This window comes from Nostoc sphaeroides, assembly GCF_003443655.1.
Classification (GTDB): Bacteria; Cyanobacteriota; Cyanobacteriia; order Cyanobacteriales; family Nostocaceae; genus Nostoc; species Nostoc sphaeroides.
Genome location: NZ_CP031941.1, coordinates 1672298 through 1729968, shown reverse-complemented (window position 1 = coordinate 1729968; position 57671 = coordinate 1672298). Strand labels below are relative to the sequence as shown.

Below are 57671 nucleotides of genomic sequence, written 5' to 3'. Positions count from 1 at the left end.
ATAATTTGACGAGTTCCAGGTATCGGCACAAACAAAGAGTATAGGGAGTCCCAATCTGGAGAATTCGGTAAAATCGTCTTTCCTTGACCGTAAAGACGGAGGATACGGGCGGGTTCCTCAAAGGCGCAAAACATGAAGGTTATTCGCCCATTTTCTTGCAAATGCGCTGATGTTTCGTTACCACTGCCTGTAAGGTCTAAATAACCTACTCGGTTGGGAGAGAGGACGCGAAAGCAGCCTAAACCTTTAGGAGAGAGGTTAACATGACCCGTAGGACTCAAGGGTGCAGAGCCAACAAAGAAAATGTGTTGGGCTGCAATAAAGCCTTGCTGTTCCTCAGTAATACAGTCAAAAACTTTAGCCATAGACTGTCTGATATCTATTTACAAATTTTCTATCTTCTCAGCCTATGCTTTAGCTAAAAATCTAGCAAGGGTTAATTGTCGATGTCTAAGGGAGTGGGGAGTGGGGAGTTAGGAGTGGGGAGTGGGGAGTGGGGAGTGGGGAGTGGGGGTTAAGAAGTGTTAACGTTTCATATACCGACTAGCCATTTGGATGGCATCAGCGATATCGACATCACCATCGCCGTCAGCATCCAAGAAGGAATTAAGTACAGAATTCCCGCCAGCTTGGGGATTTTGAGCATTTGCACCTGATTGCAAAAAACTCAGTACTAAAGGTACTGCTAAAGGCAGCAATTGTTGAACTATACTAGCATCCAATCCAGTGCGCTGGGAAGCAACCTGAGCTACCTGTTGTTGTATCTGAGGAGAAAACAGCGAATTGACGGCTTGGGGGTTAGGTGAAGTACCAGCATATTGATTAACTAGACTTTGTGCGGCTTCATTACCATCTGTAGCTTGCTTTTGTTGTAAAACAGAACGCACTTGACTACCGACAATTGACAAAACTGATTGGATGGTAGATGGATCTGTGCCAGTGCGATCGCTTTGCCCACTGTAGGTATCGCTCAACTGCTGTACAGTGTTAACAATACTTCCCAATTGACCTAAGCTGCCCTGTTGATTGGGATTAGCAACGGCACCAAGAATTTGATCGAAAAGTCCCATAAGTTTATTTCTCTCTTTGTTCTCAAAAAAGTTGCCAAAATTGGCGTTAGTCCACTAAAAGATTAGAACACGCGAGCTTCATAATGAACGAATAACATTTTAAAAGCTACTAGCTTAAGGATGAGAGTAATACTGTGCCCTTACGTTTCACCCTCAAAGGAGAGAGGAATGGAAGTGAGGTCAGAATATTAAGTCGCACATCGCGTGAAACTATTAAGATCAGAAGCATCTGCCTACTGAATATCCACTAATCTTTCCCAGCCATGCCTCTGTCACGCATAGTAACGCTGATTGTTGGTCTGATTGTCATTTTGGGGCTAGCCCTATGGCTAATTGATTCCCTATCGCGCCTCTATTGGCAATTGTCCTATTCGCCGTTGCTAGGCAATTTGCTGCTGTTGCTGCTGATTGTCCTGATTGGAGCGTTGGTTGCCGCTTTTGTCTATTATGTATTGGTGATTCAATCTGGAGAAAAGCGATCGCGCCGCAACCCAAAGCGAGTAACTGCGGCGCAAATTCCTGCTGGCAAATCTGATGCTGCTTCTACAACTCTCCAAGCTGTGCGCCAACAGGTAGGGCAAATTCAAGATGAAGTAGCACGCCAAGCTTTATTAAGTAAATCGCGCGAGATTGAAGCAAACTTAGCACGCGGTGAAATTCAAGTAGTGGTATTTGGTACGGGGAGTGCTGGCAAAACTTCTCTAGTTAATGCGATTATGGGACGCATGGTGGGTCAAGTGGATGCACCGATGGGTACAACCCAGGTGGGAGAAACCTATTGTCTGCGGTTGAAGGGATTAGAACGCAAGATTTTAATTACGGATACGCCAGGGATTTTAGAAGCGGGAGTAGCGGGAACGGAACGGGAACAAATGGCGCGAGAACTGGCGACAGAAGCCGATTTACTGTTGTTTGTGGTAGATAATGACTTACGGCGCTCAGAATATGAGCCATTGCGGGGATTAGCAGAAATTGGGAAGCGATCGCTCTTAGTTCTCAACAAAACTGATTTATATACAGATGAAGATAAAGAATCCATTCTTGCAAGGTTGCGTCAACGGGTACGGGGATTTATTGCTACTAATGATGTGGTGGCGATCGCTGCTAATCCCCAACCTGCACAATTAGAAACTGGCGAAACCTTCCAGCCGGAACCCGATATTGTTCCTTTGCTGCGGCGCACGGCGGCTGTTTTACGCGCCGAAGGTGAAGATTTGGTGGCAGATAATATTCTTTTACAATCTCTGCGATTGGGAGACGAAGCGCGAAAACTCATCGATGGCCAGCGTCGCCGTCAAGCTGACAAAATTGTAGAACGCTTTCAGTGGATTGGTGCTGGTGTGGTATCAGTTACGCCTATACCAGTGGTAGATTTGTTGGCGACAGCAGCTGTTAATGCTCAAATGGTTGTGGAAATTGGCAGAGTTTACGGCTGTGAATTGAATATGGAACGGGGGCGAGAGTTAGCCCTTTCTTTAGCGAAAACGATTGCTAGTTTAGGCATTGTCAAAGGAGCGATTCAATTATTATCTACAGCTTTGCAACTCAATGTTGCCACCTTTATTATTGGTAGAGCAATTCAAGGTGTGACAGCAGCTTATTTAACACGAATTGCTGGTAAAAGTTTTATTGAATATTTTCGTCATGACCAAGATTGGGGTGATGGTGGAATGACAGAAGTTGTGCAGCGACAGTTTCAAATTAATCGCAGAGATGAATTTATTAAAGCTTTTATTCAAGAAGCGATCGCACGGGTGGTGAAGCCGTTACAAGATAAATCTGAAGTAGTTGAACCCGAAGAGGAAGCTAATAGTTAAACAATTCAAAACTCAAATAAAAATGTATTTAATATTATTAGGCTGACAAAAGTCAAGGTAAAAAAAAATGCATCAAACAGCAACTATACCTCGTTCCCAGTCTCCGACTGGGAATGCCCATCGTTGAGGCTCCGCCTCCCTTACTGGCGGCGGAACCGCTAGGAGCAGCATTTCCAGCCTCTTGCTGGAAACGAGAGTTGAAAAGCTTTTGAGCTTAAGTTGACATCTATGGGTAAAGACAAGCCCCTACCAGCTTTTTATTCAGATTTTAATTGATTTTAGCTAAAGTCTAGAAGCTATAACGGTTCCCACTCAGATAAGGTTAACTCAGGTTGCACATCAGACACCTTTGCTTGAATTTCATCGAAAATAGTCAATGAAATAAAAAATACGAATTTTAATAAAAAATTATATTTCATTACGCAAAAATACTTAAAAATTAAACTTGCATTTAAGGTATCAAAATTCCGTTTATTTATTTCTAAAGTATTCCGGAAACAGGAGGGAATGGCATGAAAACTAAATAAAGGACTTACTGAGTAACCAGATCATGACCTACCACATAATCGGTAAATTACTACAAGGGCGTTACAAAATTATCCAAAGCCTGGGTGCAGGGGTATTTGGACAAACATACATAGCTGTAGACGTAGATTATCCAGAGAATCCCAAATGCGTTGTTAAACAGATTAAAGTTAGTAGTTCCGAATCTGGCTACTTGGAGATGCTAAGGTTACTGTTTCAGACTGAAACCCAAACCCTCAAGCTTTTGGGAAGCCATCACCAAATTCCTGAATTTATCGCCTGCTTTGAAGAAAACGACCAATTTTATTTAGTCCAAGAATGGATTGAAGGATATGCGCTGGCTAGGGAATTACCCATTGCTCAACAATGGGGATGTCTGTGGAGTGAAAGGGAAGTTGTAGAATTCCTGATAGATGTCTTAGATATTCTGGAATTTGTTCATTCTCACGGCGTTATCCATTGCGATATCAAACCAGAAAATTTGATCAGACGTAATAGCGATTTCAAGTTAGCTTTGATTGACTTTGGCTCAATTCAGTCTATCGATTTTGGCATAGGTGCGGAATTGCCCATTTATAGAATTCCTGTCACTTCATTAGGTTATATACCGCCAGAGCAATTTATTGGAGAAACACAGCCCAACAGTGATATTTATGCTTTGGGTATGATTGCCATCCAGGCTTTAACTGGGTTAGAACCACTGCAATTAAAAGCTGATCCTTATACTAATGAAATTGTTTGGCGTTCTGAAAACACGCCAGTTAATGATTATCTAGCTGCTGTTCTCAGCCAAATGATCCGTTACGATTATCAAAACCGCTTTCAGTCTGCGAGTGAGGTGCTGCGGGTGCTTAAACAAATAATATGGGAACAGCCAATAGAAATATTAGAAACAGATGAGCAATTTTTTATAGAGGCGGCGATTGAAGATGATAATCTTACATCTGGAAATTCATCTCCGTTATTAACAGGAATGAAAGTAGGACTGGCGGCTAATTCTTTAGTGATGGGATTTGGTGTATATTCTTTAATTAATGCTGCGCCTGCATACTCAGAAACAGAAACTTTATCTAAAGCCACACAAGAATATCAAGCAGGAGATTTAGAAGAAGCGATCGCACTTGCTAAATCAATTCCCTCCCACAGCAATGTTTATCCAGAAGCGCAAGCCACAATTGAAGAATGGCAAGAGCAATGGCAAGTAGCTGCACAGCAATATCAAATAGCTCAAACAGCTTTTAATGAGAGCAAATGGTCAGATGTTATTCATGCTGTTGCTAAAAGTCCAAATATTTCATATTGGCAATCTAAAACAGATAAACTAGTTCAGCAAGCATACGTCAACATTGAAGCACAGACGCAAGATTTATTAGCAAAAGCTTACGAAAGTGCCGATACAAAAGATTTTTCTGCTGCATTACAATATCTGCGGCAAATTCCTAAAGAAAGTCGTGCGGGTGCTTTAGTTCAAGACAAGTTGGCTGAGTACAATCGAAAGCGTCAGATTAGAGCAGCTTACTTTTTACAGAAAGCTTATAAACAAGCACTTGTTGGTGATTTTGATCTGGCTATAAAATTTCTCCGAAATATTCCCAACGATACTCTAGTTTATGCTCAAGCTCAAGTAAAATTGAATGAGTATACTCAAAAACAACGCCTGCTGACTGATTATCAAAATGTCGCTTCTGCAAAAATAAAAAATTCATTTGTATCTAAAAATTCAGTGACTAAAATTGAATATATTCAAGGAGGAAATTACCTGCAAGAGGTTAATATTCGATAGTTACAGCAATTTTTAGAGGAAGGACTTTTACATATAACAATTTTAAAATGCGAGTAGAGGCACAATATATTGTGCCCCTACGTGTTTCATTTATTTAGTTTGTAAATTTTCATTTATCGGACAATACAGTTTTTAAAACCTCGTTTCTAGCCAGAGTTAGGAAATGCCCATCATTGGGCTGCTGCCGCAAGTATTGAGGGGATACGAATAATCCTTGTATCGCAAGGTAGGTTGAAACCCCACCCCTAGTGTCGGGCTTAGTTTAATTGCGAATTGCGAATTGCGAATTGGTTTCATCGGATGGGTAGTTCAATGATAAACTCTATGCCTTCACCTGGTTTGGAATCGTATGTGAGCTTGCCGTGATGATTATTAACCACAATTTGGTAAGCAATAGATAGACCAAGCCCTGTCCCTTTACCAACGGGTTTTGTTGTATAAAAGGCATCATATATTTTTGTTGCATCTGCTTTACTTATACCTGAGCCATTGTCGGCAATTCTTAAAATAACTTGCTCTCCAATTGCCTCAGTTTTAATTTTAATAACTCCAGTATTTTGAGAAATTGTCTCAATATCTTTATTTCTATATTTTTCTTCAATTGCATCGATCGCATTACAAATTAAATTCATAAAAACCTGATTAATTTCCCCAGGAAAACACTCAACAAGTGGCAAGCTTCCATACTCTTTAACTAATTTGATCATTGGTTGGTGAGCATTATATTTAAACCGATGTCCGAGAATGAGTAATGTACTTTCTAACCCTTCATGTAAGTTAGCTAGTTTTTTACCCGTTTCCCTGTGTCGGGAAAAGTTGTTTAAATACGACACAATTTCTGTAACGCGATCTGTACCAACTTGCATGGATTGAATAATTTTAGATAAATCATCTAACAAAAAATTTAGATCGCTTTTTTTAATCGCGGTTTTAATTTCCTCTGGTGGATCAGGCAGATGTTTTTGATAGAGATAGAGTAAACTAACTACCTCCTGTACATACTGTTCAACAAAATTTAAGTTGCCAGCTATAAAATTGATGGGATTATTAACTTCATGAGCAATTCCTGCTGTCAGTTGGCCTAAAGCTGCTACTTTTTCTGCTTGAATCAGTTGAGTTTGAGTCTGTTGCAATTCGGCGTTTTTAGCGATTAAAGTTTTCGTCAAATTTCTCAGCTTGAGGTGATTTTCGATCCGTACTAAGACTTCTTCATGCTGAAAAGGTTTGGTAATGTAGTCTACGGCTCCCAATTGCAAACCTTTGATTTTATCAGCAGTTCCTGAGAGGGCTGTCATAAAAATGACCGGAATATCTTGGACACGAGGATTGCTTTTTAGCTGTTTACAGGTTTCAAAACCATCGATACCGGGCATCATTACATCCAGCAAGATTAAATCAGGTAAATCATCATTTTCTAATCGCCCAAGGGCTTTCTCACCGCTCCGTGCTGCCCAAACTTCAAAGCTAGACTGATCCAAAAAGCTGGATAAAACTTGTAAATTGGCAGGGTTATCATCAACGACTAAAATGATTCCCCTCGAATGAGCGGAATTGATAGAATTATTCTGGTTTTCAATAGTAGTTTTCATACTGTTTTCATTGCATATTGAGTCAAAAAATTGAGAATTAAATCTTCATCAAATTGCCTTGCTAGTTGCCTGATTTCGTTAGCAAATGGCGCGAAGGTTATGTCTGTTTCCTCCAGTTGATCGGCCCACTTGAGAATGGCATTGAAGTTACCTTTACTGGCTAAGGTGACTAGTTCTTGCAAAACTTGGGGGGAAGGAGGGGTTAATTGAGGCGATTGGCTATTTGCTGTTGCTTCTTTGGCTTTTTCTCCATCAGGCTGAGATTGCTTGTAAATCCATACCAAATTTAAATATTGTTCTAGTTGATGCAATAATTCATCTACATTTATAGGTTTGCTTAAGAAAGCGTTACCTCCAGCTTGCAGACTGCGATGTTTGTCGGCTTCAAAGACACTAGCGGAAGAAACGATAATCTTGATATTCTGAATTTCTGGAGTGTGACGCAGGTATTTAATTAATTCAAACCCATCCATTTCTGGCATCAGCAAATCTGTGATGATTAAGTCTGGCTTGAGGGCGATCGCTATTTCTAAACCTTCTTTACCGTTGTTGGCTTCAACTACATTAAAACCCAATGGTTGCAGTAAGTTTGTAATCACTGTGCGATTCTCCCAGCGATCGTCAACCATCAGAATGGTGTAGGGGCCACCCTCAAAGCCAATGATTTGTTTCTCTGATGAAGCGTAGGCGTAGCCCGTCGTAGACATCGCAGATTGTACCCAATCAGCCGCTTCAGGAATCTCCAACTCAAACCAGAAGCTACTCCCTTGACCGATCTGACTCTTAACATGGATATCGCTACCCATCATTTGTACTAATTGCCGAGTAATAGCTAAACCCAGCCCAGTACCTTCAGCTTGGCGCTTTTTCTCACCTACTTGTTCAAATGGCAAGAAAATTTTGCTCAATTCTGCGGGAGTTATACCAATTCCAGTATCTTCTACGGTACAACGAAGGCGATGTTTTTGCTGATCACTGGAAGGTTGATCGATTACTTCAATATTGAAAGTAACCTCACCTTCATCTGTAAATTTGATGGCATTTCCCAACAGATTTAATAGCACCTGACGTAATCTTTTGACATCAACATGAATCCCTGTAGGCAAGTTGATCGCGGGTTTATAGACAAACAAAATGCCTTTTTGCTTTGCCCGAATCTGGCATATTTCCACAATTCCTTGGAGAAAAGATGGCAAATGCACATCATCTGAATGCAGTTCTAGCTTTTTTGCTTCAATTTTGGATAGATCCAAAATGTCATTAATTAATGTCAGCAAATGAGAACCGCATTGTTCAATAATATTGACGTGGTATTGCTCTTGATTAGGTAAAGCTGGGGAACGCAGCAAAATTTGGGCACAACCGAGAATGCCATTCAGGGGCGTTCGTAGTTCATGACTCATGTTGGCTAAAAATTCACTTTTAGCATGGTTGGCTGTATCGGCCGCAGTTTTAGATTTTTTTAGTTCAGCTTGTTCAAATGCTTGCACTTGCCACAAAACAGTAATCATGGTGACAGTAAGTCCACCAACAATTAAGGCGATTAAATCGAGGAAGTGCAATCGAGATTCAATATTTTGGCGGGGAATCACCAAAGCCACAGACCAGTTAGCGGCTTGCAACGGCAGATAAGCTATATACTTTTTAGTGCCGTCAATTTCCATTAACTCAATTCCCTGTTGTTTGTTTACCATCTGCTGCGCGATCGCATTTAAATTGCGATCGCCTATTTTCAGCAGGCTGGGTGCAGGTTTTTCTACGGTTGACATTAACGCCGAGTTAGGATGGACGATCGCTTGTCCTTGAGAATTGAGAGCGAAAGCATAGCTATTCGTGCCGTAGCGCAGGGAGTTAACAACCTCTGCAATGTGATCGACTCTCACATTGCCGTGGAAGACTCCGATCGGTGAACTACTGTTAGCAGAATTTGACGAGATTGGGGTGGCGATCGCAATTAAAGGAATTCCTGTAGAACGGCTAATAAAGGGATCAGAAATGTTGCTCTTTCCCGCAATTGCTTTTTGAAAGAAATCCCGATCCTTAATATTTTTATTTGATCGACCAACTTTTGTATTAGAAAATGAACCATCTGGGTTAACTATTTGGAAAAAGAAAAATTCATTGATCCGCTTAATTTCTGCCTTTAAATAGGGTTCTGCCACAGACCAGTTTAAGGAGCGTACAGTTGAAGTATTAGCTAGGGTTTGTACCTCTACTTGGCGAACATGTAACCACTCCTCAATTTCATCACCCCCTCTCTGTACCTCTAAAAAAGCGCTCTGTCTCAAATCTTTGAGCATCATATTTCTAGTGGCTTGATAGCTGAAATAAGCAGAAATACTGACTACAAGGGTAGTGCCGCCAAGAATAAATCGAATTAGTAAATTTCGTGAGGGATGACTTTCTCTGTTAGATGTTGATAAACTGGAGTTTGCTCGGATCAAGGGTTAGCTCCTTAATGGCATAGTTCGGTAAGAAGAAATTCTAGGTTATCTTTAGATTGCCCAAGAAACTACCGATGCTCACAGCTTTTGATAAAATAAACCAGAAATTTATAGTAATGCCACGAATTATAAGTTTTTATCTCAAAATATTCTTGAAAATCAACTAAAACTCCAATTATTGCTTCTAATTACGAATTGTTAAGGTACTATAGCAATCCTATTTGATTTGTGAAAATCACAAGACTCAGATCCCCGACTTCTTATAGAAGTCGGGGATCTCGTTGTTCACGAATGATTAAGTAGGGCTATAGTACAGCACAGCGTAAATAAACCACCCATTTCAAATGAATAAAATACTTACGCTGTATTCATTTTTAATTCCCTTGCGGTGTATTAGTGGAACTAGGAAATGGGAGAACTGGCACAATTACAGGTTTAGGCTTTGATATTTCGCCTTGTAGTTGAATTTGGGCTTGATTGCGCCCGTCTATTGCTTGTTGGTAATTAGGCTTATATTTTATTGCTTGATCGTAAGACGCGATCGCATCTTTAAACTGTTTCAAATTTAATAGCGCATTCCCTCTGCTATACCAGCTTTCAGCGTGGTCTGGTTTATAACGAACTGCTTTATTATAAGACGCGATCGCATCTTCGTATTTTTGCAAAATGTATTGCGAATTTCCCAGATTATACCACACTTGATAATCTTTTTGCTTAAGGGTTGCTGCTTTTTTATAAGCTTTTATTGCTTCTTCATAGCGTTGGCTTTGATGTAGCGACCAACCCAGATTATACCATGCTTGATAGTTACCTGGATTATATTTAATTACTTGATTAAAAGATTCAATTGCTTCTGGATAACGTTGTAAATTGAGCAATACATTACCTCTAGATAACCAGGCTTGATAATAATTTGCCTTGGATTGCACAGCTTTATCATAAGCTGTAAATGCGTCTCGGTAGCGTTGCAGATTGACTAAGGAATTTCCCCAATTATACCAGGCTTGCTCGTAGTCCGGTTTTAATTCCACGACTTTTTGATATGCTGCGATCGCTTCTTCGTATCGGTTAGAATTTTGTAAGGCTAATCCTTTTTTATACCAGGCTTCGTAATTATCTGGTTTCAATTCAATCGCTTTTTCATAAGATTTAATTGCTTGGTCATATTGGTTTAAATTGCTAAAAGCTTCACCCTTAGCATTCCAGACTTCCGAGCTTTCATTATTGAATTGTAAGGCTTTGTCAAAAGAGGCGATCGCTTCTTGATATCGCTGTAGATTTCCCAATACAAAACCTCGTCCACTCCAAGCTTCAAAATTATCTGGCTGAATTTGAATTGCTTTATCATACGCCGCTAGCGCATCTTTGTATTTTTTTAATTTAGATAGCGTTTTACCTTGACCATTCCAGGCTTCAGCATAATCTGGTCTAATATTAACGGCTTTTTCATATACTTCTAATGCATCTTGATAGCGTTGCAAATCAAAAAGCGTATTTCCTTGCTTGGATAATTCTATGGCGTTATTTGAATTAATGTGATTTAAAATTAATATTGATGCTATTGTGCTAACCCCAATTAAAAATATTCCGAGTAAAATTTTACCCAAAATACCTTTTTTAGGTTGAGGTTTGCTGATATTTTTGTGCAAAGAAATAGGAGTTAATGCAATTGTCTGGGCGGGTGGTTGCGTTAACTCTTTCAGCGCTTGTAATGCTAACGTTGCCGAAGCATAGCGTTGGCGAAAGTCGTAGCACACCATCTTATCTAAAAATTGAGCGAATTCTGGCGTTACTGTAGCTTGATTGTGCCAGATAATTTCATTAGTATCGGCATCTTTTACTATTTCCTCTGGTGATAATCCCGTGAGAGCTTGAATAGCAATTATTCCGGTAGCATAGATATCACTGCTTAATTTTGGCGTACCATGAGCTTGTTCTCCAGGGATATATCCAGGTGTACCTATAGCAACAGTACCTTTAATTGAGCCTTCGGGAAGAATTACCTGGGTAGTAATTTGTTTAACTGCACCAAAATCAATTAAGATTAATTTGCCATCTGGATGGCGTCTGAGAATATTTCGTGGATTGACATCACGGTGAATTACATTCTGTTGATGGACAAATTCTAAGATTGTCAAAAGTTCTTGTAAAAATGAAATTACTTGCTCTTGACTCCAGGTTTTACCGGGTATCAATTCTTGACTCAAGTCATGCCCTTCGATCAATTCCTGTACGAGATAAAATTCGGCGTTATCCTCAAAGTAAGCTAAAAGTTGGGGAATGCGATCGTGAGTTCCTAATTTATACAGAACTTGTGCTTCCGTATCAAATAAACGCCTAGCTGTTTCCAAAGTTACGGGATCACTTGCCTGGGGTTTAAGTTTCTTAACGACACATGGAGGTGAACCGGGTAATTGGGTATCACTTGCCACAAAAGTTTCACCAAAACCCCCACCTCCCAAGTTACTAATAATTTGGTATCTTCCTACAAGCGTGTTTCCCAGCATCTCGTTTGCCTACTTAAGTGCGATGCGATCTGATTTCAATCTTGCCACACGTTAAGGGAGAGTAGGGAAGGCAGAGGGCAGGGGGCAGGGGGCAGGGGGAGAATAACTAATAACTAATGACTAATGACTAATGACTAATGACTAATGACTAATGACTAATCAATATGATTCCTATTAGTGATAATATTCGTTGTCGAACTAAGCCGATTATTAATTACTGGCTGATTGGTATTAATGTTGCCGTATTTTTATGGGAACTTAAACTAGATTTTAGTGGTGAATTGGGTTATTTTGTTAATAGTTGGGGTGTGATCCCAGCCCAGATTAGTGGGGCAATTACAAATGCATTACTTTACAACAATGCTGCTTGGATAATTGTAATTTGGCGAACATTTTCACTATTTGTTGCAATATTCTTACATGGCAGTTTTAGTCAAATATTGGGAAATCTGTTATTTTTATGGGTTTTTGGTAAAGCTGTCGAAAATATTCTGGGGCATAGACGCTATCTCGGATTTTATCTGGCTGCTGGCGCGATCGCATTTTGTGTGCAAATTCTGGCGGAACCGAGTTTGACAGTACCACTGATTGGGAGCAATGGCGCGATCGCAGCTGTTTTAGGAGCATATATTATAAAGTTTCCTAAAGCTAAAATTGACACAATTTTACCACTAATAATCTTGTATATTCCCATCGAACTTCCAGCTTTTTTCTATGTCTTTTGGTGGTTTGTACAACAATTATTTTATGGCATCGGCAGTTTAAATATTCCTCCTGTTGGCGTAAACCAATCGGGTGTTGTCTTCTGGGGACAGGTTGTGGGATTATTTATTGGTGCAGGTTTTATGCGTTTGAAGAGATAATTCATTACTAAATCACCACTAAGTGCAAAGTGTCTTGTCATCAGACATAGCTCTTAATCTCAGAGAATGTCTTTTTGCTAAAACCTTATGCACCTTTTGACGGATTACATTTTTTAGCTTAAAAATCCATACTGTAAAAGCTAGGGGATGCCTATTCTTCAAATCGGTATTGTTTAGTTATAAGCGGTGTGTAAGATGCCAAATGTTGATAAAATTAACCTTCAAGTCACTGATGAATTAGAAGCTCTGCGGCATCGTGTAGCTGAGTTAGAGCAATCAGAAATATTTTATCAGCAAAGGCAAGCAGCACTTGAAAACCAAGTAATAGAGCTAGAAAAAAAACTGGCGCTTGCATTAGAATATCCCCATATTCAAGCTGTTGAATATGATATCAAGCAGCATTTTGAACAGGGGACATCCACAGGCTTGAATGTGCCCATAGATGTAGCAGTAACTTTAGAACAACTCCAACAAGAAGTTGCAGAACGACAGCAAGTAGAAGCGTCACTGAGGGAAAGTGAAGAACGGCTGAGGCTAGCCCTAGAGGTTTCCCAGATGGGCTTGTGGGATTGGGATATTATTACCAATCAAGTCATCTGGTCTGAAAATTATGAATTGCTTTTTGGTGTGCTTCCAGGTAGTTTTGATGGCCCTTACGAAACGTTTCAGAAGTGCGTTTATCCTGAAGACAGGCAATCTGTAATGCAAGGGATCGCCCAGGCTTTACAACAAAAGTCTGACTACAACGATGAATTTCGCATAGTTCGATCAGACCAAAGTGTACATTGGATTTCTGCCAAAGGAAAATTTATCTACGACGATCGCGGGCAAGCGATGCGAATGATCGGCGTTTGTATGGAAACTACTGTTTGCAAGCAAGCAGAAGAAAGTACCCGTGAACTCACAAGCCAAGTGCAAGAACAGGCAAATATTTTAAATGCCATTCTCACCGCCTCAGTCGATCACATTTATATCTTTGATGGCAGAGGTTGTTATCAGTATGTAAGTCTTGATGCAGCTACTATACTAGGTTTCAAGCCCCAGGATCTTGTCGGAAAAACTTTGCAAGACCTGAATTTACCCACAGACCTTGTAGAACAAGTAGATAATCAACGACAAGCTGTGATGAAAACTGGGCAACCAATCAAGGATGAGTGTGAATATATTACCGGCGATGGATTACATTATTATGAATATATCCTCACACCATTACGGAATTCTAAGCAAACTATTGAAGGCGTAATTACAGTTTCTCGTGATATTACTGAACACAAACGAGCAGAAAAGATTTTACGTGAAAGTGAAGCCAGATTTCGGCGTTTGTTTGAATCCAACTTAATAGGAATTGCTTTTTGGAATGTGGATGGCTTTATTCTTGATGCCAATGATGCCTTTCTCCAGCTAGCTGGCTACACTCGTGATGATGCCACTTTGGGTAAAATTAATTGGAGAGAACTTACTCCTATTGAATATAAAGATTTAGACGATCGCGCCCTTTTGGAAGTGCAAACTACTGGAGTTTCGAGAATTTATGAGAAAGAATATCTCCAGCGCGACGGGAAACGAGTCCCAATTGTTTTGGGGATGGCCTTACTGAATGACTCCAAAAATAATGGTGTTGCTTTTGTACTAGATATTACCCATCGCAAATCAGTTGAGAAAGAATGCGATCGCCTCCTCGAACGAGAAATGAAAGCACGCAAAGAAGCAGAAATCGCCAACAAAGTCAAAGATGAATTTCTGGCGGTTCTCTCTCATGAACTGCGAACCCCACTCAACTCTGTTCTAGGGTGGTCGAAAATGTTGCGAACTCGTAATTTCGATGAAAAAACCACTAAGCACGCCTTAGAAACCATTGAACGCAACGCCAAGTTACAAACTCAGCTAATTGAAGATTTATTGGATGTGTCTCGCATCCTCCAAGGAAAATTAAACTTGAATGTCTGTCCAGTAAACTTGGTAACGGTGGTTGAAGCCGCACTAGAGACAGTAAAACTCGCAGCTCAAGCTAACTCAATTCAAATTCAAACGATATTTGATCCCACTTTGGGACAAGTCATGGGCGATCCAAATCGGCTTGTGCAAGTTGTGTGGAATCTACTTTCTAATGCAGTCAAATTTACGCAACCAGGCGGACGGGTAGAAATTCGACTGATGGAAGTTGGTAATCAAGCTCAAATTCAGGTCAGCGATACAGGTAAGGGAATTAGCCCAGAGTTTTTGCCTTATGTGTTCGATTACTTTCGCCAAGCTGATAGCACAATTACGCGGGCATTTGGTGGATTAGGTTTAGGATTAGCGATCGTGCGTAAGGTTGTAGAGATGCATGGGGGAAATGTTCAAGCCGAAAGTCCTGGAGAAGGATTGGGTACCACTTTCACCGTTGAACTACCGCTTTTAGTTAGAAGTGAACAGATCACGCGTGGAGAGAATGAGTCTTTAGATTCTCACGCTGATTCCTCACTGCTTTCCGATACTCAAGTTTTGGTCGTGGACGATGAACCAGATATCCGCGACTTAATTACCTTTATTTTGCAAGACTACGGTGTACAAGTAACTGCCGTATCTTCAGCACAGGAGGCATTACAAGCGCTATCTGAGTCGATACCAGATGTTTTAATTAGCGATATTGGAATGCCAAAGACAGACGGTTATATGCTGATGCGTGAAGTGCGATCGCGATCGCCAGGGCAAGGAGGATTAGTACCAGCGATCGCTCTGACGGCTTATGCAGGCGAAATGAATCAGCAGCAAGCATTAGCAGCCGGATTCCAAATGCATATTTCTAAACCAGTAGATCCAGATGCATTGGTGAAAGCGATCGTTGATTTGATTAATTAGTCATTTGTCACTTGTACTGAGCGTAGTCGAAGTATTGGTCATTTGTCATTTGTCACTTGTACTGAGCGTAGTCGATACAATGGCATTGTCAGTCAAAACAATCGCATTGTCAGTCGATACAATCGCATTGTCAGCCGATACAATCGCATTGTTAGCCGATACAATGAATTTGCCTTGCTACGTTTCTTTACGGCGACGGTTCCTTTAGGAGTGTGAGATGAGACACCGCTACCTCCAAAATGCGATCGCCCAAGTATATACACTACTAACGATACTGGTTATCCCTTTGAGAATCGCTATAAGATGAGTAAAAGCGTCTTCTACGTTTAGATGGAAATGACTGAGCAAGATGATTCTCAGCAATTGAGTGAACCGACTGATGGAGCAACTACCAAATCGGTCGATGATTCCTGGACAAACCGCATTGCTGGTGTCTGGAACAAAGCAACAACACATCTAACGCAACTACTACCCGTAGAACAAGTGGCACAGACGGTTGTTGAATGGTTTAGTGTGAGTGAAACTCAGGTTGCCGAGATTTTAGAGAAAATCCGAGCCGAACTGCCAACTACTGAAGCGCTGCTGATTGGTAAACCCCAAGCGGGAAAAAGTTCAATTGTCCGGGGATTGACGGGAGTTTCTGCCGAAATTGTCGGTCAGGGATTTCGTCCTCACACGCAACACACCCAGCGCTATGCCTATCCTTCCAATGACCTGCCGTTGCTGATTTTTACTGATACAGTCGGGTTGGGTGATGTTAAACAAGATACTCAAACAATTGTCCAGGAGTTAGTTGGCGATTTAAAAAAGGAAACTCGTTCCGCGAGAATCCTGCTTCTCACACTCAAAATCAATGATTTTGCAACTGACACGCTAAGACAAATTGCTCAACAGTTGCGCCAGAAGTATCCAAATATTCCCTGTTTGCTGGTAGTTACTTGCTTGCACGAGGTTTATCCTACCGATACCGTCGATCATCCTGCCTATCCACCAGACTATCAAGAAGTCAACCGCGCATTTGTGGCAATCCAACAAGCCTTCGCAGGAATAAGCGATCGCTCTGTACTCATTGACTTTACCCTAGAAGAAGATGGCTATAATCCGGTATTTTATGGCTTAGAAGCACTGCGAGATTCCTTAGCAGAACTACTCCCAGAAGCAGAAGCGCAGGCGATTTATCAACTATTAGATCAAGAAGAAGCTGGGAAGCAACTTGGTAATCTTTACCGAGATGCTGCACGCCGTTATATTTTGCCATTTGCGATTATGTCTGCCACTCTTGCGGCTGTACCTCTGCCATTTGCGACAATGCCCGTACTCACTGCATTGCAAGTATCAATGGTGGGATTGTTGGGTAAATTATATGGACAGACAGTTACTCCATCTCAGGCGGGAGGCGTTGTGAGTGCGATCGCAGGTGGTTTTTTAGCACAGGCAATTGCACGAGAGTTAATTAAATTTATACCAGGTTTTGGTAGTGCGATCGCCGCCTCTTGGGCAGCTGCCTATACCTGGGCACTAGGCGAAGCAGCCTGCGTTTACTTTGGTGATTTAATGGGAGGTAAGAAACCCGATCCCCAGAAAATTCAATTGGTGATGCAAGAAGCGTTTCAGGCGGCAAAAGAACGGTTTAAGGAAATCAAACGTTAAGACTTGCTTAAGCGAACTACTATCTTGACACTCCTCGCGCCTATTGGCACGAGGATTCTTGAATCAATGAGATCACTTAACTTGGAGTCCTTGCGTCATCCGAGCCAGAGGTGAGGCTCTCCTCAAGGGTAGGGTCGAGGTGTGCATTACTGCATCACCCCTCCCATTCGGAACCGTGCTTGCGACTTTCACCGCACACGGCTACTCAGTATGTTGTCCATTTGTCATATCGGACTTCCTGACAGCATGACCTATGAAATTAGGAATATCATGTATCCACTCCCAGTTAGTTTTATTCCAAAATTGAGAAAGTTTCTCTCGGAATTTGGAGTGGTCTTTCTTTCGTATTTCTATTAGGTCAAGTGCGGTCTTTTCGTCGTGACAATGCCGATGTAATAATTGCAGATTTTTATACTCATCCTTGCCTCTTAATGCTCTGGGGATTTTGTGGTCTACTTCTAAAACATCCCATTCTTGGAAGCTTAACCCGCACCAAGGACATTTACCCTTTTGAAGTTTTAACAACTTAGCCTTACGATTAGGCATTTGGGGGTGTATCCCTAGTCTTTTACTCCAATAAACTGTGTCGCCATCGTAAGGGCTTTTATCGCTTTTAACTTTTACATAGTCAGTGCTACTGCAAGCAAACTCATTATGATTAAGTAACCGGAGGGGGTTCGCTGTCCCTTCCCTGGTTGCGAATACCCAGTTGTTACCGCCAATGGAAGTCCAATATTTGATGTGTCCATCATTTATGTTTCCACATCGGCGTTTTGCCCATCGTCGAAGTTTCAGGTATGTGAGGTAGTCTTGTTTCGCTAGTTCTCCGACGTTTTTTGCGTCGGATTTTGAATAGTAGGAAGTCCATCCCCTTATGACAGGGTTGAGGTCTGTTATGACTGCCACTTGGGGCGAAGACCTATGTTTTTTGATGATTCTTCCGACTTCCTCACTATGAGCCTTACTCGCCTTCTTGGTGGGGGTGATGAGTGTGTTAAAACCTAATATTTTCCCGTGTCCATTTCTGTTACTGCGGTACTTCCCTGCTGGGTATTGCTGGATGTGATGACCGAGAAAGTCAAATCCGGCTTTACCATCCTCACTAAAATCCGGCAGGAGTGTGTGAGTTAGCCGGGTTTTTTCAGGTTTTAACTGCAAGCCTATGTCTTTTAACCATTCCGAGATTATTTCTCGGCATCTTTGGACAACGGTTATGTTTTCGTGGAGAACCACAAAATCATCGGCATAGCGGATTAAGTTCAGGCTGGCTAGATTATCCCGTTTACCATGACCTTTTCTGGTGGGCAGGGTTTCTGCATACTGTTTAATTCGTTCTTCCATACCGTGGAGGGCTATATTTGCCAAAAGTGGAGAGATGACCCCACCTTGCGGCGTACCCTCAGATGTGGCAGTAAAGGCTCCTTTGTCTATTACCCCGGATTTCAGCCAAGCTTTAATTTGTTGCCTGACTTTACCCTTGATGTTCAACTTTTGGAGAAGTGCTTCATGGTTGATGCGGTCAAAGCATTTGGCTATATCCGCGTCTAACACGAATTTTGCCTTGTTTTGAATACAGAGTTTAATCTGTTTTATCGCATCGTGGCATGACCTTCCAGGTCTAAAACCATAGGAGTTTGGTTCAAATACCGCCTCCCATTCTGGTTCAAGTGCAGCTTTTGCTACAGCTTGTAGTGCGCGGTCGTAAATTACGGGTATTCCTAATGGGCGTTTTTCATCTCTTCCTGGTTTTGGAATCCATACTCTACGGGTGGGTTTGGATTTGCCAGTTAGCTTTAATTGCCCTGCCAGTTCAAAACGTGCTTTTGGGGGCAATGATTTCACACCGTCCACACCTGCCGTCTTTTTACCTTGGTTTTCAACTGTTACCCTACGTACCGCTAACACTCTGTTAGACCAAGACCTCATCAGCGTATGCTGGAGTTTACGGCATTGCTTGACATCACCACGGCGGGAAGCAGCATAGATGCGTTTTTGCAACTTAAAAACATATCTTTCAGCTTGTTGCCAATTGATTGTTTTCCATCCCTCGATATTCATTTCTGAATCCGAATTAGGCTTATTCATAGCTACTGTTACCTCTAGCTTTCCCACACTGCGGCTCATGTCTGCTTATCCTGGCAGTTACGCCATCCCTTTTCAGGCATTACCCGTTGATTCGGGTTAGGCATTTGCTTCTTGAGTCATCCTGCGCCTTCGTGTCTTATGGCTGATGCCTACCTGTTACCAATTTCAGGAGAACATGAAGGGTTGTTTCGTTCCCAGTATCCATAGTTGAGCTTTTAGGGCGTGTCTCTCCACCGAGGTTAAGAGTGGTGCGCTATCACGGCTAACGAATCCTGATAGTCTCTACCTTTGCCGGATATTTCCAACACAAGGAATGAAATTAGCTTATTTTCCTTGTTCACCCAATGACGGTGGTTCAGGCGACACTTCGCTTTTTTTTCTACCCATTGAACTCTTGCTTGCAGTAGGTGCTTTCAGCAATTGCCACCTATTCCTGCTTTCACCCCCGCTTTACACCTTTGATAATCAGTCTAGGATGTAGGGGCTACCAGAATTCTGGTAGTTTGTGTGCTTTTAATCCCGCACCAGGACAGTAGGACTTGGTGTATTTTTGACTGGGTTATAATTTAAGTTGAGTAACTTTAAATCTTTCCCTTTATCTTCTAGCTTTCTTGGCTATTGGCTCGGCTAGATTTCCACACCTACATGGATAGTGAGTTGTCATTGATTGAGGATAAAAGTGCGAACTCTACCCAACGAGGTTACTCAATCAAAGCCAGTCATCCTCCTTATTCAGGTTTCGACTGAACGAATCGCACCGTTACTTCGGGTATGCCCTACCCTAGTTGCATTAATGCAAGTCCTGTTTAGTTTGAAACAAATAGTCTCAAAATTCTGAGTCGTGTTTCGACTTCGCTCAACACAAGTCTAGCTCCTATAAATCTTTTACCTACTGCTAGGAGGAAACTAGAATAATGCAGTAGAACCGCATAGATTCAATTATCAAGGTTCAGTGCTTTGTCTTTCGACGGCTAGGTTTTTTAAGTGGTTGATTACCTTTCCACTACAATTAGTATACCAGCTATAGGACTCATATCTGATTTCTGAACAAGATTTCAGATAAAACCCTGATAAAACGGGCTTTTCAGTCTCAGTATATTTTCAGAAATCAAATCGGAGTCCTATATCTTAGTACACTAATGAATTAAAAGCCGTGCTAGAAGCACGGGGCTTTAAACCCAATTTTTCGGTAAATCTACTGACACTGCTATATTCAGTTTGGAATCCTATTCTGTACATTTGTAGCTTTATTTAGCCGAGAAATTAAGAATACCCTAAATTGCTATCCTTCCCCAATCACTAGTTCCGCATCTATGTTCAACCTAAATCGCCGTCAGTTTTTATTGCGGAGTACTCTAGCGATCGCCGCAACTATCACCTACGATCGAGTACAAGCTCAAAAACCACCTTCCCCAGGCGCTTTGCCCAAGGGATTACCGCGTCAAAAGGTGCTTATTGTCGGTGCAGGGATTTCCGGTTTAGTAGCAGCGTATGAATTAACAGCAGTTGGTCATGATGTCACCGTTTTAGAAGCAAGGAAACGTGTCGGTGGTAGAATTTTAACTCTGCGAGGAGCCTTCCAAGGAGAGGATTTAGTAGAACTTGGAGCCGCTAGAATTCCACCCAATCATCATTTAACCCTTGGTTACATCAAACATTTTGGTTTAAGACTTTCACAGTTTGCGCCGACAGATGGGAAATATCTGACGATGAAAGACGGAAAACCTCTATTAGTCGCAGCGAAAGAACTATTTCAAAATCAACCACAAATGCGTGCCCAAGAGATTCAAAAACTGAGGGATGGATTTGATCTACTTCCCCAAGCATTTGCCCAAGCATTGACTAAAAAAATTAAACTTGATGAGCCTGTTGCTCGGATCGTAGAAACATCTAATGGTGTTGAAGTGTCGTGCTTGTCAGGGCAACGATATCTTGCTGATTGTGTGTTGTGTACTGTCCCGTTAACTGTTTTAAATCAAATTACTTTTTCACCTGAGCTATCTCCGGCAAAAAAACAGGCTGCGGTAGGAGGATATAACTATCGAGCAGCAACCCGTGGCTTTGTTAAATTTCCTAATCGCTTCTGGGAAAAAGATAACTTAAATGGGTGGGGATTTTTCGAGGATGAAGAACTGTGGCATACTACTTGGGATAAACCTGAAAAGACAGGTATTCTTCATGCCTATCTCAAAGGAGAAAAAGCTCTTGAGATGGATGCTTTTGAGGGCGAAGCTCAACAGAAAAAATTACTCCAGCATTGGGAGAAGATTTTGCCTGGGGTAAGTAATTACTCTGTGCGATCGCACTTTCATTCATGGACAAAAGATATCTGGTCAAAAGGAGGCTGGGCCTAGGCTAGGCTGTTGACTTTGTGGGTTTTTGAGCGATATTTCTCATACAATAACTATGTCGCCTTTTCTAGAGGAGTTAAAAGCTAATGGAATTCAAAAGTCCAACCAGCAGATTAGCCCGTTTATTTCGTGTAGGTCGAGATAATTGGAAACAAAGAGCTTTAGAAAAACAGAAAAAACTCAGAGCTTTAGAAATAAAAGTAAGAGATTTATCAGCGTCACGAGAGTATTGGAAAAGCCGTGCGATCGCTGCTGAACAAGGAGTAACTAAAGAGAGTAGGGAGGTGTTCGCAGAGGAAAAAAAGATGAATATAGACTTAATAAAGTCTAATTTAGAAACAAGTAGCAAAATCGAAGATTTGAATGCTAAAAATCATCACTATACAGTTGATATAGTAATGATAAGTATACAACTTTTAATTAAATGTGGCATCATTTTTAGAGGAATAGAAAAAACTCTAGAGTTATTTAATAACTTAGAAGAGAAAACTCCCAGTTTTACTTGTATAAGGAAATGGCTAGGTCGGATTGGATTATCCGAACTTAATCGTGAAAAAGAATATCGAAGCGATTGGATATTTATTGTCGATTTTACATTGGAATTAGGAAAACAAAAAGCTCTTGTAGTTTTAGGTGTTTCACAACAACATCTGGTTGAAGAAATTATTCCTTATGGACGAGGAGTTTCTCACGGAGACGTAGAGCTTTTAGGGTTAGAAATAATGTCATCGACAACAGGAGAAATTATCAAGCAGAAACTGGATGAAATTAGCTTACGGGTTGGTAAACCAATACAAATAGTGGCTGATCACGGTAGTGACCTGTCTCGGGGAATAAAGCTTTATAAACAGGAGAATGAAGACTTAATTTATACTCATGATGTAACTCATGCAATGGCTTTACTTTTAAAATATGAGTTAGATTCTGATGATAAATATCAGTTATTTATCCAAAAATGTAACAGATGCAGGCAACAGTTACAACAAACTGAATTATCTTTTTTATCTCCACCCACACAACGTTCCCAGTGTCGCTATTTTAATATTGAAAGGCTCACTGAATGGGGTCTAAAGTTGTTGAGTTCACAATTAGATACTTTGGTTGAATTGGTTAAAGATATCGACCCAAGCGTGATTAAGAAGAAATTAATAGATAAATTAGGATGGTTAGTTGATTATCAATCAGAACTAGTTCGTTGGCATCAAATGACTGTGCTTACTAGGACTCTTGAAACTCAATTAAAAAAATTAGGAATTAATCAGCAGTCTCTCACTAATTTTGAGAAAAACCAGTTTGAAGTCGATAGTGAGCTATTAAATTTTCAGCAACATATTTGTGATTACGTGGTCATTCAAAGTTCTCACATCAAGGACGAAAAAACTTTTTTAGCAACTTCTGATGTGATTGAATCGCTGTTTGGAAAATATAAGCAATTTTCTGCACGTTGTCCATTTAAGGAGATGGGTCAGATGTTGCTAACAATTTGTTTATCTACCATGAATTTAACAAATACAATTGTTAAAAATGCGCTGGAAGCAATTAGTTTTGCTGATGTTGAAGCATGGTTGGCTGAAGTTTTTGGTCAATCTATGCTCTCGAAAAGAAAAACCCTATTCTCGGAGTTCGTTGACGACACAAAAACTGCATGAGCGAAAAACGCCTAAAAAGGCACAAAGTCAACAGCCTAGGCTGGGCCTATCCAACAGATGAACAGGAGAAGAAACTATTTTCAGAATTAGGGAAGTCAGAAGGAAATATTTATTTCGCTGGAGAGCATACTTCTAAGACCAGAGGCTGGCTTCAAGGAGCATTAGAATCTGGACTTAACGCTGCTAAAGAAATTAACTTTGCTGGCTCTACCGTTCCTTTGATGAAAAGTTGACACTTCATATAGTCATCACTGTTACTATAACTGGGTTTGAGCCGAAAAAGTATACTAGACCCGATTGTGTTACAAAAATCGCTGCCGATCCTAGCTATCTAATATCAAATCCGGGTAAATGCACATAGTTAAAATATGCCACAACCCTTGTAATTTATGGGTTAGGTTCTGCGGTAACAGTGTGCAATCAAGCGGATTTGATATAATTGGTATACAAAGCAGGTAATACCAATTTGAAAAAAGAATGCGACAAATAGACCATTTGTAGAGACGCGATGAATCGCGTCTTTACCCTAGTATGTGTTGCAATCATTAATTGAATTGGTATAAGCTGATATTGCATCTAGTAGCAGTAAAAATTAGAAACTCCAGTCATCAAACTCACGCCCTACACTTTCTCCTTTGCTGCTGGCACAATGCCAAACTTATTTAAACCTGCATCGATTTCTTTAAGTAGCTTAAAATCCTCCTCTGGTAAGGGATAGCTGCTACTGCTGAACAAACCCGCACTGACAGCAGGCTGCTTTTCCAAAAAAGAGAAAGCTTGGCGAAACTGATACGGCTCGGCTTTAATCGGTGAATCAAAGTGACAAGGAATAATCCACTCGAAGTCCCAACTTGCAACTTTATCAGCCCAGTCAATGGTTTCCTTCGGTGCGCGGTTGAGAATCAGTGTCTGTAAAATTGGGGCGACAAATAAACGCCCATTCCCTCGCAAAGCATCAAACGATCGCTGCCAGTTTTCTTCCCATTTAAAAGGGTACAATCCAAAATACGCTTTCCTTGAGCGTTCTGGAGCTTTCAAGGCATCTTGCAACACCTGACTCCATTGGCGGATATTTAGGGCGCTTGGTTGAAAGTATAAAGCAAACAACGAGATGCGCCCCCATCCCTTACGGCGATTTACTTGAATGTCTGCAACAATATCAGTAGCATGATCCTTGGCATGGAATAGTAAGGGATATGGATCTAAAAGTGCGATCGCAGGTGGATCTTCTGGGATAGAAAGTACACAATCTGTTACTAAAAGAGTATGCGATCGCTTATGAAAAAAAGCAACTTCTGCAAACCGACCAGGGCCAAGCTCGATGGGCCCCAGCATCGCATAATCAAACTCGTCAGCAAAGGGTGTTTTGCTACTATCTTCTGGAAGTACTTGAGTTCGTTTCGGTGGTAAACCAAGCCAGCTAAGGGGAAGATTTAGCGGGAAACTCCACTGATGGGGAGCCACAAACACCTGTGCAGTCGGAAAATATCTGGCGAAGGGGCCGACGAATACTTTATGTTCTATGCCGGAGATAGTTGGCAGGATAATGTACTTAACGTTACCGTGTTTAGCCACCAACTCATTCACAAGCCTGATACACTCTGGGGTTGGTGCAACAGGTGCGTAGACAAGAAGACCCCCAGTTTCGAGCTTAACCACAGTCATGCGAATCGGCACAACAACGTAGAAAATGCCCTGAATCTGGTCAAAATTCCAAATTGTGTCCTTGACCACTTCTTTGCGGATTGTCTGCCGCCTGCCATAAGGGTAGAGTGGCACAACAGGCCATAGTTTCCACGAGAAGTCTTTTGGATGTATCTGTTGTGTATTGACTATGCGTTCATCATCAGCCACTCTGCGATCGCCTCCAAATTCCCTGCTCAAATTGTTTTTATTTGCTATCCCCAAAGTTGGAGTTTAGCAAATTATTGAGATAATAATAGCAATTGGTAATTCATAATTTGTAATTCGTAATATCTTTGATGTGGTTCCTTCACGAGGAAAATCATGAGTAAATATAGAATTTTAAAACCTGAGCAAAGTTACACTTTTAGTCAATATTTTTTGTTACCTAACCCAACAATAGATATAGTAGCTGAGTTTGAGTACAGCTACGATCGCACAGAGCTAGAATTACCAAGATACTTTGCTGATATTAGCTATTTAGAATTTTTGCAAAATTACTTACAGCGCAATATTAAGCTTTTTAACCCAACGGCTGAGATATCAATCAGAGAATTTATGATTGCTCCTATTCTTGCTGAAATCTGCCCTCAGACAAAAGCTCAACTATATAGTGAGTATCCAATTAATGTGGATGAAAAGCTCAAAGGTACTTTGAATTATTACTTACATAAATCTAACTCTCTATTGGTGATTGAAGCAAAACAATCAGATATCAGAAGGGGGTTTACACAACTAGCAGTAGAATTAATAGCTCTAGATCAGTCTCTAGATGATCAATCATTAATTTTATTTAGCGCAGTTACTAATGGAGATGACTGGAAATTTGGTACACTCAATAGACAACAGAAGCTAATTACAGAAGATATTAAACTTTATCGTGTTCCTGAAGGTTTAGAAGATTTGGTACGAGTATTAGTAGGCATTCTTTCATCTGAATTTTAAATTTTGAATTGGAGCGAAGCGACGTGACTCATTATATTTTAAAAGCTACTAAGGAAACCGTGCATCTGGGTGGTTTCTCGCATCTGTTAAAACCAGCACTTACTATTGATTCTGGCGATACGGTTGATGTGGAAACTTATACTGGTTACTACGTTTATGACAAAGCACCACCTGAATTTGTCACACCAGAATTTCTCTACATTTGCCAAAATCTTTTACCAGAACGCAAAATTGCTGGGGGGCCGCATTTACTCACAGGGCCGATTTATGTGCGCGATGCCGAACCAGGGGATGTTTTAGAAGTACAATTAGATGCGATCGCACCTAGTTTACCCATCGGTTTCAATGCCATTCGTACAGGTTGGGGAGCTTTACCACATCAGTTTCCTCAACCTGCGTTGAGATTCATTCCTCTAGATTTAGCAAACAATATCGCTGAATTTCCGGCGGGTACTGGCATAAAAATTCCCCTCAAACCGTTTTTTGGAATTCTTGGTGTAGCTACTCCAGAAACCTCTCGAACTTCTGTTCCACCCGGTTCTTACGGCGGTAATATCGACAACCGGGAATTACAAGCTGGTTCTCGTTTATTTTTGCCAATTTTCGTACCAGGTGCATTATTTTCTATTGGTGATGGGCATTCTGCACAGGGAGATGGCGAGGTAAATGTCACCGCCATTGAAACTTCCATGAACGGTAGAATTACCCTCAAACTTCGCAAAGATTTACAACTGATAACACCAATTGCCGAAACTCCAACTCATATCATCACAATGGGCTTTGCTCAAACTTTAGATGAAGCCTTAGAACTTGCTTTAAAAAACATGATTGATTTTCTGGAACGCTTTGCAAATTTATCGCCAGAAGACGCTTATGTATTGTGTAGTTTAGCTGTGAATTTTCATATCACTCAAGTTGTGAACAGTCCCCAAAAAGGTGTGCATGGAATGCTACCCAAATCAATTTTGTCTAATAGTGTGTTTTAAAAGTGGGGAACTATATTTTGTATTAGTCCACCTCCGTGGACTTCGCTTGTAAAGATATATTTCTCTTTGTCTAAAAATAAATGTGAGCGAGAAATAGCTTTTAAAGGCTGAAAGTAAGACTGATTAAGAACAGTGCAAATATTTGTTTCAAGAGATTATATTTCCTTAACCTTGAACTACTATCGAAAATTTATTGATAGTGGTAATAATAAATTTGTAGTAAGTAAGTAAGCGGAAAAATTCATAACTATGTCATTGCGAGTGGAACGAAGTGAAACGAAGCAATCGCAAAGGTTTCGAGCATTTTATATTTCGTTACATAGTTAGGTTTGTTTATGCCCACCTACTTACGATGTTCAGCCACATTCTAATACAACCAACCAATTGAAATAACCAAGGGATAAATTATGGCTCCAGTATCTGACATCGTTTTTGTACAAGACTTGACAGGATCGTTTGCGGACGACTTGCCCAATCAAAGAGTCCTACTTCCGGCAGTGGTAAATCGGTTAAGCAACCCGATTTTGGCAACTATCTTTGGTGCTGACCTTAAACTTGGTCTTGCCTCTTTCAAGGATAAGCCAATTTCGCCTTTGGGTGGTCTCGGTGACTACGTTTATCGACCAGAACTCGCTTTGACAAATAATATAACGGCAGTTAAGGCGATAATCAATGGTTTTAGTGCCTCTGGTGGTGGTGATTTCCCCGAATCACAGTTAGACGCACTCTTGTACGCAGCTTTAGATAGCGGTGGCAGTCTCAGTTACAGAGTAGGTTCATTTCGCGTTGTTATATTAAGCACCGATGCTTCATATCACGTTGCGGGCGATCGTGCAGCAGTTAGTCCAAGTACTACTATCCCTAATAACGGAGATAGTGTAATTAATCCTGTTGAAGATTATGCAACGATTTCACAAGTAAAAACTGCGCTAGAAGCAAATAACATTATTCCAATTTTTCTCGCTACGAGTGATGTTGTAAACAATTACAAGGAACTAGTCACCCAGCTTGGTCGAGGTGGTGTACTGCCTCTTGGTTCTAGAAGTGAGAATGTTGCTGATGCCATAAAAGAGGCAGTTGCTCGAGCCCGAAATGTGGTTAGTGATAATTTGGGGACATCTGGAGTCGATTTTATTAATGGTGCGTCTTTCTCTTCGACAACTGGCGATAAGGTTGTTTTTGTCGGGGACGGTGATGATAATGTTTCGCTCGCTGGTGTTACTGGCAACCATTTCATTGATGGAGGAGCCGGTTCTGACGTCCTTTTTGGTGGATCTGGAGCGGACACAGCAGATGGGGGCAGTAATAACGACAACCTCGTAGGGGGCAATGGTAACGATATTCTCTTTGGCAGCAGTGGAGATGATATTCTAACCGGGAACGACGGCAACGACTACCTACAGGGTGATAGTGGCAACGACGTCCTAACAGGAGGCGCAGGTTCAGATACGTTTGCATTTACAACAGGATCAAGGTTTGTTATTAGTGAACTTGGATCTGATACTATTCAGGACTTCACTCCTGGTGCAGACAAGATCCAACTATCGAAAACTACCTTTACCGCTCTAAGTAACTTTGTCTTCCCAACTGCATTAAATGTCGCAGACTTTGCCACAGTGACTACCGATGCTTCAGCAGAACTTAGTGGCGCGGAAATTGTTTACAATAGCGCTAATGGCAGCCTGTTCTATAACCCTAATGGTTTGGCTGGTGGATTTGCTGAAGGAGGTCGATTTGCACAATTGACTAGTAACCCCACCTTAACTGCTGCAAGTTTCGAGGTCGTTGTGTGATTTAGTTTAATTTTAAACTTAACTAAAAGCGATCTTCTTATTAAAAGGATGTTTTAAAAGGGTCTTTTGCTCTCATATTTAGCACACTGAGGGATTTCAGTACATGGCTAAAACCTTAATTTTTGTTGTACTGAACCCAGTAGAGAACAGTTAAATTCTACCTTAAGGAACTTTCAAAACATCCTCTGAACCCAGCGAATTGGAGTGAAGTATCTCGTTATGTGCCTAAAGCCCTACGTTCTTCGCTCCATTTTATTCATTTGAGAATGACAAAATTGTACCTTCTTAGTCATTACCACGCGCCAAAAGTTGACTCGTAAATTGCTGCTTAACTGTTATCATGAGACTCAATATAAATCTATGAAATCAGTTATATTACAAAGAATAATTTAATTAAGCTTCAGCAATATTTTTGTTAAGCCATCGCCTAGCTTTTCAATAGATTCTTGCTGTTTAGGATCTACTAACGTGCCATCAGGATTGAAGGCTTCGTAAGCTTTGGATACTGCTATTTGATCGGGAAGTACTAAAACTTTGATGTTTCCCAAAATAGAGCGCAGGTGAACCAAACCCCGCAAACCACCAAAACCGCCTGGGGAAGCGCTCATAATAGTAGCAACCTTACCTGCAAAAGCAGCTAACGGTGCTTCATTTGGGGCTGGACGGGATGCCCAATCAATGGCATTCTTCAAAACTGGTGTGAGTGAACTGTTATATTCCGGCGAAGCAATCAGCAATCCTTGATGAGAAATCATCAAATCTTTGAAAGTCCGGGCGTTGGCTGGTAGTCCTTCTTGAGCTTCCAAATCTTCATCAAATAGAGGTAAAGGCAAATCGCGGAGGTCTATATAAGTCACTTCTGCGCCTGCTGCTTGAGCGCCAGCCGCCGCGATTTTTACCAATTTTTTGTTGTAAGACTCAATCCGAGTGCTGCCTGCAAAGGCGAGGATTTTAGGTGTAGATGCCATAATTCTAGATTGAATGGGAAGGATTAACCTGTTCACCTGCATTATCCTGTTTTCAGGCGATCGCTATATACCACCTTTAGATTTTCTTTATAAAGCTCGTACCTGCGGAATGTGGGTTGAAACCATAAACTCCAATTTGATTTTTTGATTTTTTAAAATATCCTGAGGACAAAGAGCCAGTTTTATCTAAAATTATGTTCAAAAATCAGATAGAATTCTTATACTAACTGTAAGTATTTATTTAGATTCTGCCTATCTAGGGGTTCAGTTACAATATGATTTACTCCAATCATCTGACTTAATATTAAAATACCTGCTTGGTGAAATTTATCACCTCCAGTTGATGCTGAATAATATTCTAAGATATAAGAGATAATATTGTTTTCAAAAAAATCAATGGCAGTTTTTAAAACACAAGACTCAGTATCCAAGCCACAAATAAATACTTTTTGGATATCATTACTTTTTAGGAAATTAAGTGTCTCTTCGTTACAAGCGGTATATATAGTTTTATCAAAAATAACTTGAGCAAATGGTTCAATATCATCCACGATTTTTTGTTCAATTTCTGATATAAGATTGTGCCAATGTAGATATTTGACATAAGGACTATTAAGCGTATTTATAAATTTTGTGAAAATGACGTGTTTAAAGATATTTTGCTCTAATAAGGATTTAACCCTTTGTGGAATATGGCTTGTATTTGGAGTGATAAATCCATTTTGAATATCAATGATAAATAGACAGAAGTTCATATAGTAACTACTATGCTTGATTAGTTGGTACCGAAAACAGCGATGTCTGCGACGGGCTTACGCCTACGCAAAAACTGCCGGCTGTTTTTCTTTCATTATTATCCAGATGGACAAATACTGAAGTAAATTTACATGCTATTTGCTACCTTTAGATTTTCTTTAGAAATTTTCTCTAGGATTATGGCGAATTGGTCAGACTCTTATCTCGGTAAGTTACGACAAATTGTAGGCGATCGCTTACTTCTATTATTTGGCGCACGCGTGATTATCGAGGATAATTTGGGGCGCGTTTTGTTGCAAAAGCGAAGTGATTTCAAACTTTGGGGGCTACCTGGTGGCTGTCCAGAAGTAGGTGACTCTGCCGAAGAATGTTCAGCACGAGAAGTTTTTGAAGAAACTGGTTTAACGGTTAAGCGTTTTGAAGCTGTGGGGTTTTCTTCCAACCCAGCCTATGAAACTGTAACTTATCCCAATGGCGATCGCGTCCAAAATTTCATTTTAATTTTGCGAGCCGTTCAATGGGAAGGCAGCCTCGCTTGCCTAGATGGAGAATCGCTGGCGCTAGAATTTTTTGATTTGGCAGACTTGCCTACGTTAATGCCAAACGATCGCCCTGTTTTAGAAAAGTTTCAAGAATACAAAAAAAGCGGCAAATTCCTGATGTTCTAAAGCATTTTTTCTAAGAACTGCTTGGCGCGATCGCACTGAGGATTTTGGAAAAACTCGCCAGGAGTAGCATCTTCTGCTAAAATTCCCTGGTCGAGGAACATAATCCGATTGGCAACTTCTCTTGCAAACCCCATTTCATGAGTAACGATCGCCATTGTCATTCCAGATAATGCTAAAGCTTTCATCACTTCCAGCACATCCTTAACCATTTCTGGATCTAATGCAGAGGTGGGTTCATCAAACAAAATCATCTCTGGTTCCATTGCTAATGCACGGGCGATCGCTACTCGCTGTTTCTGTCCGCCAGATAGTTTAGATGGGTACACAGACGCTTTTGGCTCTAAACCTACCTTAGCAAGCAATTCTAAGCCATGTTCTTCTGCTTTTTGCTTGTTTACTCCTTTCACCTTTATGGGCGCGTAGGTGACATTTTGCAGCACATTCATGTGAGGAAACAAATTAAAATGTTGAAATACCATCACCAAATGCTGACGCACCTTAGCGATGTTTGCCTTGGGCTTGGTAATTTCTTGCTCGTGAAAGTAGATTCTGCCTTTAGTGGGTTGTTCTAACAAGTTTATGCATCGCAAAAAGGTAGACTTACCTGAACCAGAAGGGCCTAATATAGCAACCACTTCGCCCTGATAAAACTCAGTGGAAATATCTTTGAGTACATCGAGTTTACCAAAGGATTTACATAAGAATTCCGTGCGAATTACTACATTACTCACTTTCTCGTAACCTCCTTTCTAAAGCAGATGCACACAAGGTCATACCCATTACTAAAACATAGTAGATTAACCCTGCAAATAGCAGTGGTTCAAAATAAATATACTTATTTGCACCAACGATTTGGGCGCTGCGTAATATTTCCACCACCCCAATGGTTGACACCAGCGCAGAATCTTTGAGCAATCCGATAGTTTCATTTACTAATGCTGGGAGAATATTCTTCAATGCTTGGGGCAAAATCACATCCCACATCATCAACCAATAGGGAACACCCATAGACATCGCCGCTTCACTTTGCCCTTTATCCACCGCCTGAATTCCACCTCTGATAGTTTCCGACATATAAGCGCCAGAATTCAGGGTAAAAGTTAGCACTCCAGCCTGCAATGCTGAAATGTCATAGCCTGTAAGCTGAGGTGTTGCGTAGTAAACCAATGCCAACTGTAATAGCAAAGGTGTGCCTCGAAAAACAGAGGTGTAGGCGTTAGCAACCCAGGTAAGCGGCTTGATGCCAAGAATTTTTAATAGAGACAATATTGTTCCCCAAATTAACCCCAAGGTTACAGATAATAGCGTGAACAACAAAGTTAAAGGGATTCCCCGCAGAATAAAGGGAATATCTGGAATAATTCGGGTGAAATCGAGATTTAATCCGCCTTTGGTAGGAGTTGAAGATGCAGAATTGGTGGTAATATTCTGTGAAAACCACTTGGTGACAAGTTTATTCAATGTGCCATCGTTCTTCATTTCTTGAAGGACTTTGTTAAACGGTTCTACAAAAGAAGAACCTTTAGGAAAAGCGATCGCCGATCCACTTTGCTCCTCCGAGGGAATAGTATTAAATTCTAAATCTGGGTTAGCTTGGGCAAATCCCTTAGCGACGGTATCCTCAACAATTGCTGCATCAATTCGCCCAGATTTGATTTCTTGAACTACTTCCGGCACTCTGTTGAGTTGCTTTAGCTGAATACCTGCAACTTTTTTAGCAATTTTCTGAGCATTTTGTTCCTGTATCGTTCCTAGTTGTACCCCAACCTTTTTTCCTAATAAGTCTTGGGGCTGCTTTAAGTTGCTACCTTTAGGAGCGACAATGGTATCTTTGGCTTCGTAATAAATAATTGAAAAGTCAATATTTTTCTGACGCTCTGGAGTCGGAGTCATCCCAGCCATGACAAAATCAGCGCGATTTGCTTGGAGTGCAGGAATTAAGCCATTAAAATCAGATTCCATTATTTGAAGTTTAAACCCTAGTTTTTCAGCAAGGGTTTTGGCAATATCTATATCAAAGCCAACTATTTGGCGATCGCCTCCTTTCGTATCATAAAACTCATAAGGAGGATAATCTGGGGAAGTAATCATCGTTAGTGTGTCTTTCCCTAAAGATGAGGCAGCTTTTAGAGAATTACTATGTCCAATGATGCTGATTACTAATGCTACAACTAGTATGGTTGATAGCCATAGTTTCTTTTTCTTCATGAACTTGATAATTAGATAATTTTAATTTGGCACCTGAAACGGGTAAAATTGTGGGGAATTGAGGGGTGAAATTTAAACGCAGAGGTACGCAAAGGTAAGCGCAGAGGTACGCAAAGAATTTGTTATGAATTACTGGAATGTTGTAATTAGGGACTGTCAAATTCTTATTTTGGTCGTCTCCAGCAACTTGACGGTGGCATAAATAGCATCAATATGAGGTGTGGAAATTTGAGTAAGTTTTCCCAATTCTGCGACTGCACCAACAATAGCATCTATCTCGGTGGGGCGTCCTGATTCGATATCTTGTAGCATTGAGGTTTTATGGGCACCAACATTTTCTGCCCCATTAATTCGCTGTTCTAAAGTGATGCCAAACTTTATACCCAAATTTTCTGCGATCGCTTGAGTTTCAGTCATCATTTGCCGCGCTAATTCACGGGTGAGGGGATAGCGGCAAATATCCTCTAAAGTAGCACCAGTTAAGGCACTAATCGGATTAAATGCCACATTTCCCCACAACTTGATCCAAATTTCCGTGCGAATTTGATTGCGGATTGGTGCTTTAAATCCTGCCTGTTTTAAAGTCTGTGCTAATAATTGGATGCGTTCTGTTTTAGTGCCGTCGATTTCACCAAGAGTAAAGCGATCGCCTTCAATATGCTTAATCACACCTGGTTCAATTATCTCAGTTGCCGGGTAAACCACACAACCGATAGCGCGTTCAGCACCTATATTAGCTTCAATAATCCCATCTGGGTCAACAGATTGAATCTGCGTACCTTCATACTCACCGCCATACTTGCGAAAGTACCACCAAGGAACGCCATTTTGGGCTGTGACCACCATTGTATCAGGATTGTAGAGTGCAGGGAGAAAAGGTGCGATCGCGGGTACACTGTGAGTCTTGACAGTTAAAATTACTACATCTTGTGGCCCCGCTACCTGAATATCGCTAGTTGCCAGAAATGGAGTAGCAATTTGGCCAGAACCGTCTGCCATAAGCAACTTCAGCCCATTTTTTTTAATTGCCTCCAAATGAGAACCACGAGCGATTAGCGTCACCTCTTCACCTGCTAGTGCCAGTTTTGCTCCTAAATATCCACCAATCGCACCTGCGCCAACAATACAAATTTTCATTTTGTCAAATTACTCATTATTTCTTACTCAGCACTTTTGAAGCTTTGCATCGCTTTTAGTAAGTCTTGATGAACAGATTTTGAGGCAGCTATTATTAATCCAGGCATACTATAGTTTTCACAAGTATGTAGTGGTGGTAAAGTCGAACCATCTAGAGTAGTTACAATCCAGCCAGCCTCTTTTGCAATAAAAGCGAGTGCAGCACTATCAATAAATTTACCCGATTTGATCACTGCTCCACTTAAATCGCCACTGAGAATACCATTGAGACTGGGAATTTCAATATCACTAGAGTAATCAGTTGCTATATCGATTACTTGATATCGATCTTTTAGTAAAGGTGCGATCGCATTCATTCCCCATCCCAACAAAATAGCAGGTTTGGCGGATGTTATGTGTAACGGGGCACAGGCTTCTAAACTCATCTCCAGCGCTCCTTTAAAAGCACCTTCACCTCGCAGAGCGTAAAAATAAATATTTTGAGCAGGGGAAATAGCAATTACTGCTTCAAAGTCATCCGAATTTAGAATACCGAGAATAATTTGGTAATTAGAATGTCCATCCATGTAAAACTTTGTGCCATCAATTGGGTCGAGTGTGACTAAATAATCACCTTCTGAACCGAGGTCGATAGCGCGAAAATACTTAGTATTGTTAGAACTTTCATACTCTTCACCATAAAAGCGAATATCTGGGAAAGTGCCCAGTAATACTACTTCTACCAGATTTTGAATAGCCACATCTGCATCAGTAAGTGCAGCACTAAAAAAGTTGTTTCCTTGTTCTTTGGCAGGAAGTGCAGCAATTTTTGGTTGAAGGAAATTGGCATAGGCTGCTGCTACTTTCAGATGGGGGAGTAAAGTCTCTAAAATCAGTCGAGTAGTAGGTGTTGTGGACATTGCAGCAAACTCCTTTCAGAAATTATCTACCGTTGGCAGGGCGATAGAATTCTATATCTAGACAAAATTACGGTATCATGTTGATGCAATGATACCACCGTTGTTATATTACTCTCAATACGGTTCCGTTAGGGTTTTTTGATGAAAATTCTAAATCACAAAGACGCGATAAATCGCCGTCTCTACAAAGGATTAATTATTGTACAGACGGGGATTTATCGCGTCTTTTGGCTTAACCGAACCGTATTGATATTACTCTAATCTGTGTGTCTGGTTAAGCTAGTTAAATCTCAACTGCTGCGGCTGAAAAATACAGCAGCGACAATAATCAAACCTAAAAGTGCTAAAGGAACCCAAAGATTAGGAATATCTGACAAACTCATATTTAATTACGAATTACGTTAGCGCAGCGTTAGCGAGTATTCGAGCGTCATTACGAATTACGAATTATCTTAAACCAATACCTCCTTTAGCGAATTCTTCAACAGTTTTCTGTGAAAATTCGTGAGTTGCGATCGCTTGCAACATTGCCAATGGTAAAGTCAAATGATCTGCCCCCGCTTGCAATGAAGCGGCTGCTTCTTCTGGAGATTTGATACTAGCTGCCAAGATTTCTGTATCACTGCCTTTGAGTACGCTAGCCATATCCCGCACCAAAGCAATACCATCACCTAACAACCGCGTAGCTCGATTTACATAAGCTATGGCAATTTTAGCTCCTGCTTCTCGTGCTACTGCTGCCTGTGCTGCACTGTAAATCGCTGTCACTGAACAGGTAATTTCTGGTGATAGACTCGCCACCACTTCAAAACCTAACGGTGTTGCGGGAATCTTCAAAATTGTTTGTGAACCAATAATCTCAAAAGCTTTTCTACCTTCAGCTAGCATCCCGGCTTTATCAGATGCCACAAGTTGATAGTATAACGGCCCATTTGTCAAGGTAACCAATTTTTTGAGCGTGGTTTCTGGTGGGGTATCGCTTTGAGACAACAGCGTGGGATTTGTGGTAATGCCCTTCACCCATCCCCAAAGTTTAACAACTTCAGCTTCCGATGCGATCGCTGAGTCTAGATATAATGCCATAATTCCTTTCCCTTAATGGTTTCGCTATAACTCTGCATTCATATCTCGTGCGCTGTGAAGTACACGAAGCACTACAACGGTTTCGTCTTGAATGGTAAAAAGAATTCGGTATAGTTCCAAATTGCATAGTCAAATATAGTCAGACTTATGCGATTCAGCTAAAAGCCAACTCTACTTTTAGCATGGACACGCTTGAATAGTGGAGTTATCCGCCTTGGATGTACTACCAGACATCCCCTATCCCTTAGAATAGATTTGAGACAATCAAACCCTTCAGGATTACTTTTTCTGCCGATGTTGTACCCTGCCTGGACATCGGCATGAATCTTCAAACCATTTTTACTCACGTACCACGCACGTTTTACACGCCTTCCTGAGAATACGTGCTTTACCTTATTGTTAGGTTGGTATGTTGGGATAATGTCCCAATCAATAAAAGATGCCTTGTAGTAAGCGATCCAAGCGTCTGCATTCTGCTTTAAAACAAGTTGCGCTACTTTGGCTGGTAAGGCTTTGTAGTTCTCGTTTTGTTTAAATAATGTGTCTAAACTAGCTTGTGTTTGAGTTCCCCACCCGTAGAAAAAACCTTGACGTTGGGTGAATTGAGCCGCGTTGTAAAGAAGACGTGAAATAGTGCTTATGTCACTGCAATAATCAAACCATTCATGTCCTTCTTTGATTATGTGCTTTTCTACTTGAGGCATATTATTGATTTGCCGAACAAGATTATTCTACATGAGCAGGCTCCCCTTTTCCTGCTTTCATCTCTTCAAGTGCCATCTTAACCGCCTCAATGGTCTCAACCCTTTCAACAAGCTCTAGAAGTTTCTGGTACGATTCTACATCCTGCACAACAAGTTCAGCTTTACCATTAACGGTCAGCACTATCGGCTGTCCAGTCTCCCGTAGCTGTTCCATAAATTCTGTGGTGTTCCGCTTAAAGTTTGAAAGGGAATTAATACCCTTACTGATATTCAACATGAAACCTCCTATGCATAAAATTTAGGAAACGTCACTAAATTTGCATCAAATTTAGTTTACGCTGAATACGAGTGTAATGCAAAAGTTTTTAGCTTAATAGCAAGAACAAACATTGCACATTGTGTATTAATACACAACAACTGAATACAGATATTTTGACATACCCTTTCAAGGATAATTCTGGTTATACATAACAGCCTACACGGAGAAATTAATATGACATCTCCAGAAACGGTTACATGGCTAAAAGAACGCACGTCTTTAGGAATTCTCTCATCTGAGGTGTTAAATGCGATCGCACAAGTAATTGAAGAACAAGTAGTGAGTGCCGAAACTGACTTAGTTAGCGAAGGCACTCCTCCAGAAGCCCTTTATATTCTTGTAGAAGGTCAACTCGAAAGCAATACCACCAATCAAACCAACCCAGCCTTAGCTTGTGGATTCCTCCCCGGTGCAGTGATTGAACTTAAAGAATTATTGTTGGATGAATTAACTCCATTCACAATTACTACGGTGACAGATTGTCATTTGTGGGTTGTCCCTGGTGATAAATTCCATGAATTAGCTACCCAATACCCCGAAATTGCTCAGGCTTTTTCCCGCCAATTGGCTCAAGAACTAGCTCAGGTAACATCTGCACTTGGCTATGAACAAGAACGTTCCGTAGCTTTGCGACCATATTTAGTTACCAAAGCGCAACGCGGAATTGTCGGTACAAGTCGTTATGCGGTGAGGCTGCGCGAGCAAATTCGTTTATCGGCGGCTGACCGCAAATCTGTGGATATTTTTGGAGAACCAGGGTTAGAAAAGGACAATATAGCAGCCCTTATCCACTTTGGTTCTCCAAAACGACGAGAACCAATTATTAAAGTAAATTGCGGGATTCTGCAAACTAGCGGTGCAGATTTATTCGGTCGGGCTGGCGGTAAACCAGGATTGTTGGAATGGTTGGGAGAAGGTACTTTAGTTCTTAACAATATCCAAGAATTGCCCGAAGAATTATTACCTGCCGTGACGCAGTTGCTCAAAACTGGCACATATACCCCCGTCAGCCGTTCAGGAGAAGCAGCAGTTGAACCTCGTCCCAGTAAAGCCAGAATTCTGATTGTTTCCGAAAAAACTCAGCCGACAATTGAACGTTCTGTTGGTCACATTATTAAAGTACCACCGCTACGGGTGCGGAAAGCTGATATTCAGGCACAGGTTGAATATTATACTAGTCTCTACGTTCGAGCTAGAGGCGTTCCGAAACCGCACATCACCCCAGAAGCTTTGCGTCGCCTCCAGTCTTATGATTTTCCTGGCAATCTCAAGGAATTAAAAAATCTGGTAGAAAGAGCGATCGTGCAAGCGGAGGGTGCTAATGAATTAACAGAAGAAATTTTCTGGCCAGCCGAAACGAAGAAAAAACGATTTCGGGTGAATCTGTTAAATGCCTATCCTAGTTTGCGGCAGTTTTTACGGAGTCCCTGGTGGCCCGATCGCATTAACTATGGTTTTACTGCAACGGCTTTTGCGATTATTGTTGCAGTCTTATTTATTGGGCCACAAACCCGCGATCGCAATTTCGTATTAAATCTATTTTGGGCTTGGTGGTGGCCTTTCTTCTTATTTCTCTTTCCCTTTTTAGGACGTATCTGGTGTTCTGTTTGTCCCTTCATGATTTACGGGGAAATTACCCAAAAGTTATCTCTGTGGCTATGGCCTCGACAACTCAAGCGCTGGCCGAGACAGCAAGCTGAGAAATGGGGCGGATGGTTCATGTTTGGTTTGTTCACCCTAATTTTTTTATGGGAAGAACTCTGGCATTTAGAAAATACCGCCTACCTCAGCGCTTGTTTGCTGCTGTTAATTACGGCTGGGGCGATGATTTTCTCGGCTCTTTTTGAGCGGCGATTTTGGTGTCGTTATCTCTGTCCCATCGGCGGGATGAATGGTTTATTTGCCAAACTCTCAATGACGGAACTTCGCGCCCAGCAAGGTATTTGTTCTGCCAGTTGCACCACGTATCAGTGCTATAAAGGTGGGCCACAAAAGGGCGAAGGTATGGAAACTAATGGATGTCCTTTATACTCCCATCCAGCACAATTGGAAGATAACAGAGATTGTGTACTCTGCATGACTTGTTTGAAAGCCTGTCCCCATCGTTCCGTTGAGTTTAACTTGCGTCCCCCTGGTATTGAACTGTGGACAACTCATGTACCCCGCACCTATGAAGTAGCATTATTGTTTTTGCTATTAGGTGGGATATATCTACATCGCTTGCCAGAATTGCAATCTTGGTTAGGGTTACAACTGGATTTAACTCAGTTTTGGCAGCACTTGGGATTATCGCTGCTAGTGTTAATTATCCCAGCGATTTTTACCTTTGGGGCTTATGGCTTGCTGCAAGTGTTCAACAAGCGTAAGTCTCGATCATTTGTAGAACTTGCTTATGGCTACCTACCATTAGTGTTGGGGGGAAACTTGGCTCACTATCTGCGTTTGGGCTTAGGCGAAGGCGGACGGATTTTACCCGTAACCTTTGCTACTCTCGGTCTGAGTGGTGAACAATTGCCAATATTGGTTGCTCACCCGGCTGTGATTGCCTTTTTGCAAGGTGCAACGATAATGTTCTCAGTGTTAATGACTATATTATTAACGCAAAAGATTGCCAAGCGACCATTGCGTACACCGAAGGGGTTAGCGAAGCTATCGCTCATGCCGCAACACCTAGCAGCGATCGCTTTAGCAGTTAGTATGTGGGCGATTATCGTGTTTTGAGCTTTACATATAGCGATCGCAACAATACGGTTCGGTTAACATGTTTGTCCCCCGAAGATCCCCCAATTTATCGGGGATCGCCGCAGGCGGGGGATCTTATCCGAACCGTATTGGGAGTGATGATACAGCAGATTTCAGGTAAATGAAGTACATATATAAAACCCAAAACCTTGTAGAGACGTAGCAGTGCCAATACTGCTCGGTTAAGCCTAAAAAATAAAAATATGTAGGTTGGGTTGAGGAACGAAACCCAACATTTTGCGGGATTTGTTGGGTAACGCATTGCCTCAACCCAACCTACAAATATTCAAAACCTACGCAGTATTGGTAGCAGTGCTACGTCTCTACGTATATTTGATTAGAGCGCTGCTGTATATAACCCAAGTGAAGGTCAGTCAATTAAAGCCAGAACATTGGCTATAGTTGCTGTTACCTATGCCCAGATGGGACAAAAGGATAAATCCTCCAAACTAAACTTTGTAACTTTTTTCAACTGGATAATGATTTCTGTCTTCTTACAGTAGCCATATAAATATATTTTTAATTACAATATGAACTTATTCTGGAATTGAAATTTTATAGTGTGTAATTACACGTAGAAAAAATCAAGACTAGAACTCTTAATAAAAAATTACAGACAACAAACTAATGACACAGTTTAATTCGCAAGACAAAAATAGCTTTCTTTACCCTCGTAGCCGATATTATGGTAATTTCCAGCCAGAAACCTTAGCATTTAATGCCAACCTCCAAGAATTTGCCCAAAAAATTAGTTACATCACTTGCCTAGAAACAGGTGGAAAGCTGTCTCCAGAAGAAGCCTACGAGCAAATTAGGGGGCTTTGGAAACAGTTGAAACACAGCAAAAAGCAACTGGCTATTGGTGGAAATAAAGAAATTTAACTTTTTTAGGCTTATTGCTCTGGTGAGGAATAATCTGCTGATTTACCGCCACTCTTACTAATTAAACGAATTGATTCAATTTGAATCGACTTTTCTAAGGCTTTTGCCATATCGTATAAAGTCAGGGCAGCCACAGAAACGGCAGTTAGGGCTTCCATCTCGACACCAGTTTCAGCTTTAGTTTTGACTGTGGCTTGAATTTGATAACCAGGTAGTTGGGGATCGGGTATAATTTCGACTGCGATTTTTTGTAAAGGCAACGGATGACACAGAGGAATTAAATTGGCTGTTTGCTTGGCTGCCATAATCCCAGCCAATCTTGCAGTTGCCAACACATCCCCTTTTGGGACATTTCCGGCTTGAATGGCAGCGAAGGTGGCTGGCAGCATCCGCACATTGGCTGCGGCTACTGCTTGACGGATGGTAGGTGCTTTATCAGACACATCTACCATCTGCGCCTGCCCTTGGCGATCTAGATGGGTTAAGTTGGCAAAATTAGATGGAAAATTATCTTGCGCCATTTGGTTAGAACGTGTTAACATAGATTGTCGGTGAGGGCGTGTAGCTCAGTGGACTAGAGCACGTGGCTACGGACCACGGTGTCGGGGGTTCGAATCCCTCCTCGCCCGTTTTTAAAAGTTAAGAGTTGAAAGTTAGGAGTGAGGAGTTAAAGTTCCTCGCTCCTAAGTTTTAAGTTTTTCAAGGCGTAGTCATCTGGAGCTAGACCTAGTGCAAAGCGCAGGGAGTTGGATAGGTTTTTGCTCGACTGGGTGAGGAAAAGGACAAGTGCAATAGAAGTGATCGCAGCACCGTAGCCAAACATATCGCGGTAGCCTACCCGTTCGGCGATGATACCCAGAATCGGAGCAGCGATCGCAATTCCCATATCAAGCCCAGCTATACATATAGCAAAAACTTGCCCCCGTTCTTGCGGTATTGACCGATCTGCCATCATCGTGACCATCATCGAGATGAGTGTACCACCACCAGCACCTTCAGCGATCGCAGCTAGTAAGAAAAACATCACGCTGTGAGCCTGCCACAGCAGTATTAAGGCTAAAACGTAGCAAAAAATACCAAAGGTGATAAACAAACCACGACCAAAGCGATCGCTCGCCTTACCTGCAAATACTCTGATACTAAAACTAGAAATTGCCGAAGCTGTAAAAAACAGTCCGCCATTGAAGTCCACATCAGTGGATTTGAGGAATAACGACACAAAGGTATGTACAGCACCGATAGATAAACCAACCAACAACATAACTATCGTTGGAACTTTTACCCGTGGACTGCCCAAAATTTGCCAAAAGTTAGGTAGGCGTAGCCCGTCGTAGACATCATTTCCCTCTGTTTGCTGTTGTGTCTGCACTGGCGGATTGATGACTTGTACAATCTCCAAGAGAGCGATAAAACCCAATTCGGCACAGAAGAGAAATAATATCCCGTAAGTACTTGTAGCTTCCAAATATCCACCCAAGGCAGGGCCAATTGCTAAACCAAGGGGAGTTGCTAAGGTCATGTAACCAATGATTTCGCCACGAGTTTCACTGGGAGCTAAATCTGCGACTAAGGCACTGTAGCCAGTGGTAAAAGCGGCAACACTAATGCCGTGAAAAATCCGCACCAGGATTAATAGCCCAATTGATTTGGTTGCCAAGTAACCGAAGGGTGCGATCGTAGCTACTATCGTACCAATCAACAAGACAATTTTTCGACCACGTTCATCGGCTAACCGTCCTAGCATCGGGCGAGATAGCAATAAGCCAATGGCGAAACTGCCCATCACAATCCCAATTTCTTGCTTACTTGCGCCCACATCATCGATGTAAAGTGGTAGGGTTGGTAAGAGCGAAGACATGCTTGACCAGAATAATAAACCTGCCGTAAATAAAATTAGCAGGTTGCGCCGCAGTTCGGCGTCAAAGGTATTAAATGCTTTCAAAGTAGATGCAATGTAATTGTCAATAGTTAGGAGTTAGGAGTTAGGAGTTAGGAGTTACAAGAATTCTTTCCCCAATTCCCAATGCCCAATGCCCAATGCCCCATGACCATTGTTACCTTACTTAATATTTTTTGCTACTACCTCTCGCACGCGATAGATAGGCCGTCCTTGGGATTCGTGGTATGTACGCATGAGTAATTCTGCTAAAAGACCAAAGCAAAATAACTGTACTCCAGTTACCAGTAGGAGAACTGCTAAAATTAGCAAAGGGCGATTGCCAATCATCTCACCTAAAGCTAATTTGACGAAAGTTAAGTAAATTCCGATCGCAGTTCCCGAAACCATTGATATCAAGCCCAACAGCCCAAAAACGTGCATTGGGCGGGTGAGGAATTTTTTCATAAACAGGATGGTTAACAAATCCATCAATACGCGGAATGTCCGCCAAATCCCATATTTACTGCGACCAAAGCGACGGGCGTGATGGCGCACGGGTACTTCAGTAATTCTAGCTCCTTCGATGTACGCCAAAGCTGGCAAAAATCGGTGTAATTCTCCGTAGAGGTTCATATCTGCCAACAGTTCTGCACGATATGCCTTCAGTGAACAACCATAGTCATGAATATTCACGCTAGTAGTATAGCGAATTAGCCAATTGGCAATTTTGGAAGGAAGTAACCGATTTACAGCCCCATCTTGGCGTTTTTGCCGCCAACCACTTACCAAATCATAACCCTCATCCAGCTTTGCTAATAACATGGGGATATCAGCCGGATCATTCTGGAGATCAGCATCTAAAGTAACGATCGCTTTACCGACTGCATAATAAAATCCAGCAGCCATCGCCGCAGTTTGTCCGTAGTTGCGACGCAAAATCACCGCCTTTAAATCAGTACGGATTTGCGCCTGTTCTTTAAGAAAATCCCCAGAACCATCTGTAGAACCATCATCCACACAAATGATTTCATAATTTATCTGACTAGAAGATAAAGTAGATGCGATCGCTTCTAGTAAAAGCGGCAAACTTTCCACCTCGTCATGTATTGGTAGCACCACCGAAACATCTGGGACAATAGCCGAAATCGCCCCATTCTCCTCACTCAACCCTCGATCAACTAACCCACTCCTCATATATCTCTGTGCCCTCAGCGTCTCTGTGGTTCGTAACTCTTGATAACTCTACCAGCACCTCGCAGCTGCTGATAATACGACTGACTAACAGCATCTCCCTGTTCCGAGAGAATATCAATTCCAATCCCATCCCGTCCCTGATCTTTCCCAGAACTATGAATGTAATAACCATCCGCCAAATAAAGCCCGACATGGGTGGCTTTTTGGCTAGTTCCAAAAAATACCAGATCCCCGGCTGTTAATTCTGCAATAGTAATTGGCTGAGTGAACCCTTCCTGCTGATACGCATCTCTAGGTAGCCAAATACCCACCGAAGCAAACGCCGCCTGCATCAACCCAGAACAGTCATAATTTGGCCCAACCGTACCACCCCAAAGGTAATAATTAGATTGTTGCATCGCTTTTTGGGTAAAGGCGATAACCTCCGCTAGCAGTTTTTTAATTTCAGATTCAGAAAATGTTGCAGCCTGATAATGTACAGTAGCAGATTGTAATGAATCAAAATCTGAAAGGGATACCCATCCGGGATAGTCATCTTCACACAAATACACCTCAACCGCTAAATTTTGATGATTTGATGTTACCCATAAATGTCGCCCAGATGCGGCTTGAGTTGCTAAACGCGTACATTCAGGAGAATCATATAAATTCAGGTCAGCTAAACACTGATACTCCCCTGATTTTGGATTTTGGACTTCGGTTTCGCTCAGTCGAACCATTTTGGATTTTAGATTAAAGGACATTACTAAAGAATGATTTTTTTTAATAAAGACGAACAACTGGAAAATCTTGGCAATGGCATTTTAGATGCAACTTGGGCAGAATTTCCGACCTTAGCCCGGAATCAAATAGCCCTGACTTGGGTTGTTTACGATCCACCAGTGCTAGTAAATACTGGTGGTGCGTTGACTCCCAACGCTTTTTGGGATCATCCAGTTCGTGGTTTCACTTATCGCGGTGTTGAACGAATTTATCCCGCCAGTGTAGTCAAGCTATTTTACCTAGTGGCGGTAAACGAATGGCTAGAAAAAGGGATGACTAACACTTCCAAAGAGTTGGAAAGAGCTTTGCGCGATATGATTGTGGATTCTAGCAATGATGCTACCAGTTTGGTTGTGGATATTTTGAGTGGTACCACATCAGGGCCAGAATTACCAACCGGGCCCTTTGAAACCTGGAAATATCAGCGTAATATTGTTAACCGCTATTACCAATCATTGGGTTGGGAAGAAATGGAGACGATTAACGTCTGTCAAAAAACTTGGGGTGATGGCCCTTATGGACGAGAACGGGCGTTTGCGGGAGAGTTACTGGAAAATCGCAATATGTTAACAACAAATGCGATCGCTAGGTTACTACATAGTATTGTAGGTGGGGTGGCGGTTTCAAGTGGGCGATCGCAAGCAATGATGGCTTTACTCAAACGTAATCTCAACGATTTACCCACTGACACTGAAGAAAATCAGGTGACAGGTTTTTTAGGTAGTGGACTCCCTGAAAATGCTCAAATTTGGTCAAAAGCAGGTTGGACAAGTCAAGTTCGCCATGATGCCGCATATATTGAAATACCAGAACAACGCCCTTACCTCTTAGTGGTATTTACTGAAGGTAAAGCCCAGGCTAAGAGTCGGGATATTTTGCCCTTTGTTTCTAAACTAATTGCCGATGCGATCGCTAGTCTATAATCCAATACAGTTCAGTTCAGGGAACTCCAAAAAATAAATTATCTAATTTTGTGGGGTGGGCATCTTGCCCGCCATATAAACTGGGCGGGCGAGATGCCCACCCCACAATCAATAATTGAATATTTTTTTATTTGGAAGTCCCTAAGCATTTCTTCCTTCTCTTTGCGTCCTTGGCGTCCAACTCTTACGAGACGCTACGCGATGGCGGTTCGTTCAAAAATTGACTTTGATAAAGAGTTTTAGCCTTAACCCAAGCGTATTGGTTTATAAGACTATTTCAACTTAAACTCATCAAACTTCAATACTTCCGAATCAGGTTTACGAGTATCAAAACGATAACTACTTATCGTACCCGCCCCCGTATCAAAGATACTAAAAACCGTAATATCATTACTCGAAATATAAGGCATTGCCTTTCCATCTTCACCCAATAAAGGGGAAATTGTTGGCACTATCGGTTCTAACCCATTAGGATCACCAAGCTTAACATAATCCTCTTGATATCCAATTGGCACTTCTCGCTTTCTATCACCCCAAGCAGCGCCATAAGTATTACCTACATTAGATGTTTCTAGAAAGTGCATTCCACTGGGACTAACAAAGCGGTTCCACAAATGGGAATGCCCATAGAATACCAATTGCACATTAGCTGTTTCAAGTATTGGTACAACATCGCGGATAATGTAATCTGCATCTTTCGGGTACTCATAACGCACTGCTTTAATATTATTATCATCCCGTTCAATTATTTGAACTGGTTCTGTATAAGCAGGAACTATATTATCACCCAGAGTATGGGGTGGATGATGGAACATCACAACTTTGTATTTTGCTTGTTTAAACTCAGGGCTATTGAGTTCTGCCTCTAGCCAATTATACTGCTTGCTGCCTTTAGCAATTGGCTCATAAATTACCTGTCCATAACCCCAATCTTCAGGATTATTTAAATCCCTTTCGGCTTCTCGATATCTACCCTTATGCTTTCCATTTAAACTGGGAGTCCGCCACATATTCGTAGCGTACAGTACCACCAAACGCACATCACCAAAACTGACTGCATAATACTTTTTTCCACCCTCTTTACTTTTTGGTAAAGAGAAAATCTCCTCGTAGGTATTAGTATTAAAAGAATTATCTATTAAAGATTTCTCCCGATAGATTCTTTGAGCAACGGCACGGGGAATTGTATCATCAAATTCATCATTTAAACTTCCTGTTCTGGCAAATCGCCCCATCACTTCATGATTGCCAATGCAAGTAAACATGGGTGCATGTTGAATTATTTGTCCACCAGTGTAGGTAGTCTTAACACCGTCGTGTGTCATGTCATATTTAGCACGACCTTGTAGACCGGGAAACAATGCACTACCACTGTTATCATCAAACCATTCTGAGGCGCGATCGCTAACATTCACCAAATCACCGGCAAACCACACCCCATCAACCCGTCCAACCGTTTCTACCACCTTTTGCAGATTTGCTGCCGTCATCGGCTTTAATTGATGGTCAGAGGTGAGTAAAATTTTTAGTGGTGTATCCGCTTTTGGAGTAGCTGCGAGGGTAAAAACATCACTGTTAACAGTTTCGCCGTCTTCTCGCACACTCGTAATGCGATAATTTACCCGCAAACCAGGAGTTAACCCAATCACCTCAGCCTCATGTCGCCAAATATCACGCCAGACGGGTTTTTGATAAACTTGTCCATCTTTGATTTGGTTTGCAACTCTTGACTCCTGGTCTTCACGAGTGCGACTGAGTTTGGTAGTATTTGCCTTAGCAGTTTGTTTAAGATTTTCACCGTAGGTTACTGTGTGATTAACACCAGCAAACTCTGTAAACCAAACTACTTGCACTGAGGTATCAGTTGGCAGTTGTAAAAATGGGTCGGTGAGCAATTGGGGTGCTGATGTCATAATTATTTGCCCAAATGAACGCACACTTAACAGAGTAAAGCATATAACAAGCACAAGCATAGCCACCGAGAAAATTTTACGGCGGCTTTTGCGTCTGAGCATGAGTAACATACCAAATTTTTTAGGTAATACCAATTCACCAAAATCCTGATACATATAGATTTCTTGTAGGGGCATGGCATTGCCATGCCCTTACCAGCATATTTGTATCATTATTAAAGTGAAATGGTATAATTTACCGACTGAACGCAATTTTATTATTACTCGCTTCCCGCTACAAGCTTACCTATAGCGTTTCTCGTTTGTATGCAATACACCCTGACTTCTTGCGTTTTAGGAAAGAAGCTTTAGAATCTTACTCCTCAATGCTAGTAGGGCTAAGGTGTACACACGAGTACTTTCGTTCAGAACACGAGGACTTTCGTTCAGAACACGAGGACTTTCGTTCAGAACACAAGTCTTTTCATTCAGAACACGAGGACTTTCGTTCAGAACACGAGGACTTTCGTTCAGAACACAAGTCTTTTCATTCAGAACACAAGTCTTTTCATTCAGAACACAAGTCTTTTCATTCAGAACACAAGTCTTTTCATTCAGAACACAAGTCTTTTCATTCAGAACACAAGTCTTTTTTGAGCAAATGAAACAGCTTTGCTTTTCAAGAGGGGTTGGGGGATTAAAAGTCTGTGGAACCACTCAAAAATACTTATGTGTACACGGTAGCCCCTAGCTTTAAAATCTTACCCCCCTTCCCTACAAGGGAAGGGGCTGGGGGTTAGGTCTGTATTACACTCAACCCAGAAGCCCTATAGTTTCAGCATGACGCTTTATACTGTCAGCCTCTCCAGCTTTTATAAGGTTTTATACTGATTTTATGTTAATTCAGCGAAATTACTGAACAAAATAACATCCAGGTAAATTAAATTTATATAATTTGTAGCTTTGTTAAAACATACTACTTCTATAAATATCTCATTACAGATTAATTCTTTTTAATTTAGAGGTATAGAACAATTTAAACGCAGCAGATTTGTATCTGATTTGCGGCAATTTTTCATATCTTCAAAAATTTTAAAATCCTGCAAGGTGTAAGCCTCGTGGTGAGAGTTTACTGTGCGGTTTTTGCTAAAAATACACATCTGCCACAAGCTTTATATTTATGCCTGTATTAGAACTGCAAGAGTCTATATTAAATTCACTTCAAAACCTGAAAAGTCTTGATGCACTCAAAAAATTGTTTTGGAGTCAATTAAACTACGAACGAGTAAATAAAGAACTTTCTCGGCGAAAATTGACTGATGTAGTTGCTAATGAACTGATAGATGAACCCTTGTTATTAGCGTCTGGTGGTGCTAATAATGCTTTTCACGTTATTTATGCGCGTTTGAGTTCAGAAGACTTATCAAGACAAGGTGAAAGAAGAGTCATTGATTATCTTTTAAAAGAACATCCTTACGCACTATTTGTATTTTCTAACAAATTGCGATCGCAGTGGCACTTTATCAATGTAAAATATGACAATACCCTGCAAAAACGCAAGCTATTCCGGCGCATTACCGTTGGAGAAGGCGAACAATTACGCACAGCCACAGAAAGAATCAGTCTGTTAGATTTAGAAAAACATCCAAATGCATCACCCTTAGATATTCAGACAATTCATGATGAGGCGTTTGATGTTGAAGCTGTCACCCAAGAATTTTTTAGAGAGTATCGTAAAACCTTTGAGAAAGTCGAAGGATTAATTGAGTGGAACACAGACAAGGAACGTAAACGCTTATTCACCCAAAAGTTATTTAACCGTCTCATGTTCATTGGATTTATCCAGAAAAAAGGTTGGCTAAAATTCCAAGGAAGCATAGATTATCTATCAGCTTTGTGGGAAGCTTATCTAAAAGATGATAGTACATCAAATAAAAACTTTTATAAAGATAGACTTTCTCACCTATTCTTTTTAGGATTGAATAATCCGCAACAATATGATATAGCAAATATTAATAATGGAGGTTTACTGAAAGACCTGATTGGTCATGTACCCTACCTCAACGGTGGTTTATTTGAACAAGATGAAGATGATAAAAATCATGAAATTATAGTTTCAGATGAATGTATAGACAGTATTATTCATAACCTATTTCAACGTTTTGCTTTCACCGTCACCGAGAGTACACCGCTAGATGTAGAGGTAGCAGTTGACCCAGAAATGTTAGGCAAAGTATTCGAGGAACTCGTAACAGGGAGGCATGAATCTGGCAGTTATTATACACCAAAACCGATAGTTTCGTTTATGTGTCGTGAGGCACTAAAGGGATATCTAAAAACCCAGATATTAGGAGAAGTCAGTAATAGTATATCAGAATTTGTAGATGAACATCATCCAGATAATATTAAGAATCCAGAAGCAATTTTAGAAGCATTGCGCCGCGTCAAGTGTTGCGACTTAGCGGCTGGAAGCGGTGCTTATATACTCGGAATGCTTCATGAGTTATTAGATTTGCGTCAATGTTTATTTGCTAACAAAGGTCTAGATTCTAATACTGTATATCAGCGCAAATTAGATATTATTGAAAATAATCTTTACGGTGTAGATATTGACATTTTTGCAGTCAATATTGCTCGGTTAAGGTTGTGGCTATCGCTAGCTGTAGAGTATGAGGGTGATAATCCGCCACCATTACCCAACTTAAAATATAAAATTGAAGCGGGAGATAGTTTGATTGCACCTAGCCCTGCAACAACGGGAGTGATTAGACATGAGTTTATCAGCCAATTTTGTCAGAAAAAAGCTGAGTACATGCGAACTCATGAAGGGGGTAAGAAGCAGAAGTTAGAGCAAGAAATTAATGATTTAAAAACTCAAATTGCACTAATTACTCATGGTAGCACTCAAGTTGCAGGGTTTGATTGGGCGGTAGAGTTTGCAGAAGTATTTGCAGATGGTGGTTTTGATATTCAGGTAGCGAATCCGCCTTATGTAAGACAGGAATTGATTAAACATTTAAAGCCAACACTACAAAAAGTGTATCCGGCTGTTTATACTGGGACGGCTGATTTATATTGTTTCTTTTATGCCCGTGCTTTGCAACTTTTAAAGTCAGGTGGAATGTTAACGTTTATTTCTCCTAACAAGTGGTTTCGCGCTAAGTATGGGGATAAGCTAAAAAAGCACATTGCTGAAACTTGTGATATTCACAGTATTACAGACTTTGGAGAGTTACCAGTTTTTAAAACTGCTGCGACTTTTCCAATGATTTTCATTAGCCAAAATAGTAAAAATGCTAATACTCCAAGTACATTTACACAGGTAAAAACGTTAAATTCGCCATATCCTAACGTACTTGAAGTTATTAGAGAGAATGGACAAAATTTGCCTAATGATGCTTTACAAGGTTCAAACTGGACACTGACAGATAGTAATTCTGCCAATCGACTACGAAAAATGGAAGCGGCAGGAATTCCATTAGATGAGTATGTCAATGGTAAAATTTATTCTGGCATAAAAACAGGCTTTAATAAAGCCTTTCATATTGATGGAGAGACACGAAAAAAATTAATTTTACAAGATCCTAAAAGTGTAGATATTATTAAGCCATTAGCTGTAGGTGATAACGTTCGCAAATGGAAAATTAACTATCAGGATAAATGGCTAATTTTTACTCGAAGAGGTATTGATATAAATACTTATCCAGCTATCAAAGCCTATCTCACCCTGCGGCGAACACAGTTAGAGCCAAAACCTTGTGATTGGCCTGTCTCAAAAGAATGGTTAGGTAGAAAATCAGGTTCTTATAAATGGTATGAAATACAAGATAATATTGCCTATTATGCTGAGTTTAATAAACCTAAAATTATTTTTCCTGATATTGCCAAAGAATCAAGATTTACTCTTGAATTAAAAGGAATTTATGCTGATATGACTGCCTTTATTATTCCTTTAAACGACTTGTATTTACTTGGCATCTTGAACTCTAGCCATGTATGGAACTATCTTTGCCAAATAGCTGCTGTTTTAGGAGATTCAGAAAAAGGTGGACGTGTTCGTCTTAAACGTACATATATAAAGAAAATTCCGATACCAACTGTCTCTAATACAGAACGCGAAGCCATATCTAAACTAGTCCAAAAATGCCTAGATGCAAAAGGCGTTAACTGTGAAAAATGGGAGAAAGAAATAGATGAACGAGTCGCCGCCCTTTATGGACTGTAATAATTTATAATTCACATAGCAGTCCTAAATCATTTGTGAAAGCTTCTCTTTCTTTTCTTGGCGCTCTTGGCATCTTGGCGGTTCGTTAATTTTGAAAACTTAGATAATATTACTCTCAATACTACTCGGTTAAGAATATTCGTAGGTTGGGTTGAGGCTTTGCGAAACCCAACAAACCCGGCTAAATGTTGGGTTTCGTTCCTCAACCCAACCTACATATTTTTATTTTTTAGGCAAAATCTACGCAATATTAGGATTGCTCTAATTAAAATAGGATTGAGAGTTAACTTATTCCAAAACTCCTGATTTCCAACTCCTTCCCTGCGCCTGTGCGTGAGATAAAAAACCATGCAATCCTCTGTAAACTTCCTCACCGTTGAAGAATATCTCAAAGCCGAAGAATCTAGCGAAATTCGCCATGAATATCTCGGTGGACAAATCTTCGCAATGGCGGGTGCTAGCGAAGAACATAATCTCATAGCAGGTAACATCATCGCCTTATTACGTCCTCACCTGCGCGGGAGTTCTTGTCGTGCTTTTGTTTCAGATATGAAAGTCAAAGTTCAGACAAAAAAAGCTGACATATTCTACTATCCCGACATAGTAGTTACCTCCGACCCTCAAGACAATGAAAGATATTTTAAAACCCGTCCTAACTTAATTATAGAAGTGCTATCAGCAAGCACAGAAATAACAGACAGACGAGAAAAACTTCTTAATTACCGAACATTAGAAAACTTGCAAGAATATGTATTAGTTTCTCAAGATGAAATCAAAGTAGAAGTTTATCACCAGGATGCTCAAGGAAATTGGTCAGTGCAAACATTAGGCAAAGGTAATAACCTAGAATTAAACTCAATAGGGTTAACCCTAACAATGGCAGATATTTACGAAGATGTCCTAACTGTATAAGGTTGAAAAAATCATGCAAGCAGCTTTACGCATCACAACTAAAGTTTTACCAGGAAACAAAATAGAAATAGAAATTCCAGAAGCCGAGATTGGTGACAGCGTTGATGTATTTGTGATTTTGCCAGAAAAGCCTAAAATCAAACGGCGTTCTGCAATAGAAATTATAGAAGAAGTTCACGCTAAACGCACACCAAAAACTGCTGAAGAAATAGATAGACAGCTGCAAGAGGAACGTAATTCATGGGACAGCTAATACTTCCCTCTTCTGGCGTTATCTATATAGACACACCAGTACTGATTTATAGCGTAGAGTGGAACCCTGAATATTATTCACTGCTGCAACCGCTATGGTTAAAGTTTCAGACAGGAGAAATTCAAATTATTAGTAGTGAACTCATATTGATGGAAGCTTTAGTTCTCCCTTTGAGAAACAATGATACATTTTTACTCAATGCTTACGAAGAACTGCTGTTGTCGGAAAATATGCAACTAGTTCCTATCAGCCAACCTGTCCTAAGACAAGCTGCAAATCTCCGGGCTAGAACCAATCTTAAAACACCCGATGCTATTCATGCAGCTACAGCCTTATCTGTTAATTGCACCCAATTTATAACCAACGATAAAGGCTTTCGTAATGTTCCAGGTTTACCAGTTATTATCCTCAGCGAAGTTTTAGCATCTTGAACTGTGGATATGCTGCGTTAAATAAATTTTATGTCCTAATTTAAGGTTTATCGCACAGCCTCTGAGATACCTCACCCTGATTTTGCTATGCAAAACCTGTTCCTCTCCTTACTAAGGAGAGGGATGTCCGATAGGACAGGGTGAGGTTTTTCTATACGTTCTGAATCGCTCATAATTTTATTCAACTACTAGTTATAAAACTTATGCCTATACATGATATTATAGATAATCGCAATCAAAAATTAGTAGACCAAATCAACTGCATTCTCGACTCATCATCAGCAGCCCATTTTGCAGTAGGTTACTTTTTCCTTTCTGGCTTCACCGCCATTGCACAACGCCTCACAAACATTAAAGAACTACGCCTACTAATTGGTAACACCAGCAACCGCGAAACCGTCGAACAAATCGCCCAAGGATATCGGCGACTAGAATTAATTGTAGATAAAGTTGAAGCTCAAAAATATCCTAAACATAGTGAAGAAAAACGGATGGCTAACGATACAGCAGCCAATATCCGTTCTAGTATAGAACTAATGGATCAAACAGATGAAGCCGAAACACTGGTAAAAAATCTCGTGCAGATGATTGAAGAAAAACGGCTTCATGTTCGAGTTTACACCAAGGGAACTTTACACGCTAAAGCCTATATTTTTGACTATGGTACTATCTATGACGGCAAAGGTAGAGCCTTAGAACGTACAGAAAAAGGTATTGCTATAGTTGGCTCATCTAATCTTACCCTTTCTGGTATCAGCCATAATACTGAACTCAATGTCATAATTCACGGAAACGATAATCATACAGAATTAACTAACTGGTTTGAAGAATTATGGAACGAGGCGGAAGATTTTAATGAAGCATTGATGCGCGAAATGAAACAATCTTGGGCGGGTTCTCCAGTGCGCCCCTATGATATTTACATGAAAACTCTCTATAGTTTAGTCAAAGATAGATTGGAAGATACCACCCCAAAAGACTTGATTTTAGAAGACGAAATTACTAAACAATTAGCAGATTTTCAAAAAGTCGCTGTTAATAATGCTGTGCAAAATATCCGAGATTATGGCGGCGCTTTCGTCTCTGATGTCGTTGGGTTAGGTAAAAGTTTTATTGGGGCTGCAATTGTCAAACGTTTTGAACAAACAGAACGCGCCCGTCCTTTAATTATTTGTCCTGCACCACTGCTAGAAATGTGGGAACGTTACAATGAAGTCTATCAACTAAATGCCCGTGTTCTATCAATGGGAATGCTAAAAGAAGATGATGAAAGCGGCTTCAAAGTTTTATTAGATGATTTTAAATATAAAGATAGAGATTTTGTATTAATTGACGAAAGCCATAATCTCCGAAATCACACTACTCAAAGATATAAGGTAGTAGAAACATTTTTAGCCACAGGTAAACGTTGTTGCTTATTAACAGCAACTCCCCGCAATAAAAGCGCTTGGGATATCTACTACCAACTAAAACTATTCCATCAAGATGATAAAACAGATTTACCGATAGACCCTCCCGACTTAAAACAATACTTCCAGTTAGTGGAAAAGGGCGAAAAGAAATTACCAGAGTTACTATCTCATATCCTCATTCGTCGTACTCGCAACCATATCTTACGTTTTTACAGCTTTGATGCACAAACCCATCAAAAAGTAGTAGATTCATCTAACTTTCGAGAATACCTTGACGGAACCCGACGCGCTTACGTAATTGTCGGTGGTAAACATCGATTTTTTCCCAAGCGAGAACTAGAAACCATTGAATACAGCATCGAAGACACCTATCAAGGACTTTACCAGGAATTACGTCAATATTTAGGCAAATCTCGCAAGCGTCAACTGGCTAAACCACTAGTCAACGAACTCAGTTATGCTCGTTATGGGTTATGGAATTATGTTTTAAAAGACAAACAAAAACAAGAGCCTTATAACACTTTGCAACGCGCTGGCGCTAACCTGCGAGGACTAATGCGGGTGCTATTATTTAAGCGCTTTGAATCGAGTGTTTATGCCTTTCAAGAAACTATTCAAAAATTATTGATAGTCCATGAAAGGTTTCTAAATGGACTATCTCAAGGGTTTATTCCCGCAGGAGAGGAAGCGCAAATATTACTATCAGCAGATTATAACCAAGCTGAAGAACAAGATTTAATGGATGTTTTACGCCAGGTGTCTGGTAAATATGACTTGGCGGATTTTAATGGAGAGAAATTACAACAGCATATTGAGCATGATATTAACCTACTCAAAAAGATTCAGGCGTTAGTTGAACCAATTACACCTGATAAAGATGCCAAATTACAGACTTTGATAAATTGGTTAGATAAACTTATACTCAAAGATAAAAAGCGGCTGATTTTTACTCAATATGCTGATACTGCTAAATATCTACACGAAAACTTAAACCCGCAAGGTCAGCAAGATGATATTGATGTTATTTATAGCGGAAGTAATAAGAATAAAACTCGTGTAGTTGGCAGATTTGCACCTAAAGCCAATAAAGAATATAAGTTTAAGCCGGGTGAATCTGAAATTAATACACTCATTGCTACCGATGTATTAGCAGAAGGTTTAAACCTCCAAGATGGCGACCTTATTATAAATTATGATTTGCATTGGAACCCTGTAAAACTAATTCAGCGTTTTGGTCGAATTGACAGAATTGGTAGCGATAAAGATGTAATTTATGGATACAATTTTTTACCTGAATTAGGCATTGAACGAAATTTAGGGTTGAAACAAAAGCTCAAAAACAGAATTCAAGAAATTCATGATTCTATTGGTGAAGATGCTGCAATTCTTGACCTTACGGAACAATTAAATGAAGAAGCTATGTATGCTATTTATGAGCAACAGGGTAAACAGTTGAGCCTTTTGGATATAGAAAGTGAAGAAGATTTCTTGGATTTAAATGAAGCTGAAGAAATTCTTAGAAAATTACAAAAAGAAGATTCAGGTGAATTTGAACGGATTGCTAATTTACCGCATGGTATTCGTACAGCTAAATTCTCTATGCAGCAGAAGGGGACATACGTTTTTTGTGAAGCTTCAGACCCCAATCGACCTGAAATTAAAGGCTATCAGCAGTTGTTTTTATTAGACGATGAAGGAAATATAGTTTCTAGGGATATCCCCCGCATTCTGGGTGCAATTAAAGCAGATTCTACTACTCCCAGCTTAAGAGTTCGCAAAGAGCATAACTCTGCTGTGATGCGTGTTAAATGTCAATTTGCAGAAGAGGTGAAGCATCGCCAAGCAGAACGAGAATTTAATCAGCGCTTGACTCAAGGACAACGGTATATTCTCCGTGAACTGAGAATATTTTTTAAATTAATTACAGAGGAAGAAGTAAAAGGTCAAGTCAATATTCTAGAAAAGGCGTTTCGCAGTTCCATAACTCAAGTAATCAACCGAGAGTTAAATATATTGCGACGTAATGGCTTCATCGGCCAGGAATTATTCAATCAATTGGTGCAAATTTACCGTCAACATAATATGCACGAATGGCTGAATAATAATAGTTTGCCTACACTGTCTGTGCCAATCCCGATTATTATTTGTAGTGAAGCTTTGGAATGATTTTGTGCTAAGGATTTGGTATCATTTCGCAGACATGATTGAAAAACCTGCCAATCTTTTGAAAAGACTAGCAGGTATGGCTTATCATCAATCGGAGCGGCGGGATTCGAACCCACGACCTCCACTACCCCAAAGTGGCGCGCTACCAAGCTGCGCTACGCCCCGGTCAGAATTACTATGATACAGCAAAATTTTAGGATAAGCAAGAGGCTAATTTAAAAAACCTTAAGTATCCCAGTAGCTTGCAGCAAATCTGGAACAGCAGAAGCATCCCATTTACCTTCTACACATCGCCCTGTATTCAAGATGAAGCGCAGACTGTAAGCATGAGCATAGCCTTCTACCTCCATCCATAATAAATCGCTTTCGGCTTCACAAGCAATTTTTTCCTCTTCCATTAATTCTGTTGCGAGTTGTTTCATGGTGTCTGCTAGCTGTGCTAGTAAACGGCAAAAATCATTCAACTCGGCTTCGGTTAACTCTATTGCCCAATCATCTGTACCCACTAAACCTTTAAATTGAGGTGCATCGGGGTTCCAACCTATACGCCAGCCATATCCGGTTTTTAGAAGGCGTTCCATAATTAGTTAGGAGTGAGGAGTTAGGAGTTAGGAGTTATTGATTTATAACTCATAACTCTATCGTTACCTGAGTAGTTCGGCACCTCCTCGTTGG

Annotated in this window: 44 protein-coding genes and 2 tRNA genes (2 of these 46 running past the window's edge); 21 read left to right on the top strand and 25 right to left on the bottom strand. The window is 40.7% G+C overall.

Annotated elements, in window-relative coordinates; all coding sequences use genetic code 11:
* Together D1367_RS07940 and D1367_RS07935 are read right to left on the bottom strand one after the other, a co-directional pair.
* Positions 1-365, bottom strand: partial view of a pyridoxamine 5'-phosphate oxidase family protein gene (locus D1367_RS07940; RefSeq protein WP_118165467.1) — the 5' portion only. 190 nt of this gene lie to the left of the window's left edge; only the first 365 of its 555 coding nucleotides appear in the window; the start codon lies at positions 363-365; its stop codon lies off the left edge, out of view.
* 159 nt (positions 366-524) lie between these two features.
* Positions 525-1070 carry a DUF937 domain-containing protein gene (locus D1367_RS07935; RefSeq protein WP_118165465.1) on the bottom strand — a complete coding sequence of 182 codons (546 nt, stop codon included), beginning with the start codon at positions 1068-1070 and terminating at the stop codon, positions 525-527.
* Between the two features lie 263 nt (positions 1071-1333).
* Between D1367_RS07935 and D1367_RS07930 the strand changes: the two genes are divergently transcribed.
* Both D1367_RS07930 and D1367_RS07925 read left to right on the top strand, forming a co-directional pair.
* Positions 1334-2887, top strand: coding sequence for a YcjF family protein (locus D1367_RS07930; RefSeq protein WP_118165463.1), 1554 nt, complete (start codon positions 1334-1336; stop codon positions 2885-2887).
* 550 nt (positions 2888-3437) lie between these two features.
* Positions 3438-5195 carry a serine/threonine-protein kinase gene (locus D1367_RS07925; RefSeq protein WP_118165461.1) on the top strand — a complete coding sequence of 586 codons (1758 nt, stop codon included), beginning with the start codon at positions 3438-3440 and terminating at the stop codon, positions 5193-5195.
* A 293-nt stretch (positions 5196-5488) separates the two neighbouring features.
* Here D1367_RS07925 and D1367_RS07920 read toward each other — a convergent pair whose 3' ends face one another.
* The 3 genes from D1367_RS07920 to D1367_RS07910 form a co-directional block, all read right to left on the bottom strand.
* A complete protein-coding gene (locus D1367_RS07920) occupies positions 5489-6784 on the bottom strand; it encodes a hybrid sensor histidine kinase/response regulator (RefSeq protein ID WP_118165459.1) in 1296 nt (431 codons plus the stop codon).
* Positions 6781-9228 carry a hybrid sensor histidine kinase/response regulator gene (locus tag D1367_RS07915; protein WP_267255541.1) on the bottom strand — a complete coding sequence of 816 codons (2448 nt, stop codon included), beginning with the start codon at positions 9226-9228 and terminating at the stop codon, positions 6781-6783. The genes D1367_RS07920 and D1367_RS07915 overlap by 4 nt, the downstream gene beginning before the upstream one ends.
* 374 nt (positions 9229-9602) lie before the next feature.
* Positions 9603-11735, bottom strand: a complete 2133-nt coding sequence (locus D1367_RS07910) for a tetratricopeptide repeat protein (RefSeq protein ID WP_118165457.1) — start codon at positions 11733-11735, stop codon at positions 9603-9605.
* A gap of 164 nt (positions 11736-11899) precedes the next feature.
* Here D1367_RS07910 and D1367_RS07905 point away from each other — a divergent pair, with 164 nt between their 5' ends.
* The 3 genes from D1367_RS07905 to D1367_RS07895 all read left to right on the top strand — a co-directional run bounded on the left by D1367_RS07905 (position 11900) and on the right by D1367_RS07895 (position 17089).
* Positions 11900-12598: a rhomboid family intramembrane serine protease gene (locus D1367_RS07905; RefSeq protein ID WP_118165455.1), complete on the top strand. Its 699-nt coding sequence runs from the start codon at positions 11900-11902 to the stop codon at positions 12596-12598.
* 195 nt (positions 12599-12793) lie between these two features.
* A complete protein-coding gene (locus D1367_RS07900; protein WP_118165453.1) occupies positions 12794-15439 on the top strand; it encodes a PAS domain-containing hybrid sensor histidine kinase/response regulator in 2646 nt (881 codons plus the stop codon).
* A 336-nt stretch (positions 15440-15775) separates the two neighbouring features.
* Positions 15776-17089 carry a GTPase family protein gene (locus D1367_RS07895; protein ID WP_118171213.1) on the top strand — a complete coding sequence of 438 codons (1314 nt, stop codon included), beginning with the start codon at positions 15776-15778 and terminating at the stop codon, positions 17087-17089.
* A gap of 201 nt (positions 17090-17290) precedes the next feature.
* Here the strand turns inward: D1367_RS07895 and ltrA are convergent, their stop codons facing one another.
* Complete coding sequence (ltrA, locus tag D1367_RS07890; RefSeq protein WP_220451013.1) at positions 17291-19213, bottom strand: group II intron reverse transcriptase/maturase; 1923 nt, start codon at positions 19211-19213, stop codon at positions 17291-17293.
* A gap of 1274 nt (positions 19214-20487) precedes the next feature.
* On the opposite strand from ltrA, the gene D1367_RS07885 reads away from it, so the two are divergent.
* The 3 genes from D1367_RS07885 to D1367_RS07870 all read left to right on the top strand — a co-directional run bounded on the left by D1367_RS07885 (position 20488) and on the right by D1367_RS07870 (position 23407).
* Positions 20488-21528: a flavin monoamine oxidase family protein gene (locus tag D1367_RS07885; protein WP_118165451.1), complete on the top strand. Its 1041-nt coding sequence runs from the start codon at positions 20488-20490 to the stop codon at positions 21526-21528.
* Positions 21529-21611: 83 nt separating this feature from the next.
* Positions 21612-23174, top strand: coding sequence for a hypothetical protein (locus D1367_RS07875; protein WP_228674859.1), 1563 nt, complete (start codon positions 21612-21614; stop codon positions 23172-23174).
* Complete coding sequence (locus tag D1367_RS07870) at positions 23171-23407, top strand: FAD-dependent oxidoreductase (RefSeq protein WP_228674600.1); 237 nt, start codon at positions 23171-23173, stop codon at positions 23405-23407. The genes D1367_RS07875 and D1367_RS07870 overlap by 4 nt, the downstream gene beginning before the upstream one ends.
* A gap of 388 nt (positions 23408-23795) precedes the next feature.
* Here D1367_RS07870 and D1367_RS07865 read toward each other — a convergent pair whose 3' ends face one another.
* Complete coding sequence (locus tag D1367_RS07865; RefSeq protein ID WP_118171205.1) at positions 23796-25028, bottom strand: DUF4336 domain-containing protein; 1233 nt, start codon at positions 25026-25028, stop codon at positions 23796-23798.
* A 153-nt stretch (positions 25029-25181) separates the two neighbouring features.
* Between D1367_RS07865 and D1367_RS07860 the strand changes: the two genes are divergently transcribed.
* The 3 genes from D1367_RS07860 (at position 25182) to D1367_RS07850 (ending at position 28581) form a co-directional block, all read left to right on the top strand.
* Entirely contained in the window at positions 25182-25802 is a 621-nt protein-coding gene (locus D1367_RS07860) for a hypothetical protein (protein ID WP_118165448.1), read from the top strand.
* Positions 25803-25825: 23 nt separating this feature from the next.
* The gene (locus D1367_RS07855; RefSeq protein ID WP_118165446.1) at positions 25826-26788 is read left to right on the top strand and encodes an acetamidase/formamidase family protein; all 963 of its coding nucleotides are present in this window, start codon (positions 25826-25828) and stop codon (positions 26786-26788) included.
* Positions 26789-27195: 407 nt separating this feature from the next.
* Positions 27196-28581 (top strand): hypothetical protein, encoded by a 1386-nt coding sequence (locus tag D1367_RS07850; RefSeq protein ID WP_118165444.1) that lies wholly within the window; start codon positions 27196-27198, stop codon positions 28579-28581.
* Positions 28582-28970: 389 nt separating this feature from the next.
* Here D1367_RS07850 and D1367_RS07845 read toward each other — a convergent pair whose 3' ends face one another.
* Both D1367_RS07845 and D1367_RS07840 read right to left on the bottom strand, forming a co-directional pair.
* Positions 28971-29549 carry an NADPH-dependent FMN reductase gene (locus tag D1367_RS07845; RefSeq protein WP_118165441.1) on the bottom strand — a complete coding sequence of 193 codons (579 nt, stop codon included), beginning with the start codon at positions 29547-29549 and terminating at the stop codon, positions 28971-28973.
* A gap of 218 nt (positions 29550-29767) precedes the next feature.
* A complete protein-coding gene (locus D1367_RS07840; RefSeq protein WP_118165439.1) occupies positions 29768-30304 on the bottom strand; it encodes a cysteine hydrolase family protein in 537 nt (178 codons plus the stop codon).
* Positions 30305-30484: 180 nt separating this feature from the next.
* Between D1367_RS07840 and D1367_RS07835 the strand changes: the two genes are divergently transcribed.
* Positions 30485-30973, top strand: coding sequence for an NUDIX hydrolase (locus D1367_RS07835; RefSeq protein ID WP_181985099.1), 489 nt, complete (start codon positions 30485-30487; stop codon positions 30971-30973).
* Here D1367_RS07835 and D1367_RS07830 read toward each other — a convergent pair.
* The 8 genes from D1367_RS07830 to D1367_RS07795 all read right to left on the bottom strand — a co-directional run bounded on the left by D1367_RS07830 (position 30970) and on the right by D1367_RS07795 (position 37281).
* Positions 30970-31704 (bottom strand): amino acid ABC transporter ATP-binding protein, encoded by a 735-nt coding sequence (locus tag D1367_RS07830; protein ID WP_118165435.1) that lies wholly within the window; start codon positions 31702-31704, stop codon positions 30970-30972. The two genes, D1367_RS07835 and D1367_RS07830, sit on opposite strands and share 4 nt — an antisense overlap.
* Positions 31697-33181, bottom strand: a complete 1485-nt coding sequence (locus D1367_RS07825) for an ABC transporter permease subunit (protein WP_118165433.1) — start codon at positions 33179-33181, stop codon at positions 31697-31699. The genes D1367_RS07830 and D1367_RS07825 overlap by 8 nt, the downstream gene beginning before the upstream one ends.
* 156 nt (positions 33182-33337) lie before the next feature.
* Positions 33338-34318 (bottom strand): 2-dehydropantoate 2-reductase, encoded by a 981-nt coding sequence (locus tag D1367_RS07820; protein ID WP_118165431.1) that lies wholly within the window; start codon positions 34316-34318, stop codon positions 33338-33340.
* 23 nt (positions 34319-34341) lie between these two features.
* The gene (locus tag D1367_RS07815) at positions 34342-35217 is read right to left on the bottom strand and encodes an inositol monophosphatase family protein (RefSeq protein WP_118165429.1); all 876 of its coding nucleotides are present in this window, start codon (positions 35215-35217) and stop codon (positions 34342-34344) included.
* Between the two features lie 447 nt (positions 35218-35664).
* Entirely contained in the window at positions 35665-36300 is a 636-nt protein-coding gene (locus D1367_RS07810) for a transaldolase family protein (protein WP_118165427.1), read from the bottom strand.
* Positions 36301-36324: 24 nt separating this feature from the next.
* Positions 36325-36420: a type II toxin-antitoxin system RelE/ParE family toxin gene (locus tag D1367_RS33245; protein ID WP_118165425.1), complete on the bottom strand. Its 96-nt coding sequence runs from the start codon at positions 36418-36420 to the stop codon at positions 36325-36327.
* 38 nt (positions 36421-36458) lie between these two features.
* Positions 36459-37004 (bottom strand): hypothetical protein, encoded by a 546-nt coding sequence (locus D1367_RS07800; RefSeq protein ID WP_118165424.1) that lies wholly within the window; start codon positions 37002-37004, stop codon positions 36459-36461.
* A 22-nt stretch (positions 37005-37026) separates the two neighbouring features.
* Positions 37027-37281, bottom strand: a complete 255-nt coding sequence (locus D1367_RS07795; RefSeq protein ID WP_118165422.1) for a type II toxin-antitoxin system Phd/YefM family antitoxin — start codon at positions 37279-37281, stop codon at positions 37027-37029.
* 216 nt (positions 37282-37497) lie between these two features.
* Between D1367_RS07795 and D1367_RS07790 the strand changes: the two genes are divergently transcribed.
* Both D1367_RS07790 and D1367_RS07785 read left to right on the top strand, forming a co-directional pair.
* Positions 37498-40044 carry an AAA-type ATPase lid domain-containing protein gene (locus D1367_RS07790; protein ID WP_118165420.1) on the top strand — a complete coding sequence of 849 codons (2547 nt, stop codon included), beginning with the start codon at positions 37498-37500 and terminating at the stop codon, positions 40042-40044.
* Between the two features lie 648 nt (positions 40045-40692).
* Positions 40693-40947, top strand: coding sequence for a DUF7219 family protein (locus tag D1367_RS07785; protein WP_118165417.1), 255 nt, complete (start codon positions 40693-40695; stop codon positions 40945-40947).
* An 11-nt stretch (positions 40948-40958) separates the two neighbouring features.
* Here the strand turns inward: D1367_RS07785 and moaC are convergent, their stop codons facing one another.
* Positions 40959-41468 (bottom strand): cyclic pyranopterin monophosphate synthase MoaC, encoded by a 510-nt coding sequence (moaC, locus tag D1367_RS07780; RefSeq protein ID WP_118171202.1) that lies wholly within the window; start codon positions 41466-41468, stop codon positions 40959-40961.
* 34 nt (positions 41469-41502) lie between these two features.
* Here moaC and D1367_RS07775 point away from each other — a divergent pair.
* Positions 41503-41576: transfer RNA gene (locus D1367_RS07775), tRNA-Arg, on the top strand.
* A 38-nt stretch (positions 41577-41614) separates the two neighbouring features.
* On the opposite strand, the gene D1367_RS07770 is transcribed toward D1367_RS07775, so the two are convergent.
* The 3 genes from D1367_RS07770 to D1367_RS07760 form a co-directional block, all read right to left on the bottom strand.
* Positions 41615-42889, bottom strand: a complete 1275-nt coding sequence (locus tag D1367_RS07770; RefSeq protein ID WP_118165415.1) for an MFS transporter — start codon at positions 42887-42889, stop codon at positions 41615-41617.
* 117 nt (positions 42890-43006) lie between these two features.
* Positions 43007-44020: a glycosyltransferase family 2 protein gene (locus tag D1367_RS07765; protein WP_118165413.1), complete on the bottom strand. Its 1014-nt coding sequence runs from the start codon at positions 44018-44020 to the stop codon at positions 43007-43009.
* A 14-nt stretch (positions 44021-44034) separates the two neighbouring features.
* Positions 44035-44763, bottom strand: a complete 729-nt coding sequence (locus tag D1367_RS07760; RefSeq protein WP_118165411.1) for a C40 family peptidase — start codon at positions 44761-44763, stop codon at positions 44035-44037.
* A gap of 9 nt (positions 44764-44772) precedes the next feature.
* On the opposite strand from D1367_RS07760, the gene D1367_RS07755 reads away from it, so the two are divergent.
* Positions 44773-45705, top strand: a complete 933-nt coding sequence (locus D1367_RS07755) for a serine hydrolase (protein ID WP_118165409.1) — start codon at positions 44773-44775, stop codon at positions 45703-45705.
* A gap of 272 nt (positions 45706-45977) precedes the next feature.
* Here D1367_RS07755 and D1367_RS07750 read toward each other — a convergent pair whose 3' ends face one another.
* Complete coding sequence (locus D1367_RS07750; protein ID WP_410477590.1) at positions 45978-47618, bottom strand: purple acid phosphatase family protein; 1641 nt, start codon at positions 47616-47618, stop codon at positions 45978-45980.
* A 1159-nt stretch (positions 47619-48777) separates the two neighbouring features.
* On the opposite strand from D1367_RS07750, the gene D1367_RS07745 reads away from it, so the two are divergent.
* The 5 genes from D1367_RS07745 (at position 48778) to D1367_RS07725 (ending at position 56996) form a co-directional block, all read left to right on the top strand.
* Positions 48778-51822: an Eco57I restriction-modification methylase domain-containing protein gene (locus tag D1367_RS07745; protein WP_118165407.1), complete on the top strand. Its 3045-nt coding sequence runs from the start codon at positions 48778-48780 to the stop codon at positions 51820-51822.
* Between the two features lie 348 nt (positions 51823-52170).
* Complete coding sequence (locus D1367_RS07740; RefSeq protein WP_118165404.1) at positions 52171-52734, top strand: Uma2 family endonuclease; 564 nt, start codon at positions 52171-52173, stop codon at positions 52732-52734.
* Positions 52735-52747: 13 nt separating this feature from the next.
* Positions 52748-52987: a hypothetical protein gene (locus D1367_RS07735; RefSeq protein ID WP_118165402.1), complete on the top strand. Its 240-nt coding sequence runs from the start codon at positions 52748-52750 to the stop codon at positions 52985-52987.
* Positions 52975-53418, top strand: a complete 444-nt coding sequence (locus D1367_RS07730) for a type II toxin-antitoxin system VapC family toxin (protein WP_118165400.1) — start codon at positions 52975-52977, stop codon at positions 53416-53418. The genes D1367_RS07735 and D1367_RS07730 overlap by 13 nt, the downstream gene beginning before the upstream one ends.
* Before the next feature lie 203 nt (positions 53419-53621).
* Positions 53622-56996, top strand: coding sequence for a helicase-related protein (locus tag D1367_RS07725; RefSeq protein WP_118165398.1), 3375 nt, complete (start codon positions 53622-53624; stop codon positions 56994-56996).
* 91 nt (positions 56997-57087) lie between these two features.
* On the opposite strand, the gene D1367_RS07720 is transcribed toward D1367_RS07725, so the two are convergent.
* From D1367_RS07720 to D1367_RS07710, 3 genes are all read right to left on the bottom strand, one after another.
* Positions 57088-57161: transfer RNA gene (locus tag D1367_RS07720), tRNA-Pro, on the bottom strand.
* Between the two features lie 50 nt (positions 57162-57211).
* On the bottom strand, positions 57212-57577 hold the full coding sequence (locus D1367_RS07715; RefSeq protein ID WP_118165396.1) for a DUF1818 family protein: 366 nt from the start codon (positions 57575-57577) through the stop codon (positions 57212-57214).
* A 63-nt stretch (positions 57578-57640) separates the two neighbouring features.
* Positions 57641-57671: the 3' portion of a hypothetical protein gene (locus D1367_RS07710; RefSeq protein WP_118165394.1), read on the bottom strand. 575 nt of this gene lie beyond the right edge of the window; 31 of the gene's 606 nt are visible here — the last part of the coding sequence; its start codon lies beyond the right edge, outside the window; the stop codon is at positions 57641-57643.

Bases quoted from the DNA above. Each gene is read 5' to 3' on its own strand.
- D1367_RS07885 (WP_118165451.1), top strand. From the start codon at position 20,488: ATGTTCAACCTAAATCGCCGTCAGTTTTTATTGCGGAGTACTCTAGCG.
- D1367_RS07825 (WP_118165433.1), bottom strand. From the start codon at position 33,181: ATGAAGAAAAAGAAACTATGGCTATCAACCATACTAGTTGTAGCATTA.
- D1367_RS07795 (WP_118165422.1), bottom strand. From the start codon at position 37,281: ATGTTGAATATCAGTAAGGGTATTAATTCCCTTTCAAACTTTAAGCGG.
- D1367_RS07790 (WP_118165420.1), top strand. From the start codon at position 37,498: ATGACATCTCCAGAAACGGTTACATGGCTAAAAGAACGCACGTCTTTA.
- ltrA (WP_220451013.1), bottom strand. From the start codon at position 19,213: ATGAGCCGCAGTGTGGGAAAGCTAGAGGTAACAGTAGCTATGAATAAG.
- D1367_RS07905 (WP_118165455.1), top strand. From the start codon at position 11,900: ATGATTCCTATTAGTGATAATATTCGTTGTCGAACTAAGCCGATTATT.
- D1367_RS07785 (WP_118165417.1), top strand. From the start codon at position 40,693: ATGACACAGTTTAATTCGCAAGACAAAAATAGCTTTCTTTACCCTCGT.
- D1367_RS07745 (WP_118165407.1), top strand. From the start codon at position 48,778: ATGCCTGTATTAGAACTGCAAGAGTCTATATTAAATTCACTTCAAAAC.
- D1367_RS07920 (WP_118165459.1), bottom strand. From the start codon at position 6,784: ATGAAAACTACTATTGAAAACCAGAATAATTCTATCAATTCCGCTCAT.
- D1367_RS07860 (WP_118165448.1), top strand. From the start codon at position 25,182: ATGAGTAAATATAGAATTTTAAAACCTGAGCAAAGTTACACTTTTAGT.
- D1367_RS07725 (WP_118165398.1), top strand. From the start codon at position 53,622: ATGCCTATACATGATATTATAGATAATCGCAATCAAAAATTAGTAGAC.
- D1367_RS07740 (WP_118165404.1), top strand. From the start codon at position 52,171: ATGCAATCCTCTGTAAACTTCCTCACCGTTGAAGAATATCTCAAAGCC.
- D1367_RS07810 (WP_118165427.1), bottom strand. From the start codon at position 36,300: ATGGCATTATATCTAGACTCAGCGATCGCATCGGAAGCTGAAGTTGTT.
- D1367_RS07760 (WP_118165411.1), bottom strand. From the start codon at position 44,763: ATGTCCTTTAATCTAAAATCCAAAATGGTTCGACTGAGCGAAACCGAA.
- D1367_RS07925 (WP_118165461.1), top strand. From the start codon at position 3,438: ATGACCTACCACATAATCGGTAAATTACTACAAGGGCGTTACAAAATT.
- D1367_RS07800 (WP_118165424.1), bottom strand. From the start codon at position 37,004: ATGCCTCAAGTAGAAAAGCACATAATCAAAGAAGGACATGAATGGTTT.
- moaC (WP_118171202.1), bottom strand. From the start codon at position 41,468: ATGGCGCAAGATAATTTTCCATCTAATTTTGCCAACTTAACCCATCTA.
- D1367_RS07735 (WP_118165402.1), top strand. From the start codon at position 52,748: ATGCAAGCAGCTTTACGCATCACAACTAAAGTTTTACCAGGAAACAAA.
- D1367_RS07850 (WP_118165444.1), top strand. From the start codon at position 27,196: ATGGCTCCAGTATCTGACATCGTTTTTGTACAAGACTTGACAGGATCG.
- D1367_RS07820 (WP_118165431.1), bottom strand. From the start codon at position 34,318: ATGAAAATTTGTATTGTTGGCGCAGGTGCGATTGGTGGATATTTAGGA.
- D1367_RS07845 (WP_118165441.1), bottom strand. From the start codon at position 29,549: ATGGCATCTACACCTAAAATCCTCGCCTTTGCAGGCAGCACTCGGATT.
- D1367_RS07715 (WP_118165396.1), bottom strand. From the start codon at position 57,577: ATGGAACGCCTTCTAAAAACCGGATATGGCTGGCGTATAGGTTGGAAC.
- D1367_RS07755 (WP_118165409.1), top strand. From the start codon at position 44,773: ATGATTTTTTTTAATAAAGACGAACAACTGGAAAATCTTGGCAATGGC.
- D1367_RS07910 (WP_118165457.1), bottom strand. From the start codon at position 11,735: ATGCTGGGAAACACGCTTGTAGGAAGATACCAAATTATTAGTAACTTG.
- D1367_RS07935 (WP_118165465.1), bottom strand. From the start codon at position 1,070: ATGGGACTTTTCGATCAAATTCTTGGTGCCGTTGCTAATCCCAATCAA.
- D1367_RS07875 (WP_228674859.1), top strand. From the start codon at position 21,612: ATGGAATTCAAAAGTCCAACCAGCAGATTAGCCCGTTTATTTCGTGTA.
- D1367_RS07870 (WP_228674600.1), top strand. From the start codon at position 23,171: ATGAGCGAAAAACGCCTAAAAAGGCACAAAGTCAACAGCCTAGGCTGG.
- D1367_RS07840 (WP_118165439.1), bottom strand. From the start codon at position 30,304: ATGAACTTCTGTCTATTTATCATTGATATTCAAAATGGATTTATCACT.
- D1367_RS07900 (WP_118165453.1), top strand. From the start codon at position 12,794: ATGCCAAATGTTGATAAAATTAACCTTCAAGTCACTGATGAATTAGAA.
- D1367_RS07750 (WP_410477590.1), bottom strand. From the start codon at position 47,618: ATGACATCAGCACCCCAATTGCTCACCGACCCATTTTTACAACTGCCA.
- D1367_RS07730 (WP_118165400.1), top strand. From the start codon at position 52,975: ATGGGACAGCTAATACTTCCCTCTTCTGGCGTTATCTATATAGACACA.
- D1367_RS07815 (WP_118165429.1), bottom strand. From the start codon at position 35,217: ATGTCCACAACACCTACTACTCGACTGATTTTAGAGACTTTACTCCCC.
- D1367_RS07895 (WP_118171213.1), top strand. From the start codon at position 15,776: ATGACTGAGCAAGATGATTCTCAGCAATTGAGTGAACCGACTGATGGA.
- D1367_RS07835 (WP_181985099.1), top strand. From the start codon at position 30,485: ATGGCGAATTGGTCAGACTCTTATCTCGGTAAGTTACGACAAATTGTA.
- D1367_RS07930 (WP_118165463.1), top strand. From the start codon at position 1,334: ATGCCTCTGTCACGCATAGTAACGCTGATTGTTGGTCTGATTGTCATT.
- D1367_RS07765 (WP_118165413.1), bottom strand. From the start codon at position 44,020: ATGAGGAGTGGGTTAGTTGATCGAGGGTTGAGTGAGGAGAATGGGGCG.